Origin of the sequence: Flavobacterium sp. Arc3 (genome assembly GCF_041431375.1) — a bacterium.
GTDB lineage: Bacteria > Bacteroidota > Bacteroidia > Flavobacteriales > Flavobacteriaceae > Flavobacterium.
Genome location: NZ_JASMRI010000014.1, coordinates 1 through 57,671, shown reverse-complemented (window position 1 = coordinate 57,671; position 57,671 = coordinate 1). Strand labels below are relative to the sequence as shown.

Sequence of the window (57,671 nt, the reverse complement as noted above, 5' to 3'; positions counted from 1 at the left end):
TACCATTCCGTAAACACAAACCTTTAAACTTTAAACCTGAAACTTTAAACAAAAGTTTTTAAAAAACGAAAATAGCTCTTTCGCTCATCATTTCGTTAACTTCATTAGCCACTTGTTCAATGATATCTTCATTGGTGTGATTCATCAATACTCTATCAATCAATTCAACGATTGTTTCCATATCTTCTTCAACTAATCCACGAGTGGTTATAGCTGGAGTTCCAACACGAATACCAGAAGTTACAAATGGTGATTTGTCATCAAATGGAACCATATTTTTATTAACCGTAATTTCTGCTTTCACTAAAGCATTTTCAGCTTCTTTTCCAGAAATTCCTTTGTTTCTTAAGTCAATCAACATCATGTGGTTGTCTGTACCTCCAGAAATTATATTGTATCCTCTTTTCACAAAAGCATCTGCCATTGCATTGGCATTTTTTTGCAATTGTAAAGCATAAGTAAAGAACTCATCTTTCAATGCTTCACCAAAAGCAATTGCTTTTGCAGCAATGATATGCATTAAAGGCCCTCCTTGATTTCCAGGAAAAACAGCTAAATCCAATAATGAAGACATCATTCTGATATCTCCTTTTGGAGTTGTTAAACCAAATGGATTAGGAAAATCTTTACCCATCATAATCAAACCTCCACGAGGTCCACGTAATGTTTTGTGTGTCGTTGTTGAAACGATATGACAATGAGGAATTGGGTCATTAAGCAATCCTTTAGCAATCAATCCTGCGGGATGTGAAATATCAGCAAATAAAATAGCACCAACACTGTCAGCAATTACTCTAAAACGCTCAAAATCCATATCACGAGAATAAGCCGAAGCTCCAGCGATGATCAATTTTGGTTGCTCTTTAGTTGCTATTTCTTGAATTTTATCATAATCTAAACGTCCTGTTTCTGGATCAACACCATAGAAAACTGGGCTGTACAAACGTCCGGAAAAATTCACCGGAGAACCGTGTGTTAAATGTCCTCCATGAGACAAATCAAAACCAAGAATCTTGTCTCCAGGTTTCAAGCAAGCAAAGAAAACTGCTGTATTAGCTTGTGAACCAGAATGTGGTTGTACATTAGCATATTCAGCACCAAACAATTCTTTAGCTCTATCAATAGCAATTTGCTCCACAACATCCACTACTTCGCAACCTCCGTAGTATCTTTTTCCTGGATATCCTTCTGCATATTTATTAGTCAAAACAGAACCGGCTGCTTCCATTACTTCATCGCTTACAAAATTCTCTGAAGCAATTAATTCTAATCCGTGTATTTGTCTTTCTTGTTCTTCTAGAATAAGGTCAAAAATTTGTTTGTCGCGTTGCATTTCTTTGTTTTTAGTTAATTTGTAGCAAAAATACAAAAAAACGTTTGTGAAACTGTCAGATTATAATATATTTGAAGTATAATTTTCAACAAAACAATTAACATATTATGCCAATAATAGCAAACGATACAAACAGAAAATCATGGTTAGAAGTACCAGAGAATAGTGACTTCCCAATTCAAAACATTCCTTTCGGTGTTTTCTTAACTAAAGAAAATGTGGTAACCGTAGGAACTCGAATCGGTAATTCTGCTATCGATTTAGGGGCTTTGCAGCAAATGAATTACTTTGCAGGTATTGAATTGACTGATGATATGTTCATGCAAGACACCCTCAATGACTTTATCTCCGATGGGCAAAAAACATGGAGATTAGTCAGAAACCGAATTGCCGAAATTTTTGACAAGAACAATTCAAAATTAAGAGATAATGTAAAGCATCGTGACATTGTTATTTTCGAAGTAGACGATGTAGAAATGCAGTTACCGGTATTAATAGGTGACTATACAGACTTTTATTCTAGTAAAGAGCATGCTACAAATGTAGGAAAAATGTTCAGAGACCCAGAAAACGCTTTATTACCTAACTGGCTTCACATCCCAGTAGGATATCATGGAAGAAGTTCTACCATCATACCTTCAGGAATTCCAGTTCACAGACCAATAGGTCAAACACTACCGGCTGGTGAAACTACTCCTGTTTTTGGACCATCTCGTTTAATTGATTTTGAACTTGAAACCGCATTCATCACTACTGATGCTAACGTAATGGGAGAAATGATTCCTATCAACGAGGCTGAGGATTATATTTTCGGAATGGTTTTGTTAAATGACTGGAGCGCACGAGACATTCAGAAGTGGGAATATGTGCCTCTTGGACCCTTCTTGGCTAAAAACTTTGCTTCATCAATTTCGCCTTGGATAGTAACAATGGATGCCTTAGAGCCTTTTAGAGTTCTTAGTCCAAAACAAGATCCAAGTCCACTACCCTATTTACAACAAAAAGGAAAGCATTCATTTGACATCCATTTAGAAGTAGCGATACAACCAGAAAACGCTGAACCTACGGTTATAAGCAATTCTAATTTCAAACATATGTATTGGACTATGAGCCAACAATTAACACACCATACCTCAAACGGTTGTCGTGTAAATTCTGGAGACATGATGGGGTCAGGAACAATTTCAGGACCTACGCCAAATAGTTATGGGTCTATGCTTGAATTGACTTGGGGAGGAAAAAACCCAATAAAAATGAACGACGGTACAGAGCGTAAATTCATCAATGATAACGATACAGTAATCATGAAAGGTTTTTGCGAAAATAGCCAAGTTAGAATAGGTTTTGGAGAAGTTTCTTCTAAACTATTACCTCCTTTTGTAAGAAAGTAATTTTCTAATAATAAGCATAAAAAAGTCCCATTTGCAGATGCAAATGGGACTTTTTGTATTTATGTTGATAAAAGAGATTGACGTAATGCAAATAGAAAAACTTCTAACCTCTTTCTTCTTAATTCTAACCTTATTTATTTCCTTTTTCGAAATCAGCTACAAATTGAGCTAAACCGATATCCGTTAATGGGTGTTTCAACAATCCGTAAATCGCAGAAAGTGGTCCTGTCATAACATCAGCACCTATTTTAGCACAGTTTACAATATGCATTGTATGACGTACTGAAGCAGCAAGAATTTGAGTTTCATAACCATAGTTATCATAAATCAATCTAATTTCTTCAATTAATGCTAATCCGTCAGTAGAAATATCATCTAAACGACCGATGAATGGTGAAACATAAGTAGCACCTGCTTTAGCCGCTAATAAAGCCTGACCTGCAGAGAATACTAAAGTTACATTTGTTTTAACACCTTTATCAGAAAAGTATTTAGCAGCCATAACACCTTCTTTGGTCATTGGGAGTTTTACAACAATTTGCTCATGTAAATCAGCTAATTCTTCACCTTCTTTAATCATTCCGTCATAATCAAGCGCATTTACTTCAGCACTTACATCACCATCAACAAGATTACAAATATCAACATAATGCTTCAAAATGCTGTTTTTTCCAGTAATCCCCTCCTTAGCCATCAAAGATGGGTTTGTAGTAACTCCGTCCAAAACTCCTAATGCTTGTGCTTCCTTAATTTGAGCTAAATTAGCCGTGTCAATAAAAAATTTCATAATATCTGTTTATTTAATTGTGTGTTTGTATTTTGGGCGTGACCACAAGGGTCAGGCTATACGCTACAAGTCCTCGCATAATTTCGCTATCGCTACACTATGCTGTGGGCTTTTCGCTGCTATCCTTCACGCAAATCCGACGTAAAATTACAATTTAAAATTACTTAACTAAATTGTTTTTATTCAATTCTTTCAATTCATCCCTTATTTCTTCGAGAACATTAAGCATATCCTCTTTATAAAGTTCGTTATTATTCATTTTAGCACTAATAGATTTCAAAACTCCCCGAATGATAAACCAAAAAATGATAACAAGTAACACCATTAATATTTGAGGCAGCAACTCTTTTATACTTTCCATAACTATAATTTATAATGGTTCATTAGCATTTTTTCATATACTTTATCTGGAAGAACTCTTTTCAATACAATAGAAAACTTCTGCATAAAAGCACCTACTTTATAATGAACATTTGGTTCTTTAGTCTGAATAATTTTATACACCGCTTCGGCCATTTCATTAGGATTACTTCCACCGTCTACATGTTCATCCATTGTACGCAACGATTCGCCATAAGAAACCTCATAAGCCGATCCTTTGATTACTGGAGCATGGTATCGTCCCGAAGCAATATTAGTAGCAAAATCGCCAGGCGCCACATTAGCAATATGAATCCCAAAAGATTTTACTTCCATACGCAACGCTTCTGTAATCAATTCTAAAGCTCCTTTTGAAGCGGAATACATCGAGCGATACGGCAATCCCATATAACCGGCTATCGAAGTAATATTGATGATTAATCCTGATTTTTGTTCCCGCATTTGTGGCAATACCGATTTAATTACTTCAATTGGACCAAAGAAATTAGTGTCAAAATGATTTTTCATTTCAACCGTTGGAATCTCTTCCAAAGGTCCTGTAATACCAACACCTGCATTATTGATTACAATATCTAACCGTCCCGAGCTTGCAATTACTTTGGCTACAGCCGCTTGAATCGAAGCAGCATCGCGAACATCAAGTGCCACAAGAGGAAAAACCGTATTCAAAATGCGGTCCGGGTTCCTACTCGTTCCATAAACAACAAATCCTTTTTGATGTAGAAACTCCCCAATAGATTTCCCTATTCCCGAGGAACCTCCCGTAATTAAAACCACTTTGCTCATATTGACTTTTGTTTAGCTGCATTTTAGAATAGACCAAAAATAAAAAAATCCTCCATAAGGAAGACTACTATTATTTATATTTTGAAAACATTTCAAAATTGGCACAAAAAAATCTGAAACAAGTTCAGATTATAAAAAAATGGCAAGCGACCTACATCGCACCGCTCAACCACGTACCCTTGCTATGTTCCCATCCTGGGGGAGTCTGCAGGAGCTGGTCGTGTAGGACTTGCCGGTGCAAAGATACAATCTTTTTATATTTTTGCAAGCGCTTTGCTCGCTAAAAATAACATTGTATATTGGTGTATTCAAAATTCATACTATGAAAAACTATAACTTACTATCAGTCATTTTATTAGCAATGACACTTTCTAATTGTGGAGATACAAAAAAAGGAGAAAATACTATATTTAATTTCGATACTTCTAAATTTTCGGCTAAATTCATGCCTGAAGAGGCAATAAATTTAGAAATTTTAAACCCACAATCGAAAGCTATCGATAGTATTATATATTATGTAAACGATACTAAAATTGGCGCTACAAAAGGATTAGAGAAATTAACGTTTGGATTAAAAGACCAAAAATTAGGTTACCAAAACCTAAAAGCATTGGTATACTATGATGGTGAAAATTCAGAAGCGACTACAAGAATAGAATTAGTGTCAAGTGTACAACCTAAATTATTGAAGTATAAAATTGTAAATACCCACCCACACGATACGCTTTCTTTTACAGAAGGCTTAGAATTTTACAAAGACACATTATATGAAAGCACGGGACAAAAAGGCACTTCTTACCTTAGAAAATATGATTACAAAACAGGGAAAGTATACAAACAAGTTGATCTTGAAGATAAATATTTCGGCGAAGGAATTACATTCTTAAACGACAAGTTATACCAATTAACATGGCAAGAAAAAACAGGTTTTATCTATAATGCCAATACCTTAAAATTAGAGAAAACATTTGCTTTTACTAAAGATATTGAAGGATGGGGTATGACTAACGACGGAAAAAATATTTACCAATCAGATGGAACAGAGAAAATTTGGACAACAAACCCAAAAGACCTAAAAATGCTAGATTATATTAATGTCTATTCGGGTAAAACAAAAATAAAATCGATAAATGAATTAGAATATATTAACGGCAAATTCTATGTAAATGTGTGGCAAAAAGATGCCATTGCCGTTGTAAACCCCTCAAATGGTGCTGTTGAAGGAATTATTGACTTGTCTGGTCTAAGAAAAATGGTAAAAAACACAACGGCCGAAGTTTTAAATGGAATCGCCTACAACCCAAAAACCAAAACTATTTTTGTGACTGGAAAAAATTGGGATAAAATGTTTGAAATCACCGTTTCTGAATAACAAAAAAAAACAGCAATGAAAACATTAATTATAAATATAAAGGAATTACTTCAAGTTCGCGATATCGCAGTTACCAAAATAGCTGGTGCTGCAATGACTATTCTTCCTACCATCAAAAATGCATACTTACTTATAGAAGATAATTTGATTGCTGATTTTGGTTCAATGGATAATGTACCACATACCAAAGCAGATCAAACTATTGATGCTACAGGAAAAATGATATTACCCTCATGGTGTGACAGCCATACTCACATTGTTTATGCTGGCAATCGCGAGCAGGAGTTCGTAGACCGCATCAATGGCCTCAGCTATGAAGAAATAGCCAATCGGGGTGGCGGAATCTTAAATTCAGCTCAAAAGCTAAATGAAGCAACCGAAGAAGAAATATACGATCAGTCTAAAGAACGACTGGAAGAGGTTATGCGTTTAGGAACTGGAGCGGTCGAAATTAAATCTGGTTATGGGCTAACCATAGACGGGGAATTAAAAATGCTTCGGGTTATCAAACAACTGGCGCAAAACTACCCCATAGCTATAAAAGCTACGTTCCTAGGAGCTCACGCGATTCCATTAGCCTATAAAGAAGATAGAAAAGGATACATTGATATTTTAATCAACAACATGCTTCCTGAAATCTCCAAAAACAATCTTGCCCAGTTTATAGATGTATTTTGTGAAACTGGTTATTTCACCGTTGAGGAAACAGAAGAAATTATGAATGCCGGAATACACTTTGGCCTAAAGCCAAAAATCCATGTAAACCAGTTCAATTCAATTGGTGGAATTCAAGCAGGGATAAAATACAATGCACTCTCTGTGGATCATCTTGAAGTAATGACAGCAGAAGATATCGAAGCTTTAAAAAACACAGAAACAATGCCAGTAGCCTTACCTTCTTGCTCCTATTTCTTGAGTATTCCTTACACTCCTGCCCGCGCAATGATTGCAGCCGGTCTTCCTCTAGCAATTGCTACAGATTACAACCCTGGCTCCACTCCATCGGGTAATATGAATTTTGTTGTGGCAACTGCCTGTATTAAAATGAGAATGACTCCTGAGGAAGCCATAAATGCCGCCACTATCAATGGTGCGTATGCAATGGGAATTTCAGATACCCATGGAAGTATAACTATAGGCAAAAGAGCTAATTTTATTATCACAAAGCCTATTCCATCCTACTATCAATTGCCGTATGCTTTTGGCAGTAATTTAATAGACACCGTATTTCTTGAAGGAAAAATTATTACATAAAAAAAGAGGAGCAAAATAGAGGGTACTGAAAAACATCGCATATTTTGATTAGCGTCGTTTTTTAGTCAATAAAAAAACGCTTGCAACAGGATTTATAATAATCCGTTGCAAGCGTTTTCTTTTTTAATATTGATTTTAATGTTAGTTCAATAAGGCTATTTTGAGCTTAGCTAGATTCATTTTGAGTAATGCAGCAGTAGCCTTCATTTTTCTACATTAATTTGAGTATTCTTTTTAAGTTTACCGTGAAAATTGCCATTGCACCTTGCATTTGCATATTGGTAATGCCATACGATATTGCTCTATCATAACCATGTACATTTTTCAACTCACTGTTTTTCGCTTCTATTTTATATCGGTGTTTTGCTTTTTCTTTGTAATAGTCAGTTTCTTGAAAAACCATTTGGTCTTGATGTAATTCTGATTTTATGGATACCGAATATGTTTTTGTCTTGGCTCCTTCTTTGTAACAACCATCTTTTAAAAGGCAAGACTTGCATTTTTCTACATCAAAATAATATGTATTTACTTGATTTGCCCCAACATCTTTGGTTCCACCACGTGCTTTTCGTATTGCTAAATGTCCAGCTGGGCAAACAAACCTATCGGCATCTTTATTATAATCAAATTTCTCTTCATCTTTTCTAAATCCTTGTGTTATGGACGGCTTTGGACGTGCTACAACTTTAATGTTTTGTTCACTTGTGATTTTAAGATTTTCTTTTCCGGAATAAGCAACATCGCCAATAATGGTATCGACATCGATTCCGTTTTCTTGACTAATTTCTAAAAGTTTAGGCAATTCTGGTCCATCTCCTTTTTCTCCAGATGTGACTACAGCCGCAGTAATGATCCGTTCTTCGGTCATTGCCAAATGAGTTTTATAACCAAAGAAGGAACTCTCAGCAGACTTATGACCCGTTTTAGCATCGGTGTCTTTTGATAAAGTTAAATTTTCATGAGCATCTTCTACGGTTTCTTTGAGTAGATGTAATTTCTCTTTCACAGCTGGGATTGAACTTATTGACGGCTCATTTTCAATGCGTTTTCCCAACTCTTTACAATAAGCCAGTTCCTTTTCTAAGTCATTGTCGGTATTTTTTTGAGGCATATGTTCTTTGAATTCCTCGTCAAAGGTGTATACTGTTTTTCGCAGTAGCTGAGAACGTTCTCTCAATACATCGATAGCTAAAAATGGATTGGATCTAGACAAAATATGTGTCGCATCAACAATAATTGACTTAGAGCGAATGATGCCCTTTTTCAATGGCAATAGTTACTGTTTTATTTATCAATAAGTTAAGAAGGTTGGTGTCTTTCAAACGAAGTTTTCTAAATTTTGTTAACGAACTCGGATTGATAACATCGTCTTCTGGTTTCATATCCAAAAAATATTTGAAGGACATATCGTATTGAGAACGCTCCACGACATCAACATCGGAAACGCTGTAGATGGTTTTAAGTAGTAAATACTTAAACATACGAATAGGGCTTTCTGCCATTCGCCCATTATTGTTGCAGTATTTGTTTAACAACTCGTCATAAATAAAAGAAAAATCAATCAAATCGTTGATTTTTCTTAATAGATTTTCTTTTGGAACTATTAAATCATGCAACGAAGAATACTCGCTGAATTGTATTGTTTGTTGTTGTATTAACATCTAAAAAAAACTAATAATTAGACTTAAATATAAATAAAAAGGAGTAGAAATCCTGAGATATCTACTCCTTTTTATTTATCAATGTATTCGAAAGACTTTTTCAGTGCCCTCTTAATGACTCCTCTTTTTTTATGCAAAGTTCATACTTAGTTCAAAGTAAAACTAGTTTTTGAAACGACTTCATTTTTATCGAAAACGTTCACATAATAAGTTCCTTTTGCAAAATCTTTCCCAGGTAAATTTTCTGTAACCTGAACTGTTTTATTTTCGTATTTTACAGTAGTCATGAAACTATACGTCAACATATCATCACCAAAATTCACCACTTTTTTGACTCCTAAAACATTATTCTTGCCGTCAATAACTTGAACATAATATGTTTTATCTCCTGATTTTGCAACTTCATTTGCAGCAATTGTAAAACTAACTTTAAGCATATCTGCTCTGCTGGCTTTATCAGTTTCAATTTGTTTTCCTGAATTTCTTACTTTAAACGCCGATCCTTTCATGTTCAAAACAGTTAATTTTGAAGCTTTTTCTACCGTTTTTGCTAATTCTTCGTTTTGTCCTACTAAAGTCTCATTATATTTTTTAGACTCTCCAAGAACTACTACCGTACTATCTCGTTGTGAAGTCACAATTTGATTTTCTTTTTTCAAGCCTTCATTTTCAGCCATTAAAGCTTTCATGTTGTTTTGTAGGGAAAAAAATTGCTTTTTGTATTTAGCCATTGAAGCTACGTCCCCTTTTGATTTATTCAAATCAGCCATTAAACTCACCACTTTGTCTCTTTCCTGAATTAACTCGTCAGACATTGAAGTATTTTCAGAAATTGCTGCATCATAAGTAGCTTTTAACTCTTGTAAATCTTTCATAACTGAATCTTTGTCAGTCATTGTACTTTTCAATTCTGTTTGAACTGTTTTTACATCAGAAGTAACCTTAAAGATATAAACCAAGCTTCCTACCAATAAAACTGCTAAGACAGCAACAACTGCCTTCAGACTTGAACTACTTTTTTGATTTTCCATTTTTCAAATATTTTTTTTTTCAAATTTAACAATATATATTCATGTTATAACGTAAGTTAACACAATTATATTATTTTTGAAAAAAAATATTTTTATTTTTATGGAAAAGCTTCTGCCTTTTACAATGAACGACCTTGCCAAAATTACAAACCACAGAAGTGGTGAAATAAAATTTGGAGAAAAAATGCTTACTATACCTAAGGATATCGATGTTATTACTTTCTTAGAAAACAGTGACGCTAAGTATGTTCTGCTAGGAATTCCTGAAGATATAGGTGTAAGAGCAAATTTTGGTAGACCCGGAACTGCTTCGGCATGGGATAATGCTATTAAAAATATTGCTAATATACAGCACAATCGGTTTTGTAAAGGGAGCCAAATCATCGTTTTGGGACAGGTTAATGTTCGCGAAGAAATGAAAGAAGTCGAAAATTTAGATTTCCATGATATCGATGATCGTTCTAAATTAAGCCAGTTAGTTGAAAAAATTGACAAAGACGTATCTCACATTATTTTTAATATTATCAAATCTGGTAAAACCCCAATAATAATTGGCGGTGGTCACAATAACTCCTATGGTAATATAAAAGGGACTGCTCTTGCAAAAGGAAAACCCGTAAATGCAATTAATTTTGATGCTCATTCTGACTTTAGAATCCTAGAAGGACGTCATAGCGGAAATGGTTTTTCATACGCTTACGAAGAAGGTTTTCTTAAAAAATATTTTATTTTTGGATTACATGAAAATTACACTTCCAAAAGTGTTTTAGATCTTATCAAAAAAACAGAAGATCGTGTACGTTACAATAGCTACGACAGCCTGGCTATTCGAAAAGAGAAGGACTTTACGCAAGAAATGATAACTGCGCTCGAATTTATAAAAACTGATTTTTTCGGAATCGAAATTGATTTGGATGCTATCCCAAATATTGCGAGTAGCGCTATGACTTTGAGTGGTTTCTCAATAGAAGAACTGAGAAAGTTTATTTCTTTTTTTGGTAAACATAAAAATGCAGCTTATATACATATATGTGAAGGAGCACCAGATTTAGGAGAAGAAAAAAACAACCATTTGATAGGTAAATTAATTGGATACTTGGTAACTGATTTTATAAAAGCAAATAATAATAATAATAATACGAACTAGTCGACTCCTAACAATTCCTTTCAGAACGACTATAAATCCAGCCGAACATTCGATACAAATAAGCATCAAAAATAATAATACTATCTTTGCAAAACTATCCTTGTACTTAATACAGGATATTTAATTTCAAAAATATGTTATTCGAAGATTTATCACTTTCAAAAAGTATACAAAGAGCCGTATATGAACAAGGCTATACAAACCCCACTCCTATTCAAGAACAATCTATTCCACTAGTTTTAGCCGGAAAGGATTTAATAGGATGTGCACAAACTGGAACTGGAAAAACGGCAGCATTTGCCATACCAATTATACATCAATTGCATCGCATTGTAGGCTCTTCAAAAAAAGCCAAGCAAATTCGTGCCTTAGTAGTAACTCCTACAAGAGAACTAGCAGTTCAAATTGGTCAAAGTTTTGACACTTATGGAAAATACACCAACTTAACACAGCTGACCATTTTTGGTGGTGTTTCACAAAACCCACAAGTTGATGCTCTAAGAAATGGAGTTGATATTTTAATTGCAACTCCAGGAAGATTACTTGATTTACACAAACAAGGTTTTATTGACTTAGATCATTTGCATGCGTTAGTACTTGATGAAGCAGATCAAATGCTTGATATGGGATTTGTAAACGATGTAAAAAAAATCGTAAAGCTTACTCCTAAAAATAGACAAACTCTATTTTTCTCAGCAACAATGCCAATTGCTATTCGCGAACTAGCGGAAATGTTTTTAACAAACCCCGAAACAGTTACCGTTTCTCCCGTTTCATCTACTGCTGAAAATGTAGAGCAACATGTCTATTTTGTTGAAAAAACAGAAAAAAGAAACTTACTGTATCATTTGATTAAGAATCAAGACTTATCTGATGTGTTAGTTTTTTCAAGAACGAAGCACGGAGCAGATAATGTCGTAAAAGCATTGCGTAAAAACGGAATTGCAGCCGAAGCGATACATGGTGACAAATCTCAGAACGCAAGACAACGTGTTTTAGAAGCTTTTAAGAATAAAGAAGTCGGTGTGCTCGTTGCCACTGATATTGCAGCTCGTGGAATTGACATTGATCAACTACCTTATGTTATTAACTTTGATTTGCCTAACATACCTGAAACATACGTTCATCGAATCGGAAGAACGGGACGCGCCGGAAATGGTGGTGTGGCTATTTCTTTTTGCAGTAAAGACGAACATGGCTATTGGAAAGACATTCAAAAATTAATTAAAGTTGATGTAAAAACCATAAGTGACCATCCGTATCCATGGCATTCAGGAAATCCTGAAACGGCTCCGGGAGGATCTACAAAACCAAAAAATTCAAACAGAAGTGGTGGTGCTCATAAATCTCGAAAATCAGACGCTTCAAAGCAAAATAAAAAACGCTGGTATTAAATAAATCTATTTTTACTGGTTTACTAATACAAATACCTTTTTCCAATATGGAGAAAGGTATTTTTTTTATTAAGTAACTACTTGTTTATAAGTTAATTAAAAGTTAAACGAAACTGTTAAATTAATAAGCTATCATTTATTCTCTAATTTTAATAGTAGTTAATAATCATTTAAAACTAATAAATTATGGAAGCATTAGTAAAAAGAAACGGATTTGTTCCGTTATTAAATTCAGGTTTTGTGCCAACAGCAAACCCATTTTTTGATGATTTTTTATCAAGAGATCTTCTGGAAATGACTGGTCAAAATTTTGCAGCGTTAGGAAGTAATTTACCATCTGTAAATCTAAAAGAAACAGATAAGAAAATTGAAATCGAATTAGCAGCGCCCGGTTTAAAAAAAGAAGATTTTAAAATTGAATTAGACAACAACATGCTTACCATTTCTTCTGAAAAACAAGAAGAAAAAGAAGAAACAAGTAAAAAAGACAATTACTATCGAAAAGAGTTCAGTTATCAGTCCTTTTCAAGATCTTTTAATCTTCCCGATTATACTGATGACAACCACATTAACGCTAATTACAAAGACGGTATACTTCATGTTGATATTGCCAAGAAAGAAGGCGCTAAGAAAAAAACAGCAAAGACCATTGACATTAAATAAGAAAGAGTTCCTATAAAATTATTTTAACTCTAAAGAAATCGCGAAACCAGTTGAACTAATTATAGTTGAATATGATTTTGCGATTCTCTTTTATATTTCAGAATATAAAAACGGCTAAACTAACTCAGTCTGGTTTTCTTTATACAATAGCTGATTTATCATTTTAAACAATAATGCTGGTTCAAAAGGTTTGATGATGATGTCGTTAATACCTGCTGAAAGTGCTTCTTCAACAATCTCATCTTTGTCAAAGGCAGTTAATGCAATTACAGGTGTCATAACACCTTTTTGACGCAGTCTTTTAGTGGTTTCAAAACCATTCATCAATGGCATATTTATATCCATCAATATAACATCAAATTTTGCGGTATCGACTATTTCAAGAGCAGCCATTCCTGAATCAACTACACTACATTTGTAATTGTTTTTTTCAATAATTTTTCTTGTGATTAACTGATTAATTTTGTTATCATCCACCACTAACACATTAAATATTTCGTTTGATGTCAAATCAACTTGTATCTTATTTATAAGCTCAGTAGTTTTAATAGGATCATAATCAAATGCTATAGTAAAAGTGAAGGTAGTCCCATGTCCTATTTTACTTTTTAGAGAGATCGTACTGTCAAACAATTCTAATAATCGTTTTACAATAGACAAGCCTAAACCAGTACCTTGATAATCTATTTCTTTTCTTCCTATTTGTACAAATTTTTCAAATATTTTTTCTTGATCCTCTTCGGCAATTCCTACTCCATTATCTTGTATATTAAACTCGATAAAGTGAGCTTTATTTTCGATTTTAACTAAATCCGCCTTAATATTAACTTCCCCATTGTTCGTGAATTTCAGTGCATTACTGACCATATTAATTATAATTTGAGAAAACCTTAATTTGTCTCCAATCAAATATTCTGGAATTGAGGGGTCGATACTAATATTAATATGGTTTTCATGGCTTTTAGCAATGAATGACAAGGAATTCTTAATCATATTAATTTCATCTACCATGTTAAAAGTCAAGCTTTCAAGTACAATTCTATTTTCTTCTATTTTATTTATTTGAAGAACATCATTAACAAGAGACAATAAGTAGCGTGCAGAGAATTTAAGAGAGCTTAAATACGGACTGTCCGCTAATTCTTTATGCTCATCTAGCAACATATTTGTTATACCGACAACGCCATATAAAGGAGTACGTAGCTCATGACTTATTGTCGATACAAATTGTGATTTTAAATAAGACGCTTCTTCTGCTTTCTCTTTTGCAATAACTAATTTTTCATTTGCGATAATAAGCTCTGCATTTTTTTTCTTCTTGAAATTGTTGTTTTTATAAACATTATAAAGTAAAAGCAGCACCACAGTCAAGGCTATAATAAATAATACAACAATAATCCTTGACTTTTGCAAGCTTATATCTTGTAAGCTTATTTCATTTTCTATTGTATCAACCTTTCTCTTATATTCATCTAATTCCAGATTAACACCTACTATATTTGCTCTCTTAACTTTATTTGAATCTTCAATTGATTTTCTTATTGAGTTATAAAGTAAAAGATTTTCATAGGCATTTTTATAATCCCCTTTTTTCATCAATAACTTAGCATACTCTTGATGTGCATAAGACAAATCAGATTTCTCACTGACTCCCTGCCCAAGTTTGATGGCATTTTTAAAAAACAACTCGGCTTTATCAAATTCCAATTGATTGGTAAAAAACATTCCGTTCAGCATCTTTAGGGTAACAACCGTACTTTTGCCTCCAAAGTTACTATGATGCTTATTTATAAAATCTAAATAAGGTTTCCCTTTTTCAAAATTACCTTTATAAAAATAAGCCCATGCAATATTCATTTTTGTAATATAGATTGAGCTGCTATCATTAATTTTAGTGCTGTACTCTAATGCTTTTTTATAATAATCTACTCCTTCATCAAGGTTGTTTAATTCAAAACAATATATATTCCCAATATTGTTATTTAATGAACTCTTGATCGAATCATTAGTAGTTCTATCTGCATAAGCTAGTCCTTTTTTATAATAAAAAGCAGCTTTGTCTACTTCAGACATTGCTTCAAAATTTGCAGCAATCATATTGTATGATTTCGCAACAAGATAATCATCTTTTCTATCGATAGCATAACGCAATACTAGTCTTGCGGTCGTTAATGATTCCTCAAATTTAAACTCAGATAGGCTATTAGTAGCTTTTGAAGTTAATTTTAAAATTGCTTTTCTAGATAGAGTATCGGTTTTAGCAATAGGAACATTGCTGAACATATTTAACGAAAAAAGGAAGAATAAAAGTATTCGTATCCGGAGCATAAATTACTTTTTGGTTTTCAAATATACATTTATATAATTGAGCATCAATATTTAAATTATATAAATAGCAACACACAATCAAAAGTAATAAAAAGAAATATCTTACAAGCAATTTTAACGCCCAAATATAAAACTATAACTTAAAACTTATAAATAAGTTTTAATAGAACGTAAAAAAGCCGTTCGACATAAATTTACTAAGATGGATTTCCTTAAATAAATATACTGAACGGCTTTCTCTCCACTAAAAATAGTAGTATTTCTATAATATAATCAATCTAAAAATCTTTGGGATGATGTAACTTCCCTACTGATTTTGCCACTATTGTTGCAACAGTGGAGTCACTAGTCACGTTTACAACAGTCCTACACATATCTAAAGGTCGGTCTATAGCAAAAATAAGTGCTAATCCCGCCTCAGGAATTCCAGCTTGTCCTAAAACAATTACAAGCATAACCATACCTGCACTAGGAACTGCCGCAGATCCTATAGAGGCCAAGGTTGCCGTAACAACAATCATTAACTGTGTGTTTAGGTCTAAAGGATTAGGAAGCATTGCCTGAGCAATAAAAATAGCTGCCACCGCCTGATAAAGACTTGTACCATCCATATTTACAGTAGCACCTAGTGGTAACACAAAACTGGAAACTTCTTCATCAACTCCTACGTGTTCTGTTACACACTCCATGGTTACTGGCAACGTAGCAGCACTTGAACTGGTCGAAAAAGCCAACAGTTGAGCAGGTGCAATTGCCTTGAAAAATTTTATAGGATTTACTTTTGCAAAAATCAATAATAAAGTAGGATAAAAAATAAAAGCCATAATAAACAACCCTAATACAACGGTCAATCCATAGATCCCTAATGCTCTTAAAGTACTGAAGTCAGGGATTTCTACCATCAAAGAAGCCATCAAAGCAAAAACACCATAGGGCGAAAAAAGCATTATGATGTCGATGATTTTCATAATAACTTCATTTAGTCCTTTAAAAAAATCAACAACTGGTTTTGCTTTTGCTTCATCGATTAAGATAAGTCCAATACCAAGAAGAATAACGAAAAGTATAACCTGTAGCATACTACCATTGTCACTCATCGCTTTGAAAAAATTATCAGGAACAATATCAACTAATGGTTGAAGCGGACCACTTTTTTTTGCCGTTTCTGCCATCTGTATTTTTTGAGAAGCATCCACAGAAAAATTTTGGATTAGACTTTCTCTAGATTCTTTATTAATATACCTTCCTGGTTTTATAAGATTAGCCAATCCTAACCCAATCGTAACAGCGATTACAGTGGAACATAAATAAAACAATACTGTTCTCCCGCCTAGTTTTGAAAGTTTTGAAATATCCTTTAAATCAGCTAAGCCTACTATTAATGAAACTACAATTAATGGAACGGCAATCATTTTTAGAAGATTTATAAAAATGGTTCCAAACGGTTTAATCCAGTCTACAACAATCCCTTTTTGTTCTAAATTCTTCATTAATAATCCAAAAAGCAATCCTAATATCATTCCTATTAAGATTTTCCAATGCATTGCAAGTTTTTTCATAATTCAATTTTAATTGTATCGTTCCGGCCAAATATACAAAAATAAAAAACTCCTCAAATTTGAGGAGTTTTTAGTATCTTTTAGTCTAATGGAACTATATCTATTTCATTACTTTCTTCCCATTTTCCAACCACCGCAGTAGCTAATGCATTTCCTAAAACATTAGTAGCACTTCTAAACATATCGCAAAAATGATCTATCGGTAATATTAAAGCGATTCCCTCAATTGGAATATCAAACATACCGCAGGTAGCTGCCACAACAACTAAACTTGCTCTTGGCACACCTGCAATTCCTTTACTCGTAAGCATCAAAACAAGTAGCATCGTCATTTGCGTTCCTAAATCCAAATGTATACCATAAGCTTGCGCTATAAAAATACTGGCAAAAGTCATATACATCATACTTCCGTCTAGATTAAAAGAGTATCCTAAAGGTAACATGAAAGAAACAATTTTGTTTTTTACTCCAAAGCGCTCTAATTCTTCCGTTAATTTTGGGAATACTGCTTCACTACTTGTAGTTCCAAAAGCAATAATTAATGGACTAACAATTCTTTTTAGCAGTACTGTCATTCTACTTTTCAGGAAAATATAACCAACAATGATCAATACTACCCAAAGCGATGAAATACCTATTAAAAACGAACCGAAAAATTTAAAATAAGTGAGTGCTAATTCTTGAAAATCTCTAACAGCAAAAACACCTGCAATAGCCCCAAAAACTCCGATTGGGGCGAAATTCATTACATAATTTACCATTTTTAAAATGATATGCGACATTTTATCCAGTGCAGTAACTACGGGTTTAACATAGTCGCCAATTGACGCAGCTGCTAAACCGAAGAAAATAGAAAACACAACAATTTGCAAAATTTCGTTAGTAGCTAATGCTTCAAAAATACTTTTAGGAACAATATGCTCAATAAAATTTTCAAACGAAATACTTTGAGTTTTAGCCGCTACTTCAGACGCTGAAGATAAATCAACATTAGATAAATTAAGTCCAACTCCAGGTTCGAGAACATTTACAAAAAACATTCCTAATAATAGAGACATTAAAGAAGCTGTGAAAAACCAGCCTAAGGCTTTTCCTCCAATTCTACCAACTGCACTAACATTTCCTAATTTTGCAATACCCACAACTAAAGTAGTAAATACTAAGGGCGCAATAATCATTTGCACCAATCTAATAAAAACGGTAGCTAAAATTTTTATTTTATTACTAAAAGATAAGGCTGATTCTGCCGAAATAGAATTGTGTATTACAACTCCTAAAATGGCTCCTAGAACCATTGCAATTAGTATTTGAGTAGTCAAGTTCGATGCTATTGACTTCTTTTGTGTTTCTGTAGAACTCATTTTGGTTTTGTGGGTTGGTTTTATGGGTTATGGGTTATGGGTTGTTTATAATTAAAAGTACTTACTTAAGTAGGATTTACCGTTCAATTAGTTTTTAATATATTTTGTTAATCAAATAAAAATCAGCCAATACAATTGCTGCCATCGCTTCCACAATAGGGACTGCGCGTGGCACAACACAAGGGTCATGGCGTCCTTTTCCAGTCATTTCTGTAATATTTCCTTGGTTATCTAACGACTCTTGCTTTTGCATAATAGTGGCTACTGGTTTAAAAGCTACTCGGAAATAAATATCCATTCCGTTGCTAATTCCACCTTGAATTCCACCAGAAAGATTTGTTTTTGTAGTTCCGTCTAAATTGTATAAATCATTGTGTTCGCTACCTTTCATTTTAGCACCACAAAATCCACTTCCATATTCAAATCCTTTAACCGCATTGATAGAAAGCATAGCTTTACCTAATTCTGCATGCAACTTGTCAAAAACAGGTTCTCCTAGACCAACCGGTACATTCTGAATCACACAGGTAACAGTTCCACCCACAGTATCTCCCTGCTTACGAATTTCACGTATGTACTCTTCCATTATTACTGCCGATTCTTCATCAGGACAACGAACAGGGTTATTTTCCGTTTTTGAAAAATCTAAATCTTGATAAGGTTTTTCTAGAAAAATTGGCCCTACAGAAGATACATAGGCATTAATTTTAATGTCGGGCAACATTTGCTTAGCAATAGCACCTCCCACCACTCTGCTGGCTGTCTCACGTGCAGAACTTCTTCCGCCACCACGGTAGTCTCTAACCCCATATTTTTTTTCATAAACATAGTCTGCATGACTTGGTCTATAATTATCTTTTATATGAGAGTAATCGTCTGATTTTTGATTTGTATTTGGTATAATAAAACCTATTGGCGTCCCAGTCGTTTTTCCTTCAAAAATACCTGATAAAAACTGGACGTCATCCGGTTCTTTCCGTTGTGTAACTATAGCAGATTGACCTGGTTTTCTTCTGGACATTTCAAGTTGAATTGCCTCTAAATCTAGCGTAATTCCTGATGGGCATCCATCAATTATTCCACCTAATGCTTCTCCGTGGGATTCTCCAAAAGTTGTTAATCTAAATAGGGTTCCGTAGCTATTTCCTGCCATTATAATAAGTTTGGAACAAATATATGTTTTATGACTTAAAGTAAAAAATTTAAAATTAGGATTAGATAACAAAATTACCAACTTAAAAAGATTACGTTTAGTTAATAGTTAAGACTAATTCATAACAATGTAATAAAATGCAATGCATAACCCAATGCCTAAATTTGTGAAACTTCAAATTAGAGTCAATTGAAAAAAAGAAAAGTAGAGATCGTTGTAATTTCTGATGTGCATCTTGGTACTTTTGGCAGCCATGCCATAGAGCTCAATAAATACTTGTCATCAATAAAACCAAAAATTTTAGTTCTAAATGGTGACATCATCGATATATGGCAATTCAGAAAATCATATTTCCCTCATAACCATTTAAAAATCATTCAAAAAATAATGGGGCTTGCTTCCAAAGGGACTAAAATCTATTACATTACAGGAAATCACGATGAAATGCTTCGCAAATTTAGTGATCTGAATATGGGCAACATTGCATTAGTGGATAAATTAGTATTGGAAATGGATGATAAAAAAGCATGGATTTTTCATGGTGATGTTTTCGATGCTTCCGTAAATCATGCTAAATGGATTGCCAAATTAGGTGGTCTAGGATACGATTATCTCATTCTTTCTAATCGATTCGTCAATTGGTGTTTAAAAAAAATTGGAAAAGAGCCTTATTCCTTTTCGAAAAAAATAAAAGCTGGCGTAAAAAAGGCAGTCAAACACATTTCAGATTTTGAAGAAACAGCCACAGAATTAGCAATTGAAAACAAGTACGACTATGTGATTTGTGGGCATATCCACGAACCAAAAATCATTAAAAAAGAAAATAAAAATGGGTCTGTCTTATATTTGAATTCTGGAGATTGGGTCGAAAATTTAACAGCCCTTGAGTACAATAAGAAAAGATGGAAACTATACCGTTATCAGGAATCCAACTTTTTAGAAGAAGAAAACCTCTTTGAAATGGAAGACAACTTGAGTCGCCAAATAATTTAATCAGCACTGTTTTTTAAAACAAATCATTAATTTAACAGTTTTTTAATAATCCATAAATGAACAATAAACCAATGGTAATCAATGTTTAAGACATAAATCAACAAAATTAAAAGTGTGAATTTTGAAACAATTAACAATTAAAATGTAAATTTTTCGCTCTTATTTCGTTGTAACTTTGCACCAACAAATATTTAACTATGAAAAAAATTATTTTATCTGCTTTTATGTTAATTGGATTAGCATTTAGCACACAGGCGCAAGACATCTCTAAAAATGCATTAGGTCTACGTTTGGGAGACAGTGGTGGTTTTGGAACTGAAATCACTTACCAAAGAGCTTTAGGAGATAACAACAGACTTGAACTTGATTTAGGTTGGAGAAGTAGAAAAGATTACAATAATAATGGTTACGATGACAACGCTATCAAACTTGCTGCTTTGTATCAATGGGTATGGAACATCGATGGTGGTTTCAACTGGTATGCTGGTGTAGGTGGTGGTTTAGGTAGTTATGGTTATGATGATAAAAACAACAATCATTACAACGATACATTTGCTTTTGCAGCAGGGGACATAGGAATTGAATATAACTTTGATATTCCTTTATTGATCTCTTTAGATTTTAGACCTGAATTTGGTGGAAGCGGTTACTACAAAAATAATTATGGTTCTGATATTGCTTTGGGTGTTAAATACCAATTCTAGTATTAAGCTGTTTATATAGAAAATGCCACTAGAGATAGTGGCATTTTTTTTTATTTAATAATAATTTCTTTTTTAGAATTAATCTTGACAACGCAAAACGGATAAGTGATAGCCTGAGTTACCATGGCTCCAGGATCTGGACTACTCTCTTTTACATTGATGATTATATTTTTTTCTGTTTCGGCAACACTTTCAATCGTTATTGAATAACCACCAGTATTTTTTTCCCCCATATTCAAAATGACAAAATTTGAGTTTTGAGCATCTACAGCAGTAATTTTATTCTTCAACTGCTTATCATTCTGCAACATTTTTATTTCATTTGGTTCCGTCAAAATCTCATAAAAATGAATATTTCCCCCTCCATCAGATTGTTGCGTCAGTATTTCAAACAAAGGTCTTTTTCCTGTTTCTTTTACAGCCTTCGCTCCGCAGGAAACTAACAAAAACACCATAAACAAAAAGCTTATTTTTTTCATTGGAATATTTTAAGTTGATTCAAAGAATTATTCCTTTTTTGATTGATTCAAAAATTTATTTTTTTTCGAATACTTCTTAATTGCCTTTTGATATAAGTCTACATACAATGGTAAAATATTTTTGATATCAAACTTCTTCGCGACAGACAATGCATTTTCTTTAAATTTTGACAGAACATGATTATCTCTTAAAATTTTCAACGCATTCTCAGCCATTTCATCCGTATTACCCACATCACTCAAGTAGCCTGAAATCCCTTGAAAATTTACTTCAGAAAGTCCTCCAGAATTACTCGATATCACTGGAACTCCCCATGCCATCGCTTCTAGTGCTGCCAGACCAAAACTTTCTGTTTCAGAAGGCAACAAAAATAAATCAGTGTAACTTAAAATCTTATCGATTTCATTACTGTTTCCAAAAAAGATTACTTTATCCGTAATGCCCAATTCCTGACATAGGTATTCTGCTTTTTCTTTTTCAGGACCATCACCTACCATCATTAATTTAGCAGGAATTTCCTGTTGAATTTTATGAAATATTTTGATTACATCAGGAATTCGTTTTACTTTTCTAAAATTACTGATATGTGTAATTATCCTTTCATCTTGATTTGCCATCACTGAACGGTGACATGGTATATTAGGATCTTGAATATTCTTATCTAACTCGATGAAATTAGGAATGACATGAATATCTTTTTTTATATTGAACAACTTATAAGTATCATCTTTCAAACTTTGAGAAACTGATGTCACCACGTCTGATTTGTTGATACTAAAACTTACTGCCGGTTTATAGAAAGGATGATTCCCAACTAAAGTAATATCTGTTCCATGAAGTGTAGTCACCATAGGGATTTCAATTCCTTCATCTTTCAGCATTTGCTTAGCCATATAACCCGCATATGCGTGAGGAATGGCGTAGTGCACATGCAGTACTTCTATTTTGTAAAGCTTAACCATATCGACCAGTTTACTCGACAGTGCTAATTCATAAGGTTGGTAGTGAAACAATGGATATTCAGGAACATTAACCTCGTGATAATGCACATTAGGATTTAACAATGCTAAACGAACGGGTTGACTGTAAGTAATGAAATGAACTTCATGGCCAAGGCGGGCTAATTCAAGCCCTAACTCTGTAGCGACAACTCCACTTCCTCCAAAGGTAGGGTAACAAACTATTGCAATTTTCATGTATATATTTTAATGTAACGAAATTAAGAAAAATAGGGACGCTATTTTTTAAAATGGTAAAAGAAATCTTTAATTAAACGTGTGCTTTGTATTAATGCATTATCGCTCAATTGCATCATATATTATTTCTTGAATGTCTTCTCGAATATTTTCTCTTGATAATTTATTCACTGAATCTCCGGGAAATGTTCTATTCGACAAGAAAATATAAACGATTTCTGTTTCTGGATCTGCCCAAGCCATTGTACCTGTAAATCCAGTATGTCCAAAACTAGTCATAGAAGCGCATCCGCAAGTGGGACCTTTGTCTCCTAACTGAGGTTTATCAAAGCCTACTCCCCTTCTATTACCTTCAGCACAAAAATAACAGGTATTGAAGTCATCAAATGTTTTCTCTGAGAAATATTGTCTGTTCCCGTAATTTCCCTTTTGTAAATACAGCTGCATTATTTTAGCAACATCCATACTATTTGAAAAAATTCCGGCATGTCCACCAATTCCACCTTCCATGGCAGCACCCATATCATGAACATATCCTTGTATGACCTGATGACGGAAATAAGTGTCAATTTCTGTTGGAGCAATTCTACTTTTAGCAACTCTTTGTAACGGATTGTACATCGTATTATTGGCGCCAAGCGGTTTATAAAAATTCTCTGTACTTAAAACATCTAATTTTCTCCCTGTAAGTTTTTCTAAATATTCTTTTAAAATAATAAACGTGAAGTCACTGTACCTGTATTTTTTTTGAGGAAGCAATTTAGTATCTGCAATCAACTTCATAATAGTGTCATGATAGTCATTTCTTAAAAAAAGACTATCAGCCACTTTTGTTGAAAAATGAGCTTCTGATACCTTCTTGTAATATTTATTCAACGGATCACCCTTTTTGTCTATAGTCGCTTTATAAAAAGGAAGCCAAGGTTGCAATCTCGCATAATGAGACAATAATTCCTTAAAGTGTATGTCTTGTTTATTTGAATTTTTAAATATAGGAAGCATAGAGTCTAATCTTGTTTCCATGTTTATTTTCTGTTGATCATATTGCAGCATTACATTGGGCAACGTTGATAATATTTTAGTTAAAGAAGCAACATCATATAAATCAGTATTGATAACTTTTGCATTCTTTTCATAAGTCTGATACCCAAACGACTTCTGATAAATCACTTTTCCTTTTCTTGCCACTAAAATCTGCATTCCTGGAGCCATCTTTCCATTGATTGCTTTTTGTGCTACTACTTCAATTTTATTTAAAATTAAAGGATTCATTCCCACGTTTTCTGGTGCTGTAAATCCCAAAACATTTAATTTCTCTGTCGAAAGTCCGAAATTAGCAACGAAATCACTCGTGACAGTCACTGGTAATTTACCTTTGGCCTCAATAGCTCCAAAGATTAATTCAGAAGAAACTTCTTGCGCAATCGGACTGTTTTGATACGAAAGCACTACGCCTTTGATATCATTAAAACTTTCTAAGGGTATCAGAGCGTAAGGAGACGCAAAAACATCTAGTATTACCTTATTATTTTTAGATAGAAATGCCAGCTTTTTTAATTCTGCCGGGGTAAAATCATAATTTTTCCAAGGGGAATCAGAAGTATGATAGCCTACAATGACCTTAGTAAATTTATTTAGTTTCAACTGTAAACTGTCTAAATTAGAATCTGAAATTTCAGTAACCTCTGTGTACTTTTTTAAGGTAGCGACAAACCGACTATTCGTAGCATCACCAATTTTTACATATGCTATTTTTTCATTTTCCAAATCCTTTATTGGTAATATAGCCTCTTCATTCTTTAATACTGTCAATGCATTTTCATACAGTTCATATTGTAACGCGTCGTTTTTAGAGGAGTTAAGATCTGCAACTAAATGATCAGTAACAATGGGTTTAAAGTTATTAAGCCCTGAAATGTATTTGTATTTTAAAATTTTCTTTACAGAATATTCTAATCTTTTTTCATTAAATAAAGAATCTTGATAAGCCTTTGTCAAGGTCTCTATGGCCAAAGGAACATTCTCTGGAAACAATAAAATATCATTTCCCGCTAAAAATGCCTCTAAGTCAATTTCTCCTGGTTTCTTGTAATTGCTAGCTGCTTTCATATTCAAAGCATCCGTAAAAATCAACCCTTTAAAACCTAACTCTTTTTTTAAAATAGTAGTCACTACATTATAAGAAATCGAAGAAGGGTAATTAGGTCTAGACTCCAAACTAGGAACATTCAAATGAGCGACCATTACCGAAGAAAGCCCCTCTTTAAACATTTGCTTGTAAGGGTAAAACTCCATTATTTCTAATCTTTCTTTAGAAAAACTGACAGTAGGTAGTGCTTTGTGCGAATCAGTTTCAGTATCTCCATGCCCTGGGAAATGTTTTCCTGTAGCAAAAATTCCTTTATGCTGAAGTCCTTTCATCAAGGCTATAGCTCTTGTAGTCACATTATACTTGTCTTCACCAAAAGAACGAAAACCAATTATAGGGTTTTTGGGGTTCGTATTTATGTCTAATACGGGACCAAAATTAAATTGTATCCCTAAAAGTTTACTTTGTTCTCCAATTTGGGTTCCCATCTTTTCAATCAGCTTCATATCCTGAACTGCTCCAAGAGTCATATTCCAAGGATAGGTATAGGTCGAATCTAAACGCATACTCAGCCCCCATTCAGCATCATTTCCTATAAATAATGGGATTTTTGATTGTGCTTGAAATCTATTTATTAGTTTCGCTTGTCTAACGGGACCTCCTTGAAAGAAAATTAATCCACCAACTTTTGAATCTAATATTAATCTTTCGACAGCATTTACATGAGCATTGTCTTTATTAGAATAAGCAGCAACCATAAACAATTGCCCTAAACGTTCCTCAAAAGTCATACTTGTATAGACACTATCCACCCATTTCTTACGCTCCGTAAATAGAGCAATAGGTTCCTGGATCGTATCTGTATCCAAAGAATTGTCTACTATATACTCCTCATCCACCGTAGGAATATGTGCAAATTTAACTTTTGACTCATTCTTTTTTGTAGTACTACAACTGGCTACAAAAAAAAATAAGACATACAGAAATAAGTTTCTAATGTCTTTATTTTTCATTAAAGTATAATTTAATAATTTAGAAAAAACGGCTATGCCAGCTATCGATAGCCGGGACTTCCCATGACTCATTATATTCCTGAATATTGTTGATTAGGTTATTAAAAACAATAGTATTTTCAGTAACGGCTTTGTCTTTTACCATTTTTTTAAAGTCTATCAATGGCTTATGAGCGATATGTTCTCCTAGTTTAAAAGTCACATTCATTTTGTCCAATAGATCAACATTGTATTTCTTTTCCAGAGATTGGATAAATTCAACAGACGAATCTATTGAACAACCAGTTGCTGCCTGCACATCTTGATCTACAGCTAGAATAATAAATCTATTGTATTTTAATTGATATGAAGAAACTAAACTTGTCCCATGTGCAGCCCAATTTTCTAAAAACCCCTGCAAAGCAGTTTCAATTTCAGAAAACTCCGCATCCGAAAACTTTCTATTCGCTTGATAAATCCAGATTTTGGATTCTTCCGGTAAATCTTCAAATGGTACGTACATTTTTTTTTTATTTTTAAATTTCGAATTTTAGATATTAACTCTAAAGTTCTATAAATCTTGAGCATTTGCTATTAATTCAGCAATGTCCATCACTTTTACATCACCTTCTTTTTCTTTATTTTTAATACCATCCGTCAACATAGTATTACAAAATGGGCAACCCGCTGCAATTATTTCTGGTTGGGTCTCTAATGCATCTTCTGTTCTTTCAACATTAATCTCCTTGTTTCCTGGCTCTGCATCTTTAAACATTTGAGCACCTCCAGCCCCACAACATAAGCCATTTGAACGAGAACGTTTCATCTCTACTAATTCGGCATCCAGTTTTTGAATCAACTCTCTAGGCGCTTCATAAACATTATTAGCTCTTCCTAAATAGCATGGATCGTGAAAAGTAATTTTCTTTCCTTTAAATTGTCCCCCTTCGATTGTCAGTCTTCCGTCATCTAGTAATGATTTCAAGAATTCAGTATGATGTACTACCTCGTATTTACCACCCAATTCAGGATATTCATTTTTCAAAGTATTAAAACAATGCGGACAAGCCGTTACAATTTTCTTGGCTTCATACGCATTCAGAACTTCAATGTTCATCATCGCTTGCATTTGAAACAAGAACTCATTTCCTGCTCTTTTTGCTGGATCACCAGTACAACTTTCTTCGGTACCAAGTACTGCAAAAGGAACGTTTGCACGATTTAAAATTCGTACAAATGCCTTTGTTATTTTTTTTGCTCTATCATCAAAACTACCTGCACAACCTACCCAAAACAATACTTCAGGTTGTTTTCCTTGAGCTAGCATTTCCGCCATTGTTGGCACTATTAAATTCTCTGACATTTGTTGTTTTTTTATTCAGTTAGTTCACTAACCGGTTATTTGACAAGTGGTTAAATAAATAACCAACTAAAATTTACAAAATTAATTTTCGTTTTTCCAATTCAATCTATCTTGCTGATTGTACTGCCATGGTGCTCCATTATTTTCAATATTTGTCATCATCGCATTTAAAGGCATTGGTGCTGCACTTTGCTCCATAACTAGGTAACGACGCATATCCATAATGATAGATAACGGACTAATATTTACCGGACACTCTTCTACACATGCATTACAAGAAGTACAAGCCCAAAGTTCCTCTGGAGTAATATAATCATTGAGTAATGTTTTGTTATCTGGAATAAAAACACCTTTATTGGCATCAATATTTTTTCCTACCTCTTCCATTCTATCTCGAGTATCCATCATGATTTTACGAGGCGATAGTTTCTTACCTGTTATATTTGCAGGACAAGAAGAAGTACATCGACCACACTCAGTACAAGTGTATGCATTTAACAACTGTACCCAATTCAAATCCTGAATATCGCTGGCTCCAAACTTAGCTGGAACTTCACCCTCTGCAGGAGGCGGCGCAGCAGCAAACGGATCAGCATTAGGATCCATCATCATTTTAACTTCTTTAGTTACTGCTTCTAAATTATCAAACTGTCCTTGTGGATTTAAATCTGCAAAATACGTGTTTGGAAACGCCAATAAGATGTGCAGGTGTTTTGAAAAATACAAATAGTTCATGAAAATTAAAATCCCGATAATATGCAACCACCAAGAAGCTTCAAAAATTAGCATCACTAACTCATTTGACATTCCGTTAAATAACGGTTCGATAAATTGGCTAATAGGAAAAGAACCTGCTACTATAAAATGAGAAAAGCCTCCGGGTACATTTTGCAAATGTAAATCAGTTGCGTTCATTAATAAGAACAAGGTCATCAAGACTACTTCAAAATAAAGAATATAATTAGCATCGTTTTTCGGGAAGCCTGTTAAATCTTTATTGATGAATCGTTTTAATTTTATGACATTTCTTCTAATCCAGAAAACACTAACTGCAATCAATACTAAAACTGCCAATATTTCAAATGATGCAATTAACACATCATATGTAGCACCTAAAAAAGCAAAAACTCGGTGGGTACCGAATAAACCGTCAATAATAATTTCCAATAATTCAATATTGATAATTATAAAACCTAAATACACCACAATATGAAGTGCTCCAGCTACGGGTCTTTTTACCATTTTTGACTGCCCTAATGCAATCATAGCCATGTTTTTCCAGCGGGCGCTAGGATTATCTTTTCTATCTACGTCTATACCAAGATTGATGTTTCTTCGTATTTTTTTTATGCTAGCAAAAAAATAACCAAACCCGATAATTAATAATAGGGCAAATAAAATATTGTCTAAATAGCTCATAATTGCTAGTTTTTTTCTTTTGAAATAGTGTCGGTTTCAGGTGCTTTATACGGTTTGTTTTTCTTACCAAAAAGAGAAACATTTACATATCGTGTTGGATAAAGTCTCACATCTTGCAGCAAGAGCTCTAATTCTTTTGAAGTTTTGGATAAGTTGTTATACAATGCATCATCATTCAACAATTTACCCATTGTACCATTTCCAGATTCTAATCCTTTCATAATACCATCCACTTTTGCCAATGTATTATTTAGATTTCTCACTGTTTTACCTAAGTCAGCTTTACTTAACGAATCTGAAATTTTAGAAAAATTACCAGATATCTTATTGAAATTAGTTACAACTCCTTTTACTTGAGTTTTATTTTCATCCAATATAGTATTCATAGTCAGTGAAGCTTTATGAAACTGTTCCATAGTCTGGCTTAATTCAGATAAACTTTTTCTCAAGTCTTCTTGCGATTTTTTATCTAAAACGTTATTAACACCAGTGATTAGCAAATCGGCATTAGCCATAATCTTATCTAATTTCTCCTGAAGAGGAACTAATTTCTCCCCTACTTTATCAGTTAGTCCCAATCGAATTTCTCCTTTCAGTTTTTCACCACTTAAGGCTACTGACTTGTCATCAAAATTAGGTACTATAGCAATTTGCTTTCCAGCAATAAAACCAGGCTCATAAATTGTAGCTATACTTGTCCTTGAAATAGGAAAATCAGACTTGATTTGTAGTTCTACTAACAAATTACCTGTATTTTCATCAATTGTAATTTGTGCTACTCTCCCTATTTCCAAACCATTGAGCGTAACGGGCGCTGAGGATGTCAATCCTTCCACTGTTTTGTATTCAACATACAGTGTTTTGTAGCTACTTAAGAGATCTCTCCCTTTTAAGAAACTGTATCCCCAAATAAATAATAATATCGATGCAATTACTAAAACTGCCGTTTTGATTTCTCGTGTTAATTTCAAAATGTAAGTATTTTGTACAAATTTAATATAAAATAACTGAACTTCTTATTATTTAATCGCTTCTTGAATGCTTATCTTTTTTCCATTCTTAAAAGCGATCAAAAAGGCAGAGTTATACCCTTTTGCCTTAGCTTCCTCCAGAAGATTCTTAGATTCATCATAATCAGGAGTTTCACCGTACATATACTTATAGACATTGTTCTCATTGTCCATAGATATATTTTTTAATCCTTTAAAATTTCTAGGTTGTAAATCCATCTTTCTACCACTTGCAGAAATTTGTACTTTGAAAATAACCTTAGCACTATCTTGTTTTGCAGCTACTGTACTTGATTTTGTTTTAACTGGCGTTCCATTATCAACAACAGTACTTTCAACATTTTTTTGTGAAGGCCTAACTTCAGAAGTTTCTGCACCACCGGTTCCGTAATATTCGTTTTTATAACCAATTATTGCATTCGCAATAGCACCTGCAATTTCATTTTGCCCTTCTTCTGAATCTAATCTATTTCCCTCAGCATAGTTAGAGATAAAACCCATCTCAATCAAAACTCTAGGCATATATGCTTTATGTAATACCATAAAAGGAGCTTGTTTAACCCCTCCCCCACGAACTCTCTTTCCTAAGCCTTCAAATTCATTTTCAATTTTACTAGCCAACGAAATGCTATTATCCAAATATTCTTCCTGCATCAACGTCATTCCGATCATTGTTTCAGGAGAGTTAGGATCAAAACCTTCATATTTTCTTTTGTAATCCTTCTCTAATGTAATTACAGAGTTCTCCTTCTTAGCCGCCTCAAGATTTGAAGCAATTTTGTTCATACCCATTACGTAGGTTTCTGTACCATCGGCAGCAGTATTTCTATTGGCATTACAGTGAATAGAAACAAAAACATTAGCATTTGCTCTATTTGCAATATTAGCCCTTTCTACTAGGTCAACAAAAATATCCGTCTTTTTTGTATAGATAACATCTACTTTAGAATTTGCTTCCAACAACCTACCCACTTTAAGAACAACCGCCAAAGCAATATTTTTTTCGACATGTCCATTATAAACAGCGCCAAAATCATGACCGCCATGACCTGCGTCTAGAGTAACTTTAAAGTTACTATTTTGACCATATGAAAGGCTACTAATCAAAAAGGAAAGAAATAATAACACTTTTAAAGCATTATCATTATTACTATTTATCAATTTCAAAATTTATTTATTTTTTACAAATTTAATTATTCTTCTTAACAACATCAAAACTATTAAGCTAAGACTTTGATCTTAATTAGACGGAACTACAAATGCGTCAGTATACCCCACCATTTGAGCCTCTAATTGCATTTTATTTGCTTCTTCTAGATTAGAAGTTTCTCCATAAGTGTATCTATATATTCCATTTTCATATGTACTTGATATATTGTTTAATCCCTTAAAGTTACTAGATATTAACGGTAAATTTTTAGAACTTGCTATAAGTTGTACTTTATATATAGTTGTATTACTTGAAGCTACTCCATTACTTTGAACAGCGATATCAGTAATTGCTGCCGTTCCAAAATATTTTTTTTTGTATTCTACTATTGCAGTTGCGATTTGCAGAGCCATTTGGTCTTGCCCTTCATCTGAATTTAAAAACTCACCTTCCTCTCTATTCGATAAAAAACCAAGTTCAATTAAAACACTAGGCATATAAACAGCATCTAAAACCCATAGTGGTTGCTGCTTTATACCCCTCGAATTTCTTTTTAAATTATTTGTGAAATTATTCTGAATCTCAGTCGCTAAAATAATACTGTTATTTAGATTCTCTTCTTGTAAAATCGTCAACCCAATTAAAGATTCTGGTTTATTTGGGTCAAATCCCTGATATGTATCTTTAAAATTATCCTCTAATAAAATCACAGAATTTTCTCTTTTAGCTACTTCTAAATTTAAATCACTTCGAGACAAACCCATTACAAAAGTTTCGGTTCCATAAGGCTGAAAACTTTTTACTGAATTACAATGAATGGAAACAAATAAATTAGCATTCGCTTTATTAGCGATCTTAGGTCTATTAGCTAATTCAATAAAAACGTCAGTGGTTCTAGTATAAATAACTTTAAAACCAGCAACTTTTTCTAAAAACCCACCCACCTTAAGAGTAGTTTTGAGCGAAATGTCTTTTTCACTATACCCATGATAAGAATTACCTGGGTCTTTACCACCATGACCCGCATCAAGTATTACGGTGAAATTTTGATCGTTTTGAGAAAATACAAACGTATTGCTAAGCAGTATTAAAGTCGTAATCAAAAAACTATAATAATTGAATTTCATATGTTAAAGTTAATTTTATTGGAACAGTAGCACTTAATTTTTTTATTTGATTATTTTTGCCAACAAATAATCTGTAAGTTTGACACTTCAAAAAACAGGCCATAATTTTACAAAAATAGCATTTAAACCTTTGCAGACAAACTTATTTAATATCGTTTTAGCATCATTTTTCCTAACAATGGGATGTGCCAATTTATATTCTCAAGATATACCTAAAAAAACGACCGTCATAACTCCTAAAAAGCAGGCAGATAGTTCTTCCCTAGTCATTAATAAGAACAACGCGTCTATTTTAGCCCTAAAAAAGGAAACAGATACGCTGCAAAAAAAAGATACTATTAAACCTAAAAAAGCCTTTCTTGATGGCAAGGTTAGATATAAGGCAGACAAATACGCCAGGATAGATCAAAAGAAAAAACTGATCACTTTATACGACAAAGCAGAGCTTTATTACCAAGATGTTGAATTAACGGCTGGAATAATCGTTATGGATTACGAGAAAAACGAGGTTTATGCTGGAAGAATAAAAGATTCTACAGGAAAATACACCCAATATCCCCACTTTAAGCAAGGAACAAACGAAGTAGAACCTGATTCTATTCGCTTTAATTTTAAAACACAAAAAGCTTTAATTTGGAATTCAAGATCAGAACAGGGAGAATTTAGGATAAAAGCTGCTATTACTAAAAAAGAAAATGATTCCGTTTACTTTTTAAAAGGTGCACGATTCACAACATCAACGAACGTTGATAATCCTGAATATTATTTTCAAACTAACAAAGTAAAATTCATTCCTGGAAAAAAGGTAATTACAGGCTTAACAAATTTAGTTATTGCCGATGTTCCCACGCCTATAGCATTACCCTTTGCTTACTTCCCTCTTAGCAAAGAGACTAGTATCTCTGGAATAATATTACCTAGCTATAGTGACTCTAACACAAGAGGTTTCTCCTTACAAAATGGAGGATACTATTTTGCTTTAAGTGATAATTACGACTTAACTGTATTAGGAGATTATTACACCAATGGTAGTTACGGTATGCGTTTTGAGTCCTCTTATGCAAAACGATACGCTTACAGAGGTAATATCAATTTTAGATATGAAAACTTAATCACGAGCGAGAGAGGCTACCCTGATTATGCTAAACAAAAAATTTATAACATTCAATGGTCTCATTCTAGAGATACTAAAGCTAGTCCAAATTCAAATTTCTCGGCATCTGTAAATCTTGGAAGTAGCAAGTATTTTCAGCAATCGATAAATCAGGCTAATATTGGGTCTAATCTTAACAACACCCTAAGTTCCTCGATTTCCTATTCGAAAACATTCGAAACAGTTCCGCAAGTAAGAATGTCTTTATCTGCGACCCACTCACAGAACACGCAAACTGAAGTTATTAATATGACCTTACCCACTCTTCAACTTAGTGTGGATCGAATTTATCCTTTTGTTGGAAAAGACGGTATCAAAAAAGGTTTTTTCAAAAACATCAATTTACAATATAATTTAAACGGTCGAAATACAATTACTACCACTGATTCACTTTTTTTCAAATCAGAAATGTTTAGAGATGCGCAGTTAGGAGTACAACATAGTATTCCTATAAGTACTAACTTTAAATTGTTTAAATATTTTAGTGCTTCTACCTCTGTAAATTATGAAGAAGTATGGTATGCAAAAACAATTGAGAGAAGCTATGATAACGACCAAAGTGCAGTAGTAGATAAAACCATAAACGGTTTTGATGCTTATAGAACGTATTCTTTTTCATCAAGTGTAGGTACCACAATTTATGGTACTTTTAATTTTGGCGATGACAAAAAAATAAAATCAATCAGACACGTCATGAGACCTTCTGTTTCTTATGGTTATACGCCAAGTTTCGAAAAATACTACGACACTTACGCTACTGACGCTACTGGAACAATTACAAAGCAATATTCTCGTTTTGAAGGTGGAATCTTTGGAGCGCCAGGACTAACCAACTCTAACACGCTTGGATTTGATTTAAGCAATACATTTGAAGCAAAAGTGACTGATAAAGACAGCACTAAAGTAGAACCAAAAAAAATAATGTTGCTAAACAATTTAAATCTATCAACTAGTTACAATTTAGATGCAGACGGAATAACAACACTTGCCTGGTCACCAGTTCGTGTTAGTGGCGGAACACAATTGTTTGCCAATAAAATGAACGTCAACTTTGGCGCTACCTTAGACCCGTATGCCATTGATAATTCAGGAACTAGAATAGCTACATATAATATTAATAACGGTGGTAGTTTATTTAGAATGACAAGCGCTAATATGACTTTGAACTATTCCTTATCCAGTAAAGAAAAGGACAAAAACAAAAATAAAAAAAACGAACAAAGTGAGAGAAACGGAGGGCGTGAAGATGATCTCTTTGGTTCGACCACTGCTTTAAACGACGTTCGTAAAAGTCAGTTTGACGGCACTGAAGAAGCAGGAGAAGATAAAATTTCAGAATTCTTTAGCTCAAAATTACCTTGGGATATGACATTTGCCTATTCTCTAACGTACGGAAACACTAACCGTGAGAAACAAATTATCGGAAATTCAATAATGATTTCAGCCAATGCTGACTTGACTCCAAAATGGAAAGCAGGAATATCTACCGGGTATGATTTTGTACAAAACGGAGTTACCTTTACACAACTGCGTTTTGAGCGCGATTTATTGAGTTGGAGAATGGATTTCAATTGGACACCTTTTGGAACAAATGCCAACTGGGGATTCTTTATCGGAATAAAATCAGGTGTATTAAGCGATATCAAGTGGGATAAACGAAGTACAAATACATCACGTTAATTCGTAAGTACCCTCTAATAGTTTCATTGATAATAATTTATTAGAAACCTAAAAACCATTTTTATGAAAAAGATAATTTTCACAGACAAAGCTCCCGCACCGATAGGCCCTTACAATCAAGCAGTTCTTAAAGGAGACACACTTTATGCTTCTGGGCAAATTGCTATCAATCCCGCGACAGGAGAGCTAGTATTAGACACGATTGAAGCAGAAACAGAACAAGTGATGCTAAATATGAAAGCAGTACTTGATGAGGCTGGAATGACTTTTGAAAATATAGTTAAGACCACCATATTCATCATGGACATGAATGATTTTGCTAAAATAAACAGCGTTTACGCTACTTATTTCAATGAAAAAACCGCTCCAGCTCGTGAAACGGTTCAAGTGGCTTGTTTGCCAAAAAATGTAAATGTCGAAATTTCTATGATTGCAATTCTATAGCTTTTAATAGCAGTTGAGCAGTTGCTTCGTTTGTAGCTATTGGCACATTGTGTACATCACACACTCGAAGCAACATATTTATATCTACTTCATGAGCATGACTAGCCAATGGATCTTTGAAAAACAAAACCATTTTTGTTTTTCCCTCGGCTACTCTCGCTGCAATTTGCGCATCACCACCCATAGGTCCTGAAAGCATCTTTTTTACCTTAAATCCCGCTTTTTCAGCCTTACTTCCAGTAGTTCCAGTTGCAATTAGTTTTATTTTAATGTGTTGTAATAGCGCTGTGTTTTTATTCAAAAACTGAACCATATCCGCTTTTTTTCCATCATGGGCAATTATAGCAATTTCCATAGTTCTATTTATTTAAAATATGATAGGCAATTAGGCCGTCAATAGGTCGTCTAAGAACATTACCAAGTTTCAAATCGTATTTATCAAAAGTTTCTTGTAATTCATCTTTCAAATAGAAAGCAATAGAACCTACAAAGTTCACTTGTACTTCTTTGCAGTTATCATATTGTTTGATATAATTTTTCACAAAAGACTTCATTCCTTTAAAGATGATTTTTCTACAGAATTCAGTATCCTTATGCTGAATTAAAAACTTTGCAAAAGTGGCTAAATAAGCATTTGGGTTGTCTTCTTTATATAATTTACTTTTAATAAAGTCAGGATCTACATTGTATTCCTTTTCAAATTCTACAGCCAATTCTTTGGGCATTTTATTGAAATAATATTTACGTATTAATTCTTTCCCAAAAACATTACCACTACAATCATCCATGATTATATATCCTAATGACTGTACTTTTTGATGCAGTTCTTTTCCGTCAAAATAGCTACAATTAGAACCAGTTCCTAAAATAGAAACAATTGCTTTTTGCCCCTTAGGCGTAGTTGCATAAACTGCTGCATAAGTATCTTCTTCAACAGAAACAATTGCATTAGTAAAATAACTTTGAAAAGCTTGTGATAGATTTAATTTCATTCTATCTGTTCCACAACCTGCACCATAAAAAAACAAATGAGTAGCCGTTTTTTTACTTTGAACAATATCAAAACGGTCATTTAGACGTTCAATAATCTGTTCATTTTCAAGAATTTCAGGGTTTAACCCCAAGGTTTGTGTGGTAAACAATACTTTTCCATTATCATCTATTGCAATCCAATCCGCTTTTGTCGAACCACTGTCAACTATTAATCTCATTTCTGTTGGTTTTTTGGTTATCTTTTATCTCCTAAACCTAGTAAAGTTTTGGTTTAGTACAATTAATCTCTAAAAATAAAAAAAAATCCCGTTTAAAAATTAAAAACGGGATTTTATTATAGTAAGATTATTTTAATCCTGTAATATGTACAGATAAGTCAATTAATTTACTAGAGTAACCATATTCATTATCATACCAAGAGATGATTTTGAAGAAAGTAGAGTTCAAACCAATTCCTGCATTAACATCAATAATAGAAGTTCTAGAATCACCAACAAAATCTTGAGAAACAACTAAATCTTCAGTATATCCTAAGATACCTTTCATTGTAGTTTCAGAAGCTGTTTTCAGTGCAGCCATAATTTCTTCGTAAGAAGTTTCTTTTGCTACTTTTACAGTTAAATCTACTGCAGATACATCTGTTGTAGGAACACGGAAAGCCATACCAGTTAATTTTCCATTCAATTCTGGAATTACTTTTCCAACTGCTTTTGCAGCACCTGTAGAAGATGGGATGATATTAACAGAAGCAGCACGACCACCTCTCCAGTCTTTTCTAGAAGGACCATCAGTAGTCATTTGTGTAGAAGTCGTAGCGTGAACTGTAGTCATTAAAGCTTCAACAATTCCGAAGTTATCATTAATAACTTTAGCTAGTGGAGCTAAACAGTTTGTAGTACAAGATGCATTAGAAACTACTAAGTCAGAAGCTTTAGCTTCAGTATGGTTTACTCCCATTACAAACATTGGAGCATCAGCAGAAGGAGCAGAAATTACTACCTTCTTAGCACCACCTTTAATGTGCTCATTTGCAGTTTCAACAGTTGTGAAAAAACCAGTACATTCAGCAACAACATCAACATCTACTTCATTCCATTTCAAATCTGCTGGATTTCTTTCTGCAGTAACACGGATATTTTTTCCGTTTACAAAAAGTTGTCCTTCTTTCACTTCAACAGTTCCATTAAAACCACCGTGAACTGAATCATATTTTAACAAGTAAGCTAAGTGATCAACATCTAATAAATCGTTGATTGCTACTACCTCTACATTATCTCTATTAAAAGACTCTCTAAAAACAATTCTTCCAATTCTTCCAAAACCGTTTATTCCTAATTTTACTTTTGACATCTTAATTAATTTTTTTGTTTATTTTATTGTAATTTTCATTTAAAGTCTAATTTCCTCACAATAAACTTCATTCTTATTTATGTTGACATAATATCAGAGACTCTAAGCAACTCTCTGTCTATTTCAGTCTTTCCTTTTATAGCTTGTTCTAAAGGTGTTAATACAACAGTATCGTTTTGTAATCCAACCATGTAATTTGATTTCCCTTCTAATAGTGACTCAACTGCCTTCACGCCTAACCTACTAGCTAAAACTCGATCAAAACAAGATGGAGAACCACCACGTTGCATGTGACCTAAAACAGAAACTCTAACATCATACTCAGGTAAATTTGCATCAACGTAATCTTTTAATTCAAATACATTTTTACCAATTTTATCCCCTTCTGCAATAACAACAATACTAGATGATTTTCCTGAAGCCTTACTTTTTTGTAACGATTCTAACAATCGATCCAATCCTAAATTTTCTTCTGGAATAAGTATTTCCTCTGCTCCTGCTCCAATACCAGCATTCAAAGCAATGTGTCCCGCATCTCTTCCCATAACTTCGACAAAAAATAGTCTATTATGTGAACTTGCAGTATCTCTAATTTTATCAATTACTTCAACTACTGTGTTTAAAGCGGTATCGTATCCTAAAGTATGACTTGTCCCAAATATGTCATTATCAATAGTTCCTGGAATACCCATTACTGGGAAATTAAATTCAGCATTAAATATCATGCCTCCTGTAAATGTTCCGTCTCCTCCAATTACTACCAAAGCATCTATTCCAGCTTTTACAAGATGGTCATGTGCTTTTTTTCTTCCTTCTGGAGTTCTAAATTCAAGAGAACGAGCTGATTTTAAAACTGTCCCTCCTTTATTTACAATGTTATTCACACTACGAGGTCCCATTTCTTTGAAGTCTCCTTCAATCATTCCTTGATACCCTCTATAAATCCCTATACATTCTATGTTATGATAAGCACAAGTTCGAACGACTGATCGAATAGCAGCATTCATTCCAGGTGAATCACCACCCGAAGTAAGTACACCTACTTTTTTTATTGTTTTTGGCATTATTTAAGTATTAAAGCGTAAAATTAGCAAACATAATGCACTTTTAGCGTTATGTTTTTACTAAATTAGTTAACTAAACTAAATTCAAACGTTTTCGTTAATAAGTTTTCGAAAAATCATAAAAAACGCCCTTTTTTTTAATAAAAGTTAATTTTTTTAAATATTATATGATAATTAACTATTATTTAGCACAAATAGTAGGTTTAGCACATGAATTACAAAATAACTCCAATGCAATTCTAAACCAATCCTTTTTAAATAAAAGTACTATTGAAAAATGAAGAAATACAATGCTATGCATCCCCCTAAAAAAAAAAGTAATGCAATAACAGTATTGATGAGAAACATGACCTAAACGAAATTCAGCAGTGAAATTTTCACCTATATTATTAGAAGTAATACTTAATTATACGCTCTAATACCTATGAAATTAAAGCCGTTTAAAGATAAATATTCAGTACAACAAAGCCCTAATCTTCCTCAGGGATTATTGCTTCATTGTTTTTCTTAGGAGTTTCCGTTTTAGGACTCTTAGGCTTAGTAAAATTAATATATTCTGGCGCCAGGTTTGAGTCCTGATATTGCTGAGTAGAAGTACTTTCTATACCTAATTTCTGATTTTTAAATATCTTATTGACTAATTCTTTAAAAGTATCAAAATCTACTTCGTAAGTTACCCCTACTCCTTGTGTGTAGCCAATTCCTTGTCCGATATAATTAATATCATTTTCACGGTTAAACAGACGCAAATTAAGAGTTCCATCTTCATTAACCCTATATTGAACTTCTAAATCGCCTACAATTGCCGATTCATTAATGCCGCCTAAAGGCACACCCACTTTTCCGTTAATTGTAATTCGTTCATTTACTTTTGATGAAATAGTTGCCACAAATCTTCCATCAGCTTCTTGTCCTATTCTTCGATCTGCAGAAATATAATTAAGGCCAACTTTGAATTTTTCATTATCTGATTTTATGATACCTCCCAATAAACTTGAGGCTGTTTCAAATAAACTTCCTGAAAAATCAGATTGAGAGACACCTTCAGAACTTAAAAATCCACCTGTTGACAATAAATAAAGTGCTTGTGTTTGTCTAATGTCTTTGTCATTTAATTTGTATTGAATCTCTGATTTTAATACACTGCTGACTGTTGGGAACTCAATATTGAAATCAGGTTCTGGACTAGCTAAATCTCCACGAATTCCAATCACTACCTCTACAGGCACTTTCCTACTGAACGATGAGTTTTCTAATAGCACTGCAGGATTAGCAGTCGTTTTATAAACAGCTTCCAGATTCAATTGCGCTTTCATTGGATTTCCTTCCCATGAAATAGAACCACCTTTCTTAACATCAAATTTCTTATCAATCAATCCACCATACTTAAAGTTATAAGAACCTTCATATGCCTGGAAATCACCCCACATATTAAATTTCCCTAAAGTATTAATCTTAAATAATAAGGATCCAAAGCCTTTTCCCTTAATTCCATGTCCTGAATCACGATCTAAAATTACTTCCACTTCTGCATCATCGGTAATATCAAGATCAAACTCTAATTCCAATCCTTTATAGTTCCTTGTATCTTCAACTATTCCTCTCTGGATATTATACTTCTCCTTAGCAGTCAAAAAATGAACAAAAGAATTATCACTAACACTTTCAGCGTAATTTATCGGGATTTTGATTTCAGTTCCCTTCTCAGATTTTGCCGCTACTTTAATGAACAAACCATTTGTTGGGCCTTTTATAGTTGCATCTCCATCTATAAATGCAGTACCATAATAAGCCGCATCCTCTTTATCTACAGTATTTAACACCAATAGTCTTTTAGTATTGATAGTCAAATCCAGTTTCCAATCTCCAAAATTATTATGCTCAATAACTCCGTTTAAAGTTCCCTTTGTTCCAAATTTTGAATCTGTCAACGTATTGTTCCTAAACAAGAACTTTTGACCAACCAGATCGATTACTGATCTGTCATTTAATTCATAATCTACATTTAAATAAGGAATTGTCAGACCCGTCTTTTCAACATACAAACGCCCATTAATTGCAGGCTTTTTCAAATTACCTTGAATCGTCGCATTTCCGCTAACCAGCCCTCTTATATTAGAAATAACATCTCCTCCTAATGAACTTAAAACCCCCAAATCGAATTTAGCAAATTTCAATTTCATATCAAGAAAAGTTTCTTTGTCTATAATTTGGAAATTTCCAAAAGCATTAAACAATTCAAAATTTTCATTTTCTAAATAAGAATTTATTGTGAATTTTTCCAGATTCTGGTCTCCTTCAATATCAAATTTCAAATCACCCAGATCTGTTTTATTTATGTTTAAATGGTCGATTACAAGTGAAGCAGTAGGTTTGTAAACTGCCTTGTTCTGCTTAAAACTAATGTCTCCGTTTATATTTCCTTGAAACACAAATTTATCGTCTTCGGGTGTAATCTTATAGAGGTCGACATCCTTAAAGCTTAGATTTAGATCCTTGTTTGTATTGTCTTTTATAGTTCCTTTTAACGATATAGCCTGGTCTTCATGAGATAAAATAATATCATCTATCTTGAAATTTTTAAATGACTTGTCAAAAACAATTTGGTTGTTAGGCGTTTCCTCTTCATTTAAAAACCACAAATAGTCCTTAAATTTCATTTCAGACTTGCTTAATCCTACTACATTATCGTTATCTTTATTAATGGTGTGGTATAAATTCAGATTAAAATAATCTTGTCCTTTTGGTCCGCCTTTAAATTCTGACCTAAAGAACAAAGTATCCTTCATCGTTACATTAATAAGACTAAAATCACGAATTTTATAATGCTTAGTTTTAATACTATCCAATTCAATATAAGCATTGTAAAGCGGATTTTTATTATCAATCGATACTCTGATATTATCGAATATATTCTTAGCAGCTACAATTTGTGGAGAATTAAATTTCAGCTTAAACTCTTGGGTATCTGATTTTATATTACCCCTTACAACGGTATTTGATCCTATGGCAATTTCAGGATACAGCAATTCAATAATTTTACTATAAATCGTAAAATTAAACTTCAAGAACTGCCCTTTACTAACTTTGTTTGGTTTAAAATTGGTGTACAAACTCCCCAAAGAATTCTTAACTAAATTCCCAAGTTCGCCAAACTTAAATTTACCAACAACCTCACCTTCAATAATATCAGGAGAATTAACGGTAATTGTACGTACTTTGTCTGCATCAAAACTGGAGTTGACATTAAAATCATCAAAATTATAAGTGTCTTTTCCATTTTGATAGGAAGTCTCTGTTATATATACATTTCCTTGCAAATTTTCAATTGAATTCCCCGTTACCTGAACAACTACATCTCCCTTAAATACAGAAGTAGAGTCTTTAACAAATTTCAACTTGTTTAAATCAGCATTTTCAACATTAATATGAAAATCATATTTATTTTCTTTATTTGTTAAATCTAATAAACCATCAAAGTTCATACTTAGATTAGGGTCATTGATCGAAATCTGACCTTTGTAATTAGGTGCCTTAAAATTACCATTAACCACAACATTAGTGTAGCTGTAGTCATTATAATCTATTTTAGACACATCTCCTTTTAGTGCAGTATTCAGATATTTCTCAGTAAACCCTTTACCATCTACATCAATATTCATGGTTATTTTCCCCAGATCTTTACGGTCTAATAAAGCCCCCAAATCAAAATCTTCCAAAATAACATTACCCATATAAGAAGCTTTGTCAATAAAATCGATGCTTTTCATACTAAAAAACGATTTTACGCTCCCTAAATCGGATACCATTGTAAAATCTGCATCGATAGCAGTAACACTTAACTGAGAATTACCTACTAAAGTAAAATTCCCTACTCTTTGTAGCTCTGCTGGTAATTTCTTCCCTAAAACATTTGGAAGTATATTCACTAAATTAGTGTAACTACTTGAAATCCTGGTAAACTCACCATCCATATAAAACTTCTGAGTAGCATCACCAAAAAGATTTTTGAACGCTATTGCACCATTAATCCGAGTATTATTTGAATCAACTAAATTAAGATTGCTGATATTTAACTTATTTAACGGCCCTTTTATAGTAGCATTTATTTTGAAAAATTGGTTTTTACCTAATTCATTATAAAAATGTCTTATATCGTTAGTAGCAATTTGCGAGGGTTTTATCTTAACATCAAAGTTTACCTTATCCGTGAAATCTGAAAAATCACCCGCTTTATAATTTAAAATTACATTAGCCTTGAATTGTGATTCCTTAGTAGTTAAATCAAGCTTATCAAATTGAATCTTCTTTTTACTATATGTAAAATTAGAACTCATATTTACAACATATAAACCGCGATGATCTAGAAAAGACATTTTAACTATGTTTGTCTTTAAATCTGGTCCATAGAGTAAAAATTTACTAAGAGTTGTATTTAATTTTGTAAAATCAACGTCAACTGGATTTGCTTTATTTTCATCAGTAACACTAAAATGAGCATCGGTAACATAGGCGTTATCAACTTTTAATAAAAACTTTTTTGTAGAGGGTTTATCACTATCAAAGGCGTTTATAAACTGATCTAAATTGGTTTGCTTTTCATTCTTATATAATTTAATTTTAAATAACAAACCATCAAGTCTGACATCTCCAAAGATCAAATCCCCATCTAGAATTTTTTTTCCTTCTAGTATATTCGTATTTACAATTTTAGAGAAAATCAAAGTATCTTTATGATGATCTAAAATTAAAACATTTTTGAACTTCACACCTCCAAATACGGATAGACGTACTGCGTCTATGGAAATATTTGTTCCAAAGTCTTTATTAATACTATTTGTAAAATGCTGCGCTATTTTTGTCTGAACATAAGGTATCGAAAGAGCGATACCGAGTAAGAGTAAAAGCACAATTAGTCCCAAAATGAAACGGAAAAATATTTTAATGAATTTTTTGATACCTATTGTTGTTTTATTTTTATCCTAAAATATTATTTTGCCCAAGGAAAGAGCGGCACCTTTAATAAAAATTCTTTAATTTTGGCTGCGCCGTAAAATTATAAAAAATAAAATCGGTTTGTAAATATAATTCAAAAATTTGTGCCTTTTTATGCAAAATTCCGAGGTTTTTATTCTTGCTATCGAAAGTTCCTGTGATGACACGGCAGCAGCCGTTCTACATAACGACAAAGTACTGTCTAATGTTGTGGCAAATCAACTAATTCACGCCCAATATGGTGGTGTCGTGCCTGAATTAGCTTCGCGTGCACATCAGCAAAATATAGTTCCGGTTATCGATGCCGCACTTCGTAAAGCAAATATTAGTAAAGAACAATTGTCAGCAATCGCATTTACACAAGGTCCCGGATTAATGGGATCGCTACTTGTGGGTAGTTCTTTTGCTAAATCGATGGCTTTGGCTTTAGAAATTCCGCTCGTTTCAGTAAATCATATGCACGCTCATATTTTAGCTCATTTTATAGATGAAGAAGGATTTGAAAAACCTAGTTTTCCATTTCTCGCGCTAACTATCAGTGGCGGTCATACTCAGATTGTGCAAGTAAACAACTTTTTTGACATGACTATTATTGGAGAAACTACAGATGATGCTGTAGGTGAAGCATTCGATAAAAGCGCAAAGATACTAGGTCTTCCATATCCTGGTGGTCCTTTAGTTGACAAGCATGCCCAATTAGGAAATCCGAAAGCATTTGCATTCACCAAACCCAAAGTTCCTGGTTTGAACTTTAGTTTTTCAGGTTTGAAAACAGCTATATTATATTTTGTACAAAAGAAAAAGTTAGAGAACCCTGATTTTATTGCTGAAAATATAAATGATATTTGTGCTTCTATACAGTATACAATTGTCGAAATCTTAATGGATAAATTAAAATTAGCGGTAAAAGAAACTGGGATTAATCAAATCGCCATTGGCGGTGGCGTATCTGCTAATTCTGGAATTAGAAAAGCCATAAAAGATAGCGAACAGAAATACGGTTGGAAAACATTTGTTCCAAAATTTGAATACACTACCGATAATGCTGCAATGATTGGAATTGTAGGTTATCAAAAATTTTTATCACAACAATTTGAAACTGCTGCGGTAGTTTCTAAAGCACGAATACAATTCTAAATTATGCAATTATTTTTCAATCCCAATATAGACGAAACGACAGAAACCTTTTCTTTTGACAAAGAAGAAAGCAAACATATTATTAAGGTATTGCGTAAAAAAGATACCGATATACTATTTGTAACTAATGGCGAGGGTTATTTATTCGAAACAGAAATTACTCTGGCTTCTGACAGTAAGTGCACCGTAAAAATTATTTCTTTCGAAAAAAAGCCAAAATCAAAATACCATTTGCACCTCGCCGTTGCTCCCACAAAAATGAATGACCGCTACGAATGGTTTCTTGAAAAAGCTACCGAAATAGGAGTTCAGGAAATAACACCTATTATATGTGATCGCTCTGAACGAAAAGTGATTAATAACGAACGTTTTGACAAAATTATTTTGGCCGCGATGAAACAATCTAACGAATTGTATCTTCCTAAATTGAACGAGGCTGTATCTTTCAAAGATTTTTTAAAGCAAACAAATGAAGGGGTACAGTTAATCGCACATTGTGAGGAAACGGATAAAAAAACATTAAAATCAGTTTTGAAACCAAATGAGAACATCACTTTGCTTATAGGTCCTGAAGGAGACTTCTCTGAAAAAGAAATCGCGATGGCAATTGATAATCAATATGTTCCTGTATCATTAGGAAATACTAGGTTAAGAACAGAGACAGCGGCAATTGTTGCCTGTCATAGTATTGCATTTTTCAATGAAGAATAGCACTTTTTGAGAAGAAATATGGAATTTTTACAATTCTATTTATTCAAACAGGATAATGTGAATTCGAATTCCATCTAATCTATAAAAACAATACGCATTAGCAAATGAAAAGAATATATTTTATTTTACTGTTGCTTTCTATCTCCTCTTTTTCTCAAGAAATTGCTTTAGTAAAATATAGTGGTGGTGGTGATTGGTATGCCAATCCTACTTCATTACCCAATCTCATTAAATACTGCAATGCGAATATAAACACTACCTTAAACGCAAAACCCGCAACGGTTGTTCCCGGTAGTCCAGATCTATTTTCTTATCCTTTCATTCATATGACTGGACATGGAAATGTTGCTTTTAGTGATGCTGAAGTTAGTAATCTAAACAAATATATGATTGCTGGAGGTTTTCTGCATATAGATGATAATTATGGTATGGATCAATATATTAGAAAGGAAATAAAAAAAATATTTCCAAACAACCCACTTATTGAAATACCTTCTAATCACATTATATTCCAAAAACCTTATCTGTTTTCCAGTGGATTACCCAAAATCCATGAACACGAAGGAAAGCGTCCTCAAGCCTATGGTATTTTTGTAGAAAATAGGTTGGTCCTACTTTATACTTTCGAAAGTGATTTAGGTGATGGCTGGGAAGATCCAGAAGTCCATAACGATCCTGTAGCTGTCCGTGAAAAAGCTTTGAAAATGGGCGCAAACATCATAAATTACATTTTCAATAACTAAAATAATTGTGTAATTCCTAAAGATCCATTTTCAAAAAATAGCAGCAGCGCATTCAACAATTTAAAACTAACGAATTATAAGATTTATCTTTCATTTAAAAGCATTCTACTCGTAGTTTTATTTTAAAAAAGCGCGCAAAATCAGCAATCTTAATTTTTTGTTAATTTATTTTCCAAATTTATTTTTTTTATAATTGTTTTTGTTATAAAATTGCCAAATGATTTCCCTAAATCATATTATATTAACATAACCTACTAACATTATGAAAAAAATTATTTTTTCTGCGATAGCACTTACGTTGCTATTCTCTTGTCAAAACGATCAGACAGAATTAACTACCCTAACAACAAACACGATTGCCCACCGTGGTTGTGCCTCTCAAGAAGTGCTTGCTGCACAATTAGCAGCTGACCCAACATTAGCTATTAGAATGAACCAAATTGAAGCCTTTACTCAAAACGCCAAATTAACAGGTCGTTTAGTAAACGGGAAAGTCGAAATCCCTGTTGTTGTAAACGTTTTGTACAAAACTTCAGCTGAAAATATTTCTGATGAACAAATTCAATCTCAAATTGACGTTTTAAACGAAGATTTTAATGGAGCTAACGCTGACTACAATGATGTCCCAGCATTATTCTCTGGAGTAAAAGCAAATGTGGGAATAACATTTGTACTACAAAACATAGTAAGAAAATCTACAAGAACAACTTCCTTTTCTACTAATGATGCTATGAAAACTTCAAATAAAGGAATAGCACCTACATCACCTACAACAGTGCTAAACATGTGGTCTTGTAATTTAGGAGGTGGTATTCTTGGTTATGCACAATTTCCTGGAGGCTCATCTGCAACTGACGGAGTTGTAATAGACAATAATGCATTTGGCCGAACGGGTACCGTTTCTGGAGTTTACAACCTAGGAAGAACTGCTACACATGAGGTAGGACATTGGATGAACTTACGTCATATTTGGGGAGATGCTGCTTGCGGAAGCGATTATGTATCTGATACCCCAACTCATAATGACGCTAATTATGGTGTACCTGCGTATCCTCATTATTCAACTTGCACCGGAACACCTATCGAAATGACAATGAATTATATGGATTATACAGATGATAGAGGTATGTACATGTTCTCTAACGGACAAAAAAGCAGAATCGCTTCAATATTTGTTTCTGGAGGAGCGAGAGCTGCTTTCGGAATCTAATTCTTGCCAAATATAAAAACACTAAAACTCGCTACTTATTAGCGAGTTTTTTTATCTTTATATCCTAAAAAAAACACATGGTTACGTCAAGAACTATAGCGAACGGAATTTTAAAAGCAATAACCGTTATCGTCTTAACAGCGGTACTTCTTTATTTTCTCTACCGAATCCAATCTGTATTAATATACCTCATTGTTGCTTTAATCCTAACATTAATTGGAAATCCCATTTTAGATTTCTTTAGAAAAAGATTAAAATTTAATCACGTATTTGCAACCATCGGTACCTTATTTATTTTCATGGTAATTATCGCGGGCTTTATAATGATGTTTATTCCCTTAATTTTGTCTCAAGGTCAAAATTTGTCGCTATTAAACACTGTCGCTATTGAACAACAAACCATTCAATTAGTTAATCAAATCAGCGTCTTTTTAGAGAACCACCACCTTGATTCGTCGAAAGTACTCAGCGCATCAGAAATTAGCTCTAAAATAAATTTCAATATTATTCCCAATTTTTTAAATGCAATCCTAGGGACGATCAGTAGTTTTGGAATGGGATTAGCATCTGTATTATTTATAACGTTTTTCTTTCTTAAAGAACGAAAATCATTTTTTACAGGATTAAAAAGATTAATTCCAGATAGTCATGAAGATCAAGTTTTAAATTCTTTAGAAAAAATAAACTCCTTGTTGTCACGTTATTTTATTGGCTTATTACTGCAATTATTTATTGTTTTTGTTTTATATCTTACCGTCTTACTAATTTTTGGTGTTCCCAATGCTTTTATCATTGGTTTCTTATGCGCTGTTTTAAATATTATCCCTTACATAGGACCATTAATTGCCTCCGTTTTAGCAGCAATTTTAACAATGCTTAGTAATTTAGGAAGTGATTTTCAATCAGAAATTCTACCTACCACAATATATGTGCTACTTGGTTTTTGGATTGTTCAAATTATTGACAATAATCTATCCCAACCCATTATTTTTTCTCAAAGTGTCAGTTCGCATCCATTAGAAATATTTCTTGTGATACTAATCGCAGGCTTCCTCTTCGGTATTTTAGGAATGATTGCAGCGGTTCCTCTATATACCATACTAAAAGTAATAGGTAAAGAGTTTTTTCCAGAGAATAAGATTATCCTACTTTTAACTAAAAACATTTAATTTTGGATTTAAACATATTAAATTCTGAAATTCAAGGATTTATAGATTCTAATACGGGTGTTAGCATAGCAAAATTAGCCTTGCAAAAAAATCCATTTCCAGAAGTAGAATGGGTTTCTATTTTGAATCAGATTGAAGCGAAAACGAAAGCAAAAGACAAACTAGCCAATTGGTTTAACACCAAAAAAATAATTTACCCTAGTAAAATCTCTACAGAACAAACTTCCTCAGAAAAAACAGCACTTTATAAATCAACTATTGTTTCTGGCAACTCTCTTATTGATTTAACCGGAGGCTTTGGTGTAGACGATTACTATTTTTCAAAAAGGATAAACACCGTTGCCCACTGCGAAATCAATGTACAATTATCTAAAATCGTAGCACACAATTATATACAATTAGACGTAGATAATGTCGTTTGCCATGCAGGAGACAGTTTAAATACTTTAAAATCCTTAAACCAAAAGTGGGATTGGATCTATATTGATCCTTCTAGACGTAATGATGCTAAAGGTAAAGTCTTTATGCTAAAAGACTGCTTGCCTAACGTTCCTGAAAATCTCGATACGTATTTTGAACATTCGGAAGCTATTCTAATAAAAACAGCTCCTTTACTGGATATTTCAGCAGGTATATTAGAGTTGCAAAATGTAAAAGTCATACATATTGTAGCTTTAGAAAATGATGTAAAAGAGTTGCTATGGGAACTACATAAAGACTACCGAGGCAAAATAGAGATTAAAACAGTCAACATACTCAAAGAAAAAACAGAAACTTTTAATTTTGTCTGGGATGATCAATCACAGCTTGCAAACTACAGCGCACCTCAAAGCTACCTATATGAACCTAATAGTGCAATAATGAAATCAGGAGGGTTTGATGAAATAAGCACGTCTTATGGATTAAACAAGCTACACAAGCATTCTCATTTATATACTTCTCCAAATTTAATTTCATTCCCAGGAAGAGTTTTCAATATCGAGAGCTGTATTCCCTACAATAAACTTGAAATGAAAACCTTTTTACAGAACAAAAAAGGAAACATTACCACTAGGAATTTTCCAGACACCGTTGAAAATATTCGAAAAAAATGGAAAATAAAAGACGGAGGAAACGTGTATTGTTTTTTTACTACTGATGAAAATAACAATAAAATTGTTTTAATTTGCAACAAAACACAATAAAAATGAAACAACTAATTATAATAGTTTTCTTTTTCCTAACAGGAAATCTTTTTGCGCAAACACCATGCGACTATAGTACAAACGTAAATGATTCTATTGGAACTTATAAGTCTACTAAGGAATACATGATCTCTGAGAAAGTCTTTGCAGGAACTTCCAGCTATATATTTTATTCATTAGCACTAACGGATGGACTACCTACCTTAAATATTCAACTTATTCAAAAAAGTAAAGATTTTTTAAAAGCAAACTGTTTCGATAAAAATTCAAAACTGTTTTTACAATTGCAAAATGGTAAAATAGTTACCTTATTACATATTGACGACGAAAATTGCGGTACCATGGTGCGAGACGACAATGGTTTTGACAATAGAGTCACGGTAGGATCATTTATGTTTATGAAAGGTAGTTTTGAAGATTTAAAAAGTTCTCCTGTTTCAATGATGAGAATCAAGTATTTAACCGAAACTGAAGATTACGTAATTAAAAAAGAATTCAAGTCGGAATTAAATAATGAAATCTATCAACCTGAAAACTATTTTATTACTAATTTACGATGTGTTGAATAACTTACTAAAAATCCAGTTTCATTTAAGAAGCAGGATCTTTAATTATTTATTTTTAAATTACAATAGACTCATAAAAATTCATTTAAGTCACTTGTAAATGACTACCACTATAAAACACGACGATAAAGAAGTAGTTTTTTAATATTTAAAAATCTTTTCGTCATTGACCTCTAAATTAATACTATGAAATATAATAGATGTGGAAAAAGTGGCTTGTTACTACCACAAATATCGCTGGGATTATGGCACAATTTCGGATCTGTAGATTCTTTTGAAAATGCACAGAGTATTGCCAAAGAAGCTTTTGATAAAGGGATCACCCATTTTGATTTAGCCAATAATTACGGACCAGTACTGGGTTCTGCAGAAACTAATTTTGGTAAAATACTTAAAAATAATTTTCAAGGAAACTTGCGCGACCAAATGGTTATTTCAACCAAGGCAGGATTTACAATGTGGGAAGGGCCTTATGGAGATTGGGGTTCTAGAAAATATTTATTATCTAGTTTAGACCAAAGTTTGAAACGTATGAATATTGATTATGTTGATATTTTTTATTCACATCGTTTTGATCCAGAAACACCTTTAGAAGAAACAATGATGGCTTTAGACCATGCAGTACGCAGCGGGAAAGCATTATATGCGGGAATTTCTAATTATAACACTGAGCAAACTCGTGAAGCAACTGCTATCTTAAAACAATTAGGAACACCTTGCCTGATACATCAAGAAAAATACTCCATGTTTGTGCGCAAAGCAGAAGGAGGACTGTTGGATCTGTTGGAAGAAAAAGGGGTCGGTTGTATCGCATTCTCCCCATTGGCGCAAGGACTATTAACTGACAAATATCTAAATGGTATTCCAAAGAACTCTAGAGCTTCTAATCCCAACGGACATTTAAAAACCGATGAAGTTACTGAAGAGAGAATACAAAAAATCATCGCACTAAATGCAATTGCGCAAGATAGAAATCAGTCTTTAGCTCAAATGGCGCTAGCTTGGTTACTAAAAGACAATAGAGTTAATTCGGTTTTAATTGGAGCCAGTTCCGTAGGACAGTTGAACAATAATATTGATAGTCTGAAAAACTTAGTTTTTTCTGAGAATGAACTATTAACAATAGAAAATATTTTAAAATAAAAATTCTCAGTTCTATAAAAAAGAAAGGTGAAATTTACATTCTAAATTTTACCTTTCTTACTAGTTTAGTCGCAATCCCATTTCACATTTGAAACGTTATCTTTTAAACCCGATTTTAAATTATAATGCCACCACTCTGAATCAAAGGAATTGAAATTATTTGCAGTCATTATGCTTTTTAATAGAATGCGGTTGTTTTTCACTTCTTCTGATAGCTTAGTATAACCATGACTAGCCTCTTCTCCAAAAAAATCAAAGGGCGTCCCCATATCCAGTTCCTTGCTGTAAGCGTCAACTAAAGTGATGTCTACCGCCCCTCCTCTATTATGAATAGAACCTTTAGCCGGGTCAGCTACATATTGTGGGTTAGAAACAATTTTCCACATTCTTTTTTGAATATCTAATGGGCGATAACAATCAAAAAGTTTAATTCTATATCCCTTTTTAATAAATTCTTTATTAGCCTCGATTAAAGCAACGACTGTTTTCAGACGCAAGTAACATTCTGCGCAATCATAGACTTTTGCTTTCAAGAAATTATCTGTTGTGGCATATTTCATGTCGTAAACAAAATCAGAGCTATAATCTTTTAAGTTCACAAATGTGGTATCATTTTCGACCTCTTCATTGTTTGTTCCATTTGAAGGATAAGAAACTTGTGCTTTGCATGAAATAAACAATAAAAGAAAACTTACAACCAAACAAAATCTTAAAGAAGAATCCATAAAAAAATTTTTATAAAAATATGAAATTTGAGACTATTTCTCTAGCTAAAGCAAAAAAAAAGACATCAAAAATGATATCTTTTTTAGTTTTACTTATTAGAAACTTTAATATTATTGTTTTAAAACTTTTTTAGTAACCACTCCCATATTAGTCTTAATTTTAACAATATAAGCCCCTTTTTGGACATTGAAAGGAATTTCTATCGTATCAAGATCGGATATCTTTTCAACTGAAATCAACTGTTGCCCAAGAATATTGTAAACCCAAATAGCTGTAATAGTAACATCTTGATTCTTAGTTACAAATATTTTATTTTTCAAATCATTGTTATAAATAAAAAGCACTGATTCCAATTCTTCATTCTCTTCCTCTATGATTGAATCAGTTACTTTAAACGTTAATTCAAAGCGGCTATTATAGGTACCTGCTGCAAGATTAACTTTAACGGTATTTTTAGATATATCATAAAAAGTAGCGGTTTCTTTATCGTGTATCAATATACTTATATTGTCTGGTAAAAATTCTATTGCATCAAGCTTAAATTTAACCGTTCCTATTGAATCAACTTTTACCCCTAACGGAATTGATTTATTGATATCAAAAGCACCAACAGCTTGGATAGAATATTTATTAGCATTAATTACGAAATAAAAATCATTAGCTTGTGTATCTATTTGATATCCATCATACCCAACGTCAATACCGTCAGTTGCATTTTCGCTCATAAACCCCAATAACAATTGTCTGTGTAAATTACTATCTGAATAAAAACCAAGTCTTATTTTTGTATTGTAATCATTTAATACTATGTCATTGCTATTGTCAGTGAAATGGTCTACCGTTTTAGCTTTACCATTCCTGCTACTGTTTTTAAATAAGGTATTCGAAATTGGTTGTAAGACATCGTCAAATGCATCTTCTTTTATAAAGGCACGTTGATTATTATTAAAAATAACAGACTCCTGGATTACAATATTTGCGTCACCTCTCACAAAAAAACCTTGACCAACTGGTATATATTGATAAGGTATTTTAGAACTTGTCCCCACTCCACTAATTCCCACCGGAGCAACTGGAGCAACTCCTCCCACTAAAGTTAAAGTAGCATATCCACCTGCATATTCAGACAAAAAGTGAGTTGCATTACTAGGTGAGTGTTCCCATAAATATAAGGTCCCGTCGATTATATCTTTTGTATTATACCCTCCATTTGCAATGGAAATATTATCTTTTATGAATTCAAAAGCATCTAAAGCTGAAGGATACGGATTTCCAACTAAGAATAAGTTTTCAGGTAAAACCGAATTAATGTTGATAAGCCCATTATAAGGTTTCCCAACAAATGTATAATTTTGAGTTATCAAATTGTCGGGATCTACTGCTCCAGCTCCTTTTAAAGTAAATCCTTGCGAGGGTTTAATAGCATCCGTTTCAGTAAGACTTACCCAGTTAGCATACTGCGTTCCATTCTGGAATTTATACAACCAATACCTTGCAAGACTTAATGGCGAAGTCTGACTCCCGTCATAACCTGAAAACCAGTCTATAGACAGTGGTGGTGACGATGTACCGTCTTTAAAAACAGCAGCAACTGAATAATCATTATTATTGACAGTAGTATTTATAGGCCCCACAGGTGATGACCAGTAATTATAATTATATTTATTTACCGTTCCTTGTTGATCTCTTTTTATAAATCCTTTACTGGAGCTATCTAGCTCACTATTGAGTGTTTGAATTAATTGGGAGCGCCCATGCAAATCTATTAAACCATCTAATTTTAAATAATGTGATATTTCTATTTTAGTATTATTTTTTGCTGATAGTGTTTTAGATGTACTCGCATCAGTACCCTCAACAAATAACCCTAAAACAGTTTTATTCCCTACTGAACCAACATTATGTTTAATTTTAACAATATTACCATTTACCGTTAACCCACTATTTACTATAGAAACTGCATTTGGAATTGTTTGAATATCTCCATTTTTCCACATTAATGAATTAGTACCGTTCCATTCACCATCAGCAACTGTTTCATAAGGCAATGGAGCCGTTTGAACAGCAGTACTATTTTTATCTTTATCTAAATATTTAATTCGCAAGAAATTCCGATCGTTAGTTAAGCCCTCTACGGTAGTTCCATAAAAAGTATTAAAATCATAATAGGCTTTTAATGTAGACCATGGTATTGTTTTAACCTCATTATTAGAGATATTTCGTGGCAACACTCTACCATTTGTTGTATTATCTAAACCATATTTCTCAATTTCTTGATTCATCAAATAATTGATTTGCCCAGAGGTTAATGCCATATCCCAGATATGAATTTCGTCAATTTCACCATAAAAAGGTGTTCTCACATCACCTTTATTCACATAAAGGGCCCCCAAAGAATATCGTGAATAGTTAGGCGATGGATTTTGAATATTAAAAGTGGAAGAGTCCAATACACCATCAATATATATATCAGCACTACCTAAATAATAAACAGCTACTATGTTATGCCATTTTCCGTCTGCTACAGCAGTATTAGATACAAATCGTAAAATACCGTCCCACAACCCTTCAATTTTATTTGCTGAATTTAGTCGCATTTCTAAATTAACCCCTTTACTCATTATTGTTTTATTAGCATTAACTGTTCCATCATTTCTTAACCAACAACCTATAGTAAAGGAACCACTATTAAGATTTAAAGCATATTCCCCAACAAAATAATCTCCACCTCCTAGATTTGCTAATTCTTTCGATGTTACTTTAGGTATTTTTCCAAAAGTAAAATACTTAGTACCATCAAAATCGTACCAGGTTTGTAAATTCCCCTTTCCGTCAGATCTAAGTGGAATTACATCAATTATATCACTATCACTAAAGTTACTATCGTCACTAACAATAAGCCCGTACTCTTCAGTAGCTAATTTTGAAAACGAGCCGAAAGCAGCTTCAGGAATACCAATAAATATATTTTCGATATCCCCAGCGGTTTCTACTACTTTCCATTTTTTTCTAATTTTAGTAACTGTAGTTGTTAAACCTGTTCGTAATAATGTTGTATTAATACTTCCAGCATTATAGGAACCATTATCAGAACCCCAAACTAAAAAATCATAATCTGATCTAAACTCATTAATATTAGCGCTATTAGTCATTGCAATTTCTCCTAACCCTATGGTAACTTCATAAGAGTTGTTAGAACTTTTAGATTGTTTTTGATATAAATCTGATGCTACATCTCTACCTATACCCGCTATATTATAATTGAAACCTGCATTTAGAGCAATATCCCAAATTACATTACCTGCAGAGTTAATATAATTTTTGCTAGCTCCATTTATTCCTAAAGTAATACCATATTTTATGGCGAGATAGGTTTCAATCTTAGGACGGTTAGTATCAGGTACACGGGAAGCATAAGAAATGACCTCGGCTACTCTACCGTTAAGGTTGCCATAATCAGTACCGCTATTTATATTTTTCCCAATATTATATGGAGTCCCTTTATAAATTGAACCATCAAGATAGCCCAAATTACTGTAGCCGGAACTTAAACTTGTCAGAGGAGCCAGAATCTCATTTGTATTAAATAATAATTCTATACCATCAATTGCAGCAGCTGTTCTGTTTCTAGCATTGATAATACCGCCTATTGAATAATTTCCAAACTCATCTCCTACACTATAATAAGGTGCTGTAATAGTCTCTTGCCATTGATTAATCCACAGTTTTTCGTTTGTTAAACGAGTCGAGAAATCCCCAAAACCAATACCTGTATGCTCACCTGAAACAATTGGATAGAACGGGTTTGCTGCTGAAGTACCTGAAATAATTGTCATACCAGCTGTAGCACTATTAATAGTTACATCCGGTTCCATAACTATAAACGTTTCTTGAGTATAATAACCATTATCAGTATTAATCAAAAACTGACTAACTGTTGAACCATTATTTTCAAATTTCACAACAGAGTTATAATTAATATTACCATTGCTATCATCTATATATGTAGGTTGATGTGCAGCCGAAACTTGAGTTGCATCTTTACCAAGAGACCCTAAATCTTTCCATATAGGTACTTTCATACCAGTTGTCAAATTAATCCCCCTATTTGCTTTAAGCCAAAGTCTAAAATTTGGATTTCCACCACCAGGACCGTTGATTGTAGAATCATATCCTTCTCCCTTAATTGTAAAAGTATAAGATAGTTTTAAAGGATCATTACTTGGAATAGTTATTTGAGCCCACTTAGTCCCTGGAGATTGTGGAGTGAAGCGAATAATAAAATTTGTTGTAGCACCTCTATTTAGAATATTCGTAATTGGTTGAGTTATTATTAAAAAATCTGAAGACGGTCCTGAGGTAGTAGTAAATGAAGATGCGGTAATTAAACTTGTTACTATCCCTCTTGATAGTGGACAAGTTCCTGTATTAGCTATATAAAACGTTCTGTCTGTAGTAGCAAAAACATCTATCGTACCAAATAAAGTTCCAGTAGCCGAAGTTGGTACTGTCTGGCCATTAGTAATAGATTGTGTAAGAGCCCCTCCTAATACTGAAATAGACGGTTTATTATCGAAAGTAACTGTAAAAGTAAAATCTATCGTAGAATTTGTTTTTACTGTAATTACGGAGGAACCTGTACCACAATTATATGAATTCCGTTTTATTTTAAACTCCCCTGAGTCACCTCTTTTAAACTTATCATCAGAAATGAAATAAGGTTTTTTAGGATAAGTATACAAAACAATTAAGTTGGAGTTATTTGAAGAAATACTTTGAACATTTAAATTACCATTATTACCAACAGTAGTATTTTCTATTGAAAATTCAATCTCACCTGACGAACCAAAATTAACAGTTCCGCCATTTACGACAATTATTGCAGGTAATCCATAACTTACGTTAAACGTTTGCGTATAACTGACAATAGAACAGAAAAACATAATGGCAAGTAATAACTTTTTTGAAGTATTTTTTTCCAATGTGATATAGTTTTTAATATTTACATCAAATGACTTCTACTAAAACTACGAAAAAAGAAATAGCTATATATCTAAAAATCAATATTTAACGAATAAACACCTGTGTTTCAGACAATGTCCGTGAAATTTCTTATAAATAATAAAATGGATAGCTGCACTCATAAAAGCTAAAAAATGTCCCGATTTTTATAAGTATCATTTGCTACTTTTCTGGGCAAATAGGATCAAGTCTAAATGTTGTGGGGAAATATTAAATTTCGATATTTGTGTTTATAAAATATGTCTCAATGCAAGATT

At 33.1% G+C, this 57,671-nt stretch carries 43 protein-coding genes, 1 other RNA gene and 1 pseudogene; 18 read left to right on the top strand and 27 right to left on the bottom strand.

From position 1 onward, the window contains the following. Positions 1-58: 58 nt before the first annotated feature. Positions 59-1,333, bottom strand: coding sequence for a serine hydroxymethyltransferase (glyA, locus tag QO200_RS11635; protein WP_371540244.1), 1,275 nt, complete (start codon positions 1,331-1,333; stop codon positions 59-61). A gap of 107 nt (positions 1,334-1,440) precedes the next feature. Between glyA and fahA the strand changes: the two genes are divergently transcribed. Further along, on the top strand, positions 1,441-2,724 hold the full coding sequence (gene fahA / locus QO200_RS11630) for a fumarylacetoacetase (protein ID WP_371540239.1): 1,284 nt from the start codon (positions 1,441-1,443) through the stop codon (positions 2,722-2,724). 130 nt (positions 2,725-2,854) lie between these two features. Here the strand turns inward: fahA and fsa are convergent, their stop codons facing one another. The 4 genes from fsa to ffs form a co-directional block, all read right to left on the bottom strand. After that, positions 2,855-3,511: a fructose-6-phosphate aldolase gene (fsa, locus tag QO200_RS11625; RefSeq protein WP_371540235.1), complete on the bottom strand. Its 657-nt coding sequence runs from the start codon at positions 3,509-3,511 to the stop codon at positions 2,855-2,857. 160 nt (positions 3,512-3,671) lie between these two features. Continuing rightward, positions 3,672-3,872, bottom strand: a complete 201-nt coding sequence (locus tag QO200_RS11620; protein WP_371540230.1) for a hypothetical protein — start codon at positions 3,870-3,872, stop codon at positions 3,672-3,674. A gap of 2 nt (positions 3,873-3,874) precedes the next feature. After that, positions 3,875-4,678 (bottom strand): SDR family oxidoreductase, encoded by an 804-nt coding sequence (locus QO200_RS11615; RefSeq protein ID WP_371540226.1) that lies wholly within the window; start codon positions 4,676-4,678, stop codon positions 3,875-3,877. Positions 4,679-4,815: 137 nt separating this feature from the next. Further along, an RNA gene (ffs, locus tag QO200_RS11610) (signal recognition particle sRNA small type) lies at positions 4,816-4,913 on the bottom strand. 87 nt (positions 4,914-5,000) lie between these two features. On the opposite strand from ffs, the gene QO200_RS11605 reads away from it, so the two are divergent. Further along, positions 5,001-6,050: a glutaminyl-peptide cyclotransferase gene (locus QO200_RS11605; protein ID WP_371540220.1), complete on the top strand. Its 1,050-nt coding sequence runs from the start codon at positions 5,001-5,003 to the stop codon at positions 6,048-6,050. A 15-nt stretch (positions 6,051-6,065) separates the two neighbouring features. Continuing rightward, positions 6,066-7,304, top strand: coding sequence for an imidazolonepropionase (gene hutI, locus QO200_RS11600; RefSeq protein WP_371540215.1), 1,239 nt, complete (start codon positions 6,066-6,068; stop codon positions 7,302-7,304). Between the two features lie 211 nt (positions 7,305-7,515). On the opposite strand, the pseudogene QO200_RS11595 reads toward hutI, so the two are convergent. Then, positions 7,516-8,965, bottom strand: a pseudogene (locus QO200_RS11595) (IS1182 family transposase). Positions 8,966-9,111: 146 nt separating this feature from the next. Further along, a complete protein-coding gene (locus QO200_RS11590) occupies positions 9,112-9,996 on the bottom strand; it encodes a hypothetical protein (RefSeq protein ID WP_371540209.1) in 885 nt (294 codons plus the stop codon). 100 nt (positions 9,997-10,096) lie between these two features. Here QO200_RS11590 and QO200_RS11585 point away from each other — a divergent pair, with 100 nt between their 5' ends. The 3 genes from QO200_RS11585 to QO200_RS11575 all read left to right on the top strand — a co-directional run bounded on the left by QO200_RS11585 (position 10,097) and on the right by QO200_RS11575 (position 13,200). Further along, entirely contained in the window at positions 10,097-11,143 is a 1,047-nt protein-coding gene (locus QO200_RS11585; protein WP_371540205.1) for a formimidoylglutamase, read from the top strand. 134 nt (positions 11,144-11,277) lie between these two features. Then, entirely contained in the window at positions 11,278-12,537 is a 1,260-nt protein-coding gene (locus tag QO200_RS11580) for a DEAD/DEAH box helicase (RefSeq protein WP_371540201.1), read from the top strand. A 186-nt stretch (positions 12,538-12,723) separates the two neighbouring features. Further along, positions 12,724-13,200, top strand: coding sequence for an Hsp20/alpha crystallin family protein (locus QO200_RS11575; RefSeq protein WP_371540195.1), 477 nt, complete (start codon positions 12,724-12,726; stop codon positions 13,198-13,200). Between the two features lie 114 nt (positions 13,201-13,314). Here QO200_RS11575 and QO200_RS11570 read toward each other — a convergent pair whose 3' ends face one another. From QO200_RS11570 to aroC, 4 genes are all read right to left on the bottom strand, one after another. Beyond that, positions 13,315-15,483 carry a response regulator gene (locus QO200_RS11570; protein ID WP_371540193.1) on the bottom strand — a complete coding sequence of 723 codons (2,169 nt, stop codon included), beginning with the start codon at positions 15,481-15,483 and terminating at the stop codon, positions 13,315-13,317. 323 nt (positions 15,484-15,806) lie between these two features. Beyond that, positions 15,807-17,087 carry a dicarboxylate/amino acid:cation symporter gene (locus tag QO200_RS11565; RefSeq protein WP_371540190.1) on the bottom strand — a complete coding sequence of 427 codons (1,281 nt, stop codon included), beginning with the start codon at positions 17,085-17,087 and terminating at the stop codon, positions 15,807-15,809. An 80-nt stretch (positions 17,088-17,167) separates the two neighbouring features. Continuing rightward, positions 17,168-18,448, bottom strand: a complete 1,281-nt coding sequence (locus QO200_RS11560) for a dicarboxylate/amino acid:cation symporter (RefSeq protein WP_371540187.1) — start codon at positions 18,446-18,448, stop codon at positions 17,168-17,170. Positions 18,449-18,542: 94 nt separating this feature from the next. After that, positions 18,543-19,601: a chorismate synthase gene (gene aroC / locus QO200_RS11555; RefSeq protein ID WP_371540184.1), complete on the bottom strand. Its 1,059-nt coding sequence runs from the start codon at positions 19,599-19,601 to the stop codon at positions 18,543-18,545. A 189-nt stretch (positions 19,602-19,790) separates the two neighbouring features. Here aroC and QO200_RS11550 point away from each other — a divergent pair, with 189 nt between their 5' ends. Both QO200_RS11550 and QO200_RS11545 read left to right on the top strand, forming a co-directional pair. After that, on the top strand, positions 19,791-20,594 hold the full coding sequence (locus tag QO200_RS11550; protein WP_371540182.1) for a UDP-2,3-diacylglucosamine diphosphatase: 804 nt from the start codon (positions 19,791-19,793) through the stop codon (positions 20,592-20,594). Positions 20,595-20,791: 197 nt separating this feature from the next. Then, positions 20,792-21,298, top strand: a complete 507-nt coding sequence (locus QO200_RS11545; protein ID WP_371540181.1) for a hypothetical protein — start codon at positions 20,792-20,794, stop codon at positions 21,296-21,298. Between the two features lie 50 nt (positions 21,299-21,348). Here the strand turns inward: QO200_RS11545 and QO200_RS11540 are convergent, their stop codons facing one another. The 9 genes from QO200_RS11540 to QO200_RS11500 form a co-directional block, all read right to left on the bottom strand. After that, on the bottom strand, positions 21,349-21,777 hold the full coding sequence (locus tag QO200_RS11540) for a protease complex subunit PrcB family protein (protein ID WP_371540178.1): 429 nt from the start codon (positions 21,775-21,777) through the stop codon (positions 21,349-21,351). Positions 21,778-21,804: 27 nt separating this feature from the next. After that, positions 21,805-22,974, bottom strand: coding sequence for an N-acetyl-alpha-D-glucosaminyl L-malate synthase BshA (bshA, locus tag QO200_RS11535; protein WP_371540175.1), 1,170 nt, complete (start codon positions 22,972-22,974; stop codon positions 21,805-21,807). Between the two features lie 99 nt (positions 22,975-23,073). Beyond that, on the bottom strand, positions 23,074-26,076 hold the full coding sequence (locus QO200_RS11530) for a glycoside hydrolase family 3 N-terminal domain-containing protein (RefSeq protein ID WP_371540173.1): 3,003 nt from the start codon (positions 26,074-26,076) through the stop codon (positions 23,074-23,076). A 19-nt stretch (positions 26,077-26,095) separates the two neighbouring features. Beyond that, positions 26,096-26,578, bottom strand: coding sequence for an ABC transporter ATPase (locus QO200_RS11525; protein ID WP_371540171.1), 483 nt, complete (start codon positions 26,576-26,578; stop codon positions 26,096-26,098). Between the two features lie 48 nt (positions 26,579-26,626). Further along, entirely contained in the window at positions 26,627-27,418 is a 792-nt protein-coding gene (locus QO200_RS11520; RefSeq protein ID WP_371540168.1) for a (Fe-S)-binding protein, read from the bottom strand. 81 nt (positions 27,419-27,499) lie between these two features. Further along, positions 27,500-28,837 (bottom strand): 4Fe-4S dicluster domain-containing protein, encoded by a 1,338-nt coding sequence (locus QO200_RS11515; RefSeq protein WP_371540163.1) that lies wholly within the window; start codon positions 28,835-28,837, stop codon positions 27,500-27,502. A gap of 5 nt (positions 28,838-28,842) precedes the next feature. Next, on the bottom strand, positions 28,843-29,808 hold the full coding sequence (locus QO200_RS11510) for an MlaD family protein (RefSeq protein ID WP_371540157.1): 966 nt from the start codon (positions 29,806-29,808) through the stop codon (positions 28,843-28,845). 48 nt (positions 29,809-29,856) lie between these two features. After that, on the bottom strand, positions 29,857-31,005 hold the full coding sequence (locus tag QO200_RS11505) for an N-acetylmuramoyl-L-alanine amidase (protein ID WP_371540450.1): 1,149 nt from the start codon (positions 31,003-31,005) through the stop codon (positions 29,857-29,859). A gap of 81 nt (positions 31,006-31,086) precedes the next feature. Then, on the bottom strand, positions 31,087-32,124 hold the full coding sequence (locus tag QO200_RS11500) for an N-acetylmuramoyl-L-alanine amidase (RefSeq protein WP_371540151.1): 1,038 nt from the start codon (positions 32,122-32,124) through the stop codon (positions 31,087-31,089). A 79-nt stretch (positions 32,125-32,203) separates the two neighbouring features. On the opposite strand from QO200_RS11500, the gene QO200_RS11495 reads away from it, so the two are divergent. Together QO200_RS11495 and QO200_RS11490 are read left to right on the top strand one after the other, a co-directional pair. Next, complete coding sequence (locus QO200_RS11495) at positions 32,204-34,957, top strand: putative LPS assembly protein LptD (protein WP_371540144.1); 2,754 nt, start codon at positions 32,204-32,206, stop codon at positions 34,955-34,957. Positions 34,958-35,020: 63 nt separating this feature from the next. Then, on the top strand, positions 35,021-35,401 hold the full coding sequence (locus QO200_RS11490) for a RidA family protein (protein ID WP_371540137.1): 381 nt from the start codon (positions 35,021-35,023) through the stop codon (positions 35,399-35,401). On the opposite strand, the gene QO200_RS11485 is transcribed toward QO200_RS11490, so the two are convergent. The 5 genes from QO200_RS11485 to QO200_RS11465 form a co-directional block, all read right to left on the bottom strand. Beyond that, positions 35,382-35,756, bottom strand: a complete 375-nt coding sequence (locus QO200_RS11485) for a methylglyoxal synthase (protein WP_371540128.1) — start codon at positions 35,754-35,756, stop codon at positions 35,382-35,384. The genes QO200_RS11490 and QO200_RS11485 overlap by 20 nt on opposite strands. 4 nt (positions 35,757-35,760) lie before the next feature. After that, on the bottom strand, positions 35,761-36,612 hold the full coding sequence (locus QO200_RS11480; RefSeq protein ID WP_371540121.1) for an N-acetylglucosamine kinase: 852 nt from the start codon (positions 36,610-36,612) through the stop codon (positions 35,761-35,763). Between the two features lie 127 nt (positions 36,613-36,739). After that, on the bottom strand, positions 36,740-37,744 hold the full coding sequence (gene gap / locus QO200_RS11475; protein WP_371540115.1) for a type I glyceraldehyde-3-phosphate dehydrogenase: 1,005 nt from the start codon (positions 37,742-37,744) through the stop codon (positions 36,740-36,742). Between the two features lie 77 nt (positions 37,745-37,821). Next, the gene (gene pfkA, locus QO200_RS11470) at positions 37,822-38,808 is read right to left on the bottom strand and encodes a 6-phosphofructokinase (protein WP_371540106.1); all 987 of its coding nucleotides are present in this window, start codon (positions 38,806-38,808) and stop codon (positions 37,822-37,824) included. A gap of 470 nt (positions 38,809-39,278) precedes the next feature. Further along, complete coding sequence (locus QO200_RS11465; RefSeq protein WP_371540099.1) at positions 39,279-43,718, bottom strand: translocation/assembly module TamB domain-containing protein; 4,440 nt, start codon at positions 43,716-43,718, stop codon at positions 39,279-39,281. 199 nt (positions 43,719-43,917) lie between these two features. On the opposite strand from QO200_RS11465, the gene tsaD reads away from it, so the two are divergent. The 8 genes from tsaD to QO200_RS11425 all read left to right on the top strand — a co-directional run bounded on the left by tsaD (position 43,918) and on the right by QO200_RS11425 (position 51,666). Beyond that, entirely contained in the window at positions 43,918-44,940 is a 1,023-nt protein-coding gene (tsaD, locus tag QO200_RS11460; protein ID WP_371540094.1) for a tRNA (adenosine(37)-N6)-threonylcarbamoyltransferase complex transferase subunit TsaD, read from the top strand. Positions 44,941-44,943: 3 nt separating this feature from the next. Continuing rightward, the gene (locus QO200_RS11455; protein ID WP_371540089.1) at positions 44,944-45,651 is read left to right on the top strand and encodes a 16S rRNA (uracil(1498)-N(3))-methyltransferase; all 708 of its coding nucleotides are present in this window, start codon (positions 44,944-44,946) and stop codon (positions 45,649-45,651) included. 104 nt (positions 45,652-45,755) lie between these two features. Continuing rightward, entirely contained in the window at positions 45,756-46,394 is a 639-nt protein-coding gene (locus tag QO200_RS11450; protein WP_371540084.1) for a DUF4159 domain-containing protein, read from the top strand. 262 nt (positions 46,395-46,656) lie between these two features. Beyond that, positions 46,657-47,604, top strand: a complete 948-nt coding sequence (locus tag QO200_RS11445) for a zinc metalloprotease (protein WP_371540080.1) — start codon at positions 46,657-46,659, stop codon at positions 47,602-47,604. 77 nt (positions 47,605-47,681) lie between these two features. Beyond that, complete coding sequence (locus tag QO200_RS11440; RefSeq protein WP_371540076.1) at positions 47,682-48,773, top strand: AI-2E family transporter; 1,092 nt, start codon at positions 47,682-47,684, stop codon at positions 48,771-48,773. 2 nt (positions 48,774-48,775) lie between these two features. Beyond that, on the top strand, positions 48,776-49,957 hold the full coding sequence (locus QO200_RS11435; protein WP_371540071.1) for a class I SAM-dependent methyltransferase: 1,182 nt from the start codon (positions 48,776-48,778) through the stop codon (positions 49,955-49,957). Between the two features lie 2 nt (positions 49,958-49,959). Next, positions 49,960-50,526: a hypothetical protein gene (locus QO200_RS11430; RefSeq protein WP_371540065.1), complete on the top strand. Its 567-nt coding sequence runs from the start codon at positions 49,960-49,962 to the stop codon at positions 50,524-50,526. Positions 50,527-50,709: 183 nt separating this feature from the next. Then, positions 50,710-51,666, top strand: coding sequence for an aldo/keto reductase (locus QO200_RS11425; RefSeq protein ID WP_371540060.1), 957 nt, complete (start codon positions 50,710-50,712; stop codon positions 51,664-51,666). A 65-nt stretch (positions 51,667-51,731) separates the two neighbouring features. Here the strand turns inward: QO200_RS11425 and QO200_RS11420 are convergent, their stop codons facing one another. After that, positions 51,732-52,391 carry a M15 family metallopeptidase gene (locus tag QO200_RS11420; RefSeq protein WP_371540055.1) on the bottom strand — a complete coding sequence of 220 codons (660 nt, stop codon included), beginning with the start codon at positions 52,389-52,391 and terminating at the stop codon, positions 51,732-51,734. A gap of 111 nt (positions 52,392-52,502) precedes the next feature. Further along, the gene (locus QO200_RS11415) at positions 52,503-57,374 is read right to left on the bottom strand and encodes a LamG-like jellyroll fold domain-containing protein (protein WP_371540050.1); all 4,872 of its coding nucleotides are present in this window, start codon (positions 57,372-57,374) and stop codon (positions 52,503-52,505) included. Between the last annotated feature and the right edge of the window lie 297 nt (positions 57,375-57,671).

Bases quoted from the DNA above. Each gene is read 5' to 3' on its own strand.
- glyA (WP_371540244.1), bottom strand. From the start codon at position 1,333: ATGCAACGCGACAAACAAATTTTTGACCTTATTCTAGAAGAACAAGAA.
- fahA (WP_371540239.1), top strand. From the start codon at position 1,441: ATGCCAATAATAGCAAACGATACAAACAGAAAATCATGGTTAGAAGTA.
- fsa (WP_371540235.1), bottom strand. From the start codon at position 3,511: ATGAAATTTTTTATTGACACGGCTAATTTAGCTCAAATTAAGGAAGCA.
- QO200_RS11620 (WP_371540230.1), bottom strand. From the start codon at position 3,872: ATGGAAAGTATAAAAGAGTTGCTGCCTCAAATATTAATGGTGTTACTT.
- QO200_RS11615 (WP_371540226.1), bottom strand. From the start codon at position 4,678: ATGAGCAAAGTGGTTTTAATTACGGGAGGTTCCTCGGGAATAGGGAAA.
- QO200_RS11605 (WP_371540220.1), top strand. From the start codon at position 5,001: ATGAAAAACTATAACTTACTATCAGTCATTTTATTAGCAATGACACTT.
- hutI (WP_371540215.1), top strand. From the start codon at position 6,066: ATGAAAACATTAATTATAAATATAAAGGAATTACTTCAAGTTCGCGAT.
- QO200_RS11590 (WP_371540209.1), bottom strand. From the start codon at position 9,996: ATGGAAAATCAAAAAAGTAGTTCAAGTCTGAAGGCAGTTGTTGCTGTC.
- QO200_RS11585 (WP_371540205.1), top strand. From the start codon at position 10,097: ATGGAAAAGCTTCTGCCTTTTACAATGAACGACCTTGCCAAAATTACA.
- QO200_RS11580 (WP_371540201.1), top strand. From the start codon at position 11,278: ATGTTATTCGAAGATTTATCACTTTCAAAAAGTATACAAAGAGCCGTA.
- QO200_RS11575 (WP_371540195.1), top strand. From the start codon at position 12,724: ATGGAAGCATTAGTAAAAAGAAACGGATTTGTTCCGTTATTAAATTCA.
- QO200_RS11570 (WP_371540193.1), bottom strand. From the start codon at position 15,483: ATGTTCAGCAATGTTCCTATTGCTAAAACCGATACTCTATCTAGAAAA.
- QO200_RS11565 (WP_371540190.1), bottom strand. From the start codon at position 17,087: ATGAAAAAACTTGCAATGCATTGGAAAATCTTAATAGGAATGATATTA.
- QO200_RS11560 (WP_371540187.1), bottom strand. From the start codon at position 18,448: ATGAGTTCTACAGAAACACAAAAGAAGTCAATAGCATCGAACTTGACT.
- aroC (WP_371540184.1), bottom strand. From the start codon at position 19,601: ATGGCAGGAAATAGCTACGGAACCCTATTTAGATTAACAACTTTTGGA.
- QO200_RS11545 (WP_371540181.1), top strand. From the start codon at position 20,792: ATGAAAAAAATTATTTTATCTGCTTTTATGTTAATTGGATTAGCATTT.
- QO200_RS11540 (WP_371540178.1), bottom strand. From the start codon at position 21,777: ATGAAAAAAATAAGCTTTTTGTTTATGGTGTTTTTGTTAGTTTCCTGC.
- bshA (WP_371540175.1), bottom strand. From the start codon at position 22,974: ATGAAAATTGCAATAGTTTGTTACCCTACCTTTGGAGGAAGTGGAGTT.
- QO200_RS11530 (WP_371540173.1), bottom strand. From the start codon at position 26,076: ATGAAAAATAAAGACATTAGAAACTTATTTCTGTATGTCTTATTTTTT.
- QO200_RS11525 (WP_371540171.1), bottom strand. From the start codon at position 26,578: ATGTACGTACCATTTGAAGATTTACCGGAAGAATCCAAAATCTGGATT.
- QO200_RS11520 (WP_371540168.1), bottom strand. From the start codon at position 27,418: ATGTCAGAGAATTTAATAGTGCCAACAATGGCGGAAATGCTAGCTCAA.
- QO200_RS11515 (WP_371540163.1), bottom strand. From the start codon at position 28,837: ATGAGCTATTTAGACAATATTTTATTTGCCCTATTATTAATTATCGGG.
- QO200_RS11500 (WP_371540151.1), bottom strand. From the start codon at position 32,124: ATGAAATTCAATTATTATAGTTTTTTGATTACGACTTTAATACTGCTT.
- QO200_RS11490 (WP_371540137.1), top strand. From the start codon at position 35,021: ATGAAAAAGATAATTTTCACAGACAAAGCTCCCGCACCGATAGGCCCT.
- QO200_RS11485 (WP_371540128.1), bottom strand. From the start codon at position 35,756: ATGGAAATTGCTATAATTGCCCATGATGGAAAAAAAGCGGATATGGTT.
- QO200_RS11480 (WP_371540121.1), bottom strand. From the start codon at position 36,612: ATGAGATTAATAGTTGACAGTGGTTCGACAAAAGCGGATTGGATTGCA.
- gap (WP_371540115.1), bottom strand. From the start codon at position 37,744: ATGTCAAAAGTAAAATTAGGAATAAACGGTTTTGGAAGAATTGGAAGA.
- pfkA (WP_371540106.1), bottom strand. From the start codon at position 38,808: ATGCCAAAAACAATAAAAAAAGTAGGTGTACTTACTTCGGGTGGTGAT.
- tsaD (WP_371540094.1), top strand. From the start codon at position 43,918: ATGCAAAATTCCGAGGTTTTTATTCTTGCTATCGAAAGTTCCTGTGAT.
- QO200_RS11455 (WP_371540089.1), top strand. From the start codon at position 44,944: ATGCAATTATTTTTCAATCCCAATATAGACGAAACGACAGAAACCTTT.
- QO200_RS11450 (WP_371540084.1), top strand. From the start codon at position 45,756: ATGAAAAGAATATATTTTATTTTACTGTTGCTTTCTATCTCCTCTTTT.
- QO200_RS11445 (WP_371540080.1), top strand. From the start codon at position 46,657: ATGAAAAAAATTATTTTTTCTGCGATAGCACTTACGTTGCTATTCTCT.
- QO200_RS11440 (WP_371540076.1), top strand. From the start codon at position 47,682: ATGGTTACGTCAAGAACTATAGCGAACGGAATTTTAAAAGCAATAACC.
- QO200_RS11430 (WP_371540065.1), top strand. From the start codon at position 49,960: ATGAAACAACTAATTATAATAGTTTTCTTTTTCCTAACAGGAAATCTT.
- QO200_RS11425 (WP_371540060.1), top strand. From the start codon at position 50,710: ATGAAATATAATAGATGTGGAAAAAGTGGCTTGTTACTACCACAAATA.
- QO200_RS11420 (WP_371540055.1), bottom strand. From the start codon at position 52,391: ATGGATTCTTCTTTAAGATTTTGTTTGGTTGTAAGTTTTCTTTTATTG.